The following is a 55,676-nucleotide window of genomic DNA, read 5'->3' as shown; positions in this document are numbered from 1 at the left end:
CAGCGCGCTGGACAGCCTGCGCCTGCCGCAGGTGCATGTGTCACGGCTGGGAGGATCCGCGGTTTCGGTGGGCGCAGCGCTGCTGCCAATCCACCAGCTGGGCGCCGATGCCATCGTTTAATTGTTTATTTCCGCCGAAGTAAACAATTCCGTCATCGCCCGGACCTACCGTGCAGCGGTCCCCCTTCCCTGCATGGCCGCCCTCCGATGAACATCAGCCCCCTGGTCCTGGGAATCTCCCTGGCCTTGATATCCCTGCATGGCAACGCTTCTGCGCAGGACGCCTCCGTCCAGAACCAGGGCAGCGCCGACGCCGCAACGCTGGACGCGGTGGTGGTCACCGGTGCGGCACGCACCCAGCGTCGTTTCGATGCGTCCTTCGCGGTCAATTCACTCAGCCGCGAAGACGTGCAGAAACTCGCACCGAAAAGCTACGCCGACCTGCTCGGGTCCGTGCCCGGCATCCATGTCGAAGCCACCGGAGGCGAGGTGCAGAACATCACCCGGCTGCGCGGCATTCCCACCGATCGTGGCTTCATCGCCTTCCAGCAGGACGGCCTGCCGCTCTACCAGGAGCTGGATGGCCACTTCTTCAATTCCGGCGACGGCATGAACCGGTTCGACGTGATGAACCAGCGGGTGGAGATCGTACGTGGTGGCCCGGCGCCGATCTATGCGAGCAGTGGCGGCGCCATCGTCAACAACATCCTGGCCGAGGGCTCCGAAGAGACCCACGGCAAGGCCCAGCTGACCGTGGGTGACACCGGGCTGTACCGCGGCGAGATGTACCAGTCCGGCGCCCTCGGCAAGGACACCTTCTATGCAGTCGGTGGATTCCTGCGCCAGCACGATGGCTACCGCGACAACGGCTTCCCGAACGACAAGGGCGGGCAGATCAGGGGCAACATCAAGCACTACTTCGACGACACCAGCTGGTTCAAGGTCAGCGGTACCTTCGTCGATGACCACAATACGTTCTACCTGCCGATCCCGGTCGCCGATCCGCGCAATCCCAGCGTCCCGCTGGACCCGTACATCGACTACTTCGACGGTACGCTGAACTCGCCGTCGCTGCGCAGTGTCAACCTGAAGTACCTCGATGGCGGCGGCGTCCTGCAGGGCATGAACCGCGACCTGGCCGATGGCCGGCACATGCGCTTCGGCAACATCGGCTTCCAGTACGAGAATACCGCCAGCGATTGGACGATCTCGCTGAAAACCGGCTACACCAAGGGCCGCAATACCTTCGACGCGCTGTACTCGACCACCAACCCGGTCGACGCACGCGCTTTCGCCAACGGCTATCTGGGCGCGGCCCGTACCGCCTTCGGTGCCGGCGTCGCGCGGATGGGCTACGCCCTGGCCGGCAGCAACGGGGCGAGCGCCTACGATCCCTATGCCGACTCCGGCCTGGTGATCTCGGCCCAGTACCGGGCCGCAGATTCGGACTTCTACTCCGGCCAGGCCGACTTCAGTGCGACGCGGCTGTTTGAAACGGCCTGGGGCAGCCACGATCTGAACATCGGTGCATACACGGCCTTCTTCGGCACCACGGCCTTCAGCCTGTACCAGGACATGCTGATGGAGATGCGCGGCAAGCCACGCCTGCTGGACCTGGTGGCCTACGGCAACGATGGCACCCCGCTGGGCTATGTCACCGACAAGGGCACGCTGCGTTACACCACCACCCTGAATCGTGGCGAGGTCGATGCCCGCATGTTCGCGGTGTATGCCAATGACACCTGGGCACTGACGGACCGCTTCAAGCTCGACGCCGGTATCCGCCATGAACGCTACCGCTATGAAGGCTATGCAGAGCAGACCGCCCAGGTCGACCTCGGCGACCGCACCACACTGGCCGACAACACCACGCGCCGGTTCACCGGCGTCGTCCAGAACCATCGCCTGGACCCGTCCGCGAACAACTGGACCGTCGGTGCGAACTTCGATTTCACCCCTTCGGTGGGTGCTTACGCCCGCGTCTCGCACATGGAGATCGTTCCCAACTCGTCAGTGGCACGCTCGATCGATCCCACCATCGTGCAGACCCAGCTGGACCAGTACGAGCTGGGCCTGAAGGCCGGATTCGGCCGGTCCTACCTGTACCTGACTGCGTTCTACACGAAGTTCGACCCACTCAACGCCTCGTTCGTGGCGTTCAACCCGACGACCGGCCGCAATGACCAGTCGGTGCCGTTCATCGGTACCGCCGTCTCCAAGGGCATCGAACTGGATGGGCTGTTCCGGCCGCTGGACTGGTTCAGTATTGCCGGCTCGATCACGGTCAGCGATCCGCAGTACGACAGCCTGCAGAACGATTCCGGCGCCGATCCGGCCGCCGTCAACGGCAAGCAGATCGTTCGCGAGCCCAAGCTCTACGGCAACCTCCGCCCGACCTTCAGCTTCCAGCACGGCCAGGACCAGTTCGAGACCTGGCTGCGCTATGACGTGGTCGGAAAATCCTATGTTGATCTGTTCAACCAGACGGCGCTGCCTGCCTACCAGACCCTGGGGCTGGGCGTTTCATGGAAGCGCGGCAACTGGGGCGCACAGCTGGTGGGCGACAACCTGACCAATGAAAAGGGACTCACCGAGGGCAATACCCGCACCGACGCCCTGGCCGGACAGGGTTCGGCCGAGGCAATCTATGGACGGCCTCTGTTCGGCCGCAACGTCCGCCTGATGGTCAGCAGGAGCTGGTGATGCATCGACGATTTGCCTTGTCCCTTGCCCTGCTTGCCACGGCAGCGCTGCCGCTTGCGGCGGCGGCCGACGACCGCGACAGCGCCGCGCTGGCCGCACGACTGTTCCCGACCCTCGTACAGTTGAAGCCCGATACGCTGCCCGGTGATGCGCGTGCCCTCCTGGCCGAACGCATGCAGCAGCTGGCCGGCTGCCGGACCGCCACCTGCACGCTCGCGTCCGCACGCTGGACGCCCGCGCAGGCAGGCCTGTTGACCGCTGCGGCTCCCGCGCACGCCGAGGCCATCGAGCGGGAGCTGGCGGGCCTCAACAACATCCTCTCCGTCTATGGCCAGGGCCAGCCGCCCCGCTACGACGCCATCGACGGCCCGATCGGCGCAGCGGGCAGCACGCGACTGGCCGGCGACGTCGCCATTGCCATGCAGATGAGCGAGGTGGACGCCAGCGCGGCCTACACCGCCTTCGATCGCAGCATCGCGGTGGCGGTGGGCCTGCTCGATGCCAATGACCGCCTCGATGCGATGCGTTTCGAGCCCATCAGCGCGGGGGTGAACGCCGCGCCGTTTGCGCGTGCGCGGCAGCTCGACTGGAATGCGCATCCGTACACCGCGATCATCGTGCTGGGCCAGGGACCGGACGAATTGACCACCCCGCTCAGCGCCGGCAGCAAGCTGCGCCTGAAGGCGGCCGCGCAGCGCTACGCGGCAGGTGATGCCCCCTTCCTCATCGTCTCGGGTGGTGCGGTACACCCACGCGGCACCCGCAGCGTCGAAGCGGTGCAGATGCGCGAAGCGCTGATGGCACGCTTCGGCATTCCCGCAGATGCAATCATCATCGAGCCGTATGCCCGCCACACCACCACCAACCTGCGCAATGCAGCCCGGTTGCTGGCGGCCCTGCAGGCACCGCCGCGGCAACCGGCATTGGTGGTCAGCAGTCCATCACATATCGATTCGGTCGCCAGCAGCGCCTTCAGCGAGCGCAACCGCCATGAACTGGGTTACGTTCCGGGCGAGGTCGGTTCACGTGTTTCGCCCTACGCGATCCCGTTCGTGCCGGCTCCCGAATCGCTGCGCATCGACCCGATGGATCCGCTGGATCCCTGAACCGCGCGACGGCATCCTCAGTAGCCAACCTTCACCGTGAACATCACGTTTCGCGGTGCCCCGTACCAGCCCTGGTTGTAGAAGCCGATCTGCGAGTAGTAGTGGCGATCGAACAGGTTGTTGATGTTGACCGCCGCCGACACGTTGGAGCTGAACTGGTATCGCGCCATCAGGTTGACCAGCGCATAGCTGGGCTGCTGCACCGGCACCCGGCGATTTCCGGGTGCGGTGGCGGTCTGGTACATGCGGTTCTGCCAGTCCACGCCACCGCCGATCGTCAGCCGGTCCCAGGTACCCGGCAGTCGCCAGGTGGTGAACAGCTTGAACAAGCTGCGCGGCTTGGCGGTGTTGATCGCCCTGCCCTGCGCGTCCTGCGCGATGAAGGTGGTGAAGCTGGTGCCCAGGCTCCACCCCGGCAGCGGCTCACCGGCCAGTTCCAGTTCCAGGCCGTCCACCGTTGCGCCCTTCACCGCACGATACGCCGCCTGCGTACTGCCCTCGACCAGCCCCCCCGTGGCCTCGGCCAGATTGTCCTGCTGGGTGCGGAACAGCGCCGCCGACGCATTCAAGCGCTCCTGCAACCAGCTGCCCTTCAGGCCCAACTCATAGCTGCGGCCGCTGACCGGGTCGAGGATCTGCCCGGATTCGTTGCGGTTGTTCTGCGGCTTGAAGATGCCGGTGTAGCTGGCGTAGGCGCTGCTGTAGCCGTTGAGGTCCCAGACCACACCGGCATACGGCACGAACTCGTTGCGGTACCGGTACTTACGCTTGCTGCCGAAGTAGACCTGGTCGGTCTCCCAGTTGCTCAGGCGGCCACCGACGATCACATGCAGCGGATCGGCCAGCGACAGCCGCGCCACGGCATAGGCACCGCTCTGATGATTGTCCAGATCATCGGCCTGGGTCTTGCTGCTGGCCCACACCGGTTCCGGCGTACCGGGCCCGTGCCAGTCCAGATAGCTTGCCAACGGCGGCAACGGCGCCAGTGCGCGGTACTGCCCCAGTGCGATCTCGTCGCGTGAGCGCGACCAGCCGACGGACGCCGTGTGCTGGCGGCCGAACACCTGGAAGGGACCGGTCAGGCTGACACTGACCGCCTCACGGCGCACCGGACCGTCGTAGCGGGTGAAGCTGTTGCCATTGGGCATCGCCCCGGTCACCGGATCGGGATAGCCGCCCCGGTAGAGATGCTTCATTTCCATGTCGGTATGCGAGCGGCTGTAGGACACGCGTGCCTGCCAGTCGTTGCCGAAGCGATGGTTGAAATCGAAGAAGCCGTTGCGGGTATCGGTGCTCATCCGTGCCCACGGCGCGGTGGCCGATGCCGAGCGGTCGAAGCGGGTACGCGTGCCGTCGGCGTTGAACAGCGCGAAGCCGCTGCCGAAGCCACGATTGTCGTTGCCCTGGTAGGAGATACCGGCGATCAATCCGGTGTCCTCGCCCAGGTCCACGCTGACCACGCCGTAGAGCGTCTTCGCGGTGCTGTCCAGGCCAGCAGTGTAGCTGTCGCCCTCTGCCTGCGCGGCGACCACACGACCACGCACACGCCCTTCCCGGCTCAACGGGCTGGACACATCCACCCAGGCGCGGCGCGCGTCCCAGCTGCCGAGGCCGATGCCGCCACTGGCAGCAAAATCACGCAGCGGGCGCTTGCGCACGTAGTTCACCGCCGCCGACGGATTGCCGGCACCGGTCATCAGGCCATTGGCACCGCGCACGATCTCGATGCGGTCGTACACCACCATGTCCAGATTGTTCTCGCCGAAATTCCATGGCGACAGCACCGGCATCACCACGCCATCGAACTGGTAGTTGTCGATGTCGAAGCCGCGTGCCGAGAACGAATAGCGGTTGGCATCACTGCGCGTGACCGAGATGCCCGGAGCCGTGGCCAGTGCATCGGCGGTGCTGAGCAACCCGCGGTCCTCGATCTGCTGGCGGGTGATGACGCTGACCGACTGCGGCGTCTGCCGCGAAGTCAGCGACAGCCCCGTCGCCGTGCCCATGGAGTCGGTGGTGTAGGAACGCGAGGATTCGGTACTGCCATCGAGGTCGGCCGTGACCTGCACGGTGGGCAGCTGCGAGGTGTTCGCGGCGGGGGCGCGCTCGGCGCCGTGGGCAGTATTGAACAGCGCCAGGGTCGTGCCGATGGCGGTTGCCAGGGCGCGCGGGCGGATACAGGCGGGCATGGGAGATCCAGCAGGAGGGAAAGGCTGGATGAGAATTATTGTCATTTGAGCGTGAGCGCACGTATGCGCGGACGCAGCGGATGTATGCGCGCTGCCGACGCTGATCCTGCGTCAGCGCAGCTGGCTGGGCGCGATGCCGTAGCGCGCACGAAACGCGGTCGCGAAATTCGTGGCATGCCGGTAACCAACAAAATGCGCGGCCTGCTGCACGCTGCAGCCCTGCCGCAGCTGCGCGCAGGCCAGTTGCAGGCGATGCTCGCGCAGCCAGCCGAACACCGAGCACTGATACACCTGCTGGAACTTCAGGCGCAGGCTGCTTGGGCTCATGCAGGCCAGGCGCGCCAGCTCCTCCAGGCTGTGTTCGGCGGCCGGTGCCGCCTGCAGGCAATCCATCACCCGCTGCAGCATGCGGCGATCACGTGCTGAAACACGCAGATCCGGCGATGCCTCCCGCGCAGGCCCGCCCAGCGCCAGAGCCAGCATCTGCAGGCCGATACTCTCGCACAGCAGTGCATGCATCGCGCCCTGCCAGCTGCCCGACAGCAGCTGGTCGGCGGCGTGCTCGAGGTGCCCGGGGACCTGCCAACCACGTAACCGCGGGTGACCGGTGCGATGCGCGGTGGACAGCAGCTCGCTGATCATCGGGTCGTCAATCCCGGCAGGTGCGTCCAACGAGACATTCAGGCTGCGCATCCGCTGCCCTGCGGGATGAATCGCGGTCATCGGCGCCGCCTCGGCCAGCACCATCGCGCCGGCACCCGGGCTCATGCCGATCACCGCCTGCCCGGCCAACCGCGCCCCTGCGCGTCCCTCCAGCATCACGATCACCGAGAAGGCCGGCGGCGACTCCGAGGTTGCCTCGAACGGCTGATGGGCGATTACATCCGACAGCGCCAGGGTCATGCCCGGGCGCAGGCGACGCTGCTCCACCCTGCCCTGCACCACGCACTGTTCACCGGACAGATCGGCGGCCAGTGCAGGCAGGCGATAGCGGAAGCCGCTGCTGCGGCCCAGGCGATCGAGGTCGGCAAGGGTGAGGCTGAGCATGAGGGGCCTGCAGTGGTTCGTCGGTCATTTTCATATGAGAACCGTTCTCATATCCAGCCCCTGCCGCAAGGCCCAATCCACCCTTGTCGATACAAATAGTTACGTTATAACATTTCACATCATTTTCACGGATCGTGCCATGCGTCGCCACCTGCTTGCTGCTGCCATTCTGTTCGTCGTCCACACCGCCCAGGCCGCGGACGAACCCACCCTCCCCACCCTCCAGGTCCAGGCCTCCCAGCCCTCGCGCATCGACAGCCGGGTCACTGTCGACAACCCACAGGCGCAGAACCGCACCCTCGGCGGCCTGCTCGAACACGTCTCCGGCGTGCAGAGCAGCGCCTTCGGGCCAAACGCGGGCGCTCCGGTCATCCGCAGCCTCAGCGGCAACCGCGTGCAGATCCTGCAGGACGGCCAGTCCATCCTCGGCATGAACGCGATCAGCGGCGACATCAACATTCCGTTCGATCCACTGTTCGTGCACAGCGTCACCGTCAACAAGTCGTCCGATACCGTGCGCTACGGTGGCAACGCGATCGGCGGCAGCGTGGAGATCGACTCCGGCCTGATCTCGCGCAGCATGGAAGACAAGGACCAGTCGATGGAACTGGTCCTGCGCAAGGGCTTCAATGCCGCCGACGCGCAGGGCTTCCGCATGAACTTCAACAACCAGCGCAACCTCTCGACCAACCTGCTGGCCTCTCGGCAGCGCATCTCGCACTACGACATCCCCGGCAACAGCAAGGCCAGTGTCTGCAACACCGGGCTGTTCCCGCCGACCGGCGGCGTCAACTCGGCGCTGGCCGACAGCTGCCAGAAGGAGGCGCGCGTCCAGCAGATCTACAACAAGGCCTCGCAGCCCTACATCGACCAGTTCATGACCGAAAACCCGGACTGGGCCGATGGTGATTTCTCGTTCTACACCAACAACCCGACCTCGGTCTGGCAGCGCCGTACCTATATCAATCCGGTCAATCCGGCCTATGTCGCCGGCACGCCGTCATACGTACAGAAGCAGATCAACAACGATGTGACGCCCGATTACCATCACCGGTTGGGCAACAGCTACGCGCGCAATTCGCAGGTGGCGTTCGGGTCGACCCTGTTCTTCGAGCGTGGTTACGTGGGTGTCAGCATCGATGCCAAGGACAGCGAATACGGCGTGCCCGGGTTCTCGATGCAGAACCTGTCGTTCGGTTCCAACTACGCCAACGCATTGCCGGTGGGCGTGGTGATCAAGCAGGAACGCTACGCACTGGAAGCCCTGTTGCGCGACCCGCTGCCGTGGTTCGAGCGCGCCGAACTGCGTGTTTCCAAGCTGGACAACACCTCGGGCGAACGGCTGGGTGCCACCCGGGCCAACGACTACGATTTCGAGAGCACCCAGGCCGAACTGCTGCTGAGCCATCAGCGTGTCGGTCCGCTCAGCGGCCTGCTCGGCTACAGCCACCAGTCGCGTGACGTCACCGGCAGCGGCTCGCTGCGCTACCTGCCTGACGTCGACACCCGCAGCAACGCGGTGTTCCTGAAGGAGACGCTGGACTTCGGCTGGGCCAGTTTCGACGCTGGCGTGCGCCACGAGCGCGTTGACCATGACCTGCAACCAAGCCGCTTCAAGACCGCGCGCAATGCCGCCAACACGAAACTGCAGGACCGCGACTACCGGCTCAACAGCTACAGCCTGGGATCGTTTGTCGAGCTCGGTCCGTTGTTCGCCGCCAAGGTGCGCTACTCGTCCTCGCAGCGCGCACCGGAGATCAACGAGCTGTATGCGAGCAATGCTCACTATTCGGTGATGACCCAGGAAGAAGGCAACCAGAACCTCGAGCCGGAACGCGCGAAAAACCTGGAGCTGACCGGCCTGTTCCATATCGGAGGGTTCGAACTGTCGGCCACCGCGTACCGGATGAAGTACGAGAACTATCTGTACCTGGGCTACTCGGGCGTGCAGACCGCCAACCGCCTGCCGCTGAAGTACTGGAAGCAGACCGACACCACGGTGAAGGGCTTCGAGATCGATGCCTCGCAGGCACTGGAGCTTGGCCGATACGGCACATTGAACATCTCCGCTTTCGCCGACCTGGTGAAGAACAAGGCCGACCACCCCGATTCGCTGCGTGCCCACAATGACGGCGAGTACCTGCCGAACATGCCCACCAACCGCTACGGTGCCAACCTGCAATGGCAGCGCGAAGGCTGGAAGGCGCAGCTGTCCAGCACCTACTACGACACGCAGAAATACCTCGGCCGCAATGTCAGCGAGGAAGTGCCACTGGATGCCTTCAACTTGGTCGACCTGCAGGTCAGCCGTGAGCTGCCGGTACGCAACAGCTACATCGCCGGCATGGAGGTGTTCGTCAACGGCAGCAATCTGCTCAATGAAGAAGCACGGCCACACAACTCGCCGCTGAAATACATCGCGCCGTTGCCGGGGCGTGGTTTCCAGGTAGGTGTGACGGTAAGGCTCTGAGTCGGGGGCACCCGAAGCGCCATCCATTGATCGATGATCAGTGGATGGCGCACCGGCAATGAGTTTTGCCATAAAGAAAAACGCCTGCAGATCGAGGATCTGCAGGCGCTTCTTTGTATCTGGCGGAGTGAGAGGGATTCGAACCCTCGATAGAGCTTTTGACCCTATACTCCCTTAGCAGGGGAGCCCCTTCGGCCACTCGGGCATCACTCCGGGGTTTTCTCCGCGTCTGGTGCGTTGCACCTCAGCGGGGCGTGAATCATAACGTTAATCGAGTGCGAAGGTAAAGCGTTATTCGGCAGAATTTTCGCTACCGGTGCCACCGGCTTCGTCACCGCGCTGGATGCGCTGATAGATCTCTTCGCGATGCACAGCGACGTCCTTCGGCGCGGTGATGCCGATACGCACCTGGTTACCCTTGACGCCAAGCACGGTGACGCTCACCGAGTCACCGATCATCAGGGTTTCGCCGACGCGGCGAGTCAGGATCAACATTTTTGTAAGTCTCCATGGAACCGTGTGGAAGGGTATCCCCCACCGGCTTGACGCTCCGTCAAGAAGCGCTACCACGACAAAGGGAAAAGATTCGCAATGGTACCGTCAGCCGTCCCGCTCCTACAAGGAGGGGGACGGCCAGGTTCATCACAGGCGGGGGCTGACCCATTCGACGACTGCAGCCAGCGCAGTGGCAAGGGCGGGCCCGTCCTCGCCACCACCCTGGGCGAGGTCCGGGCGTCCGCCGCCCTTGCCCCCGATCTGACCGGCGATATGGGACAACAGTTCCCCAGCCTTGACCTTGCCCATTGCGCTGCCGTTCACACCCGCGACCAGGGCGGCCTTGCCGTCCTGGGCGCCGGCCAGCACGATCACCGCGTCGCCCAGCTGCTGCTTGAGGCGGTCCATGGCGTCACGCAGGGCCTTGGCGTCGAAACCCTCCAGACGGGCGGCCAGCACCTTCACGCCAGCAACCTCGACGGCCTGGCCTGACAGGTCGGCCGTGGCACCGGCGGCGACCTTGGCCTTCACGGCTTCCAGTTCGCGCTCCAGCTGCTTCTGGCGCTGGCCGAGGGCACGGATCTTCTCGACCACGTCCGTGGCGCTGCCGCCGAGCAGCTCGGCGGCTTCGGCCAGGCGGGCCTCTTCGGCATCCACATAATCCAGGGCGCCCTGACCGGTAACGGCCTCAATGCGGCGTACGCCGGCGGAAACACCGCCCTCGGAGGTGATCTTGAACAGGCCGATGTCGCCGGTGCGGTTGACGTGGGTGCCGCCGCACAGCTCGGTGGAGTAGTCACCCATCTTCAGCACGCGCACGTGCTCGCCGTACTTCTCGCCGAACAGCGCCATCGCACCGAAGTCCAGCGCTTCCTGCATGCCCATGTTGTGCACTTCGGCGGCGTTGTTCGCGCGCACCTGCTGGTTGACCTTGCGCTCGATCACGGCCAGCTCTTCCGCGCTGATCGGCTGGAAGTGCGAGAAGTCGAAACGCAGGCGGTCCGGAGCGACCAGCGAGCCCTTCTGCTGCACGTGGGTGCCCAGCACTTCGCGCAGGGCGGCGTGCAACAGGTGGGTGGCCGAGTGGTTGAGGATGGTGGCGCCACGGCGCTCGCCATCCACCTGGCCGGACAGCACATCGCCGACCTTCAGGCCGCCTTCGGACAGGGTGCCGACGTGGCCATGGAACTGGCCGGCGAACTTCTGGGTGTCTTCCACCACCAGGCGCACGCCGTTGCCGGTGAGCACGCCGGTGTCGCCGACCTGGCCGCCGGACTCGGCGTAGAACGGGGTCTGGTTGGTGATGACGATGACTGCGTCACCAGCATCGGCCGACTGCACCGGACGGCCGTCCTTGAGCAGGGCCAGCACGGTCAGGCCGTCGGCCTGCAGGCGGTCGTAGCCGAGGAACCGGGTCGGGCTCAGGGTCGCCACCAGCTCGGCCGGCAGCGTCACGCCGCCACCGAACTTGCCGGCCGCACGTGCGGTTTCGCGCTGCTGTTCCATCGCAGCATCGAAGCCGGCGATGTCGACGGTCAGGTCGCGCTCGCGGGCGATGTCCTGGGTCAGGTCGAGCGGGAAGCCATAGGTGTCGTACAGGCGGAAGGCGTCAACGCCCGGGATCACGCCATTGCTGGCCTTGCCCGCGACGTCTTCGAAGATCTTCATGCCGGCGTCGAGGGTTTCAGCGAAACGCTCCTCCTCGGCCTGCAACGCACGGGTGACGGTGTCCACCGCTGCCGGCAGTTCCGGATAGGCCTCGCCCATCTGCTCGACCAGGGTCGGCACCAGCTTGCTGAAGAACGGCTGGCGCACGCCCAGCATCCAGCCGTGGCGCAGGGCGCGGCGGATGATACGGCGCAGCACGTAGCCACGGCCTTCATTGGACGGCAGCACGCCATCGACGATCAGGAACGAACAGGCACGGATGTGATCGGCGATCACACGCAGCGACTTGTTTTCCAGGTCGGCGGTGCCGGTCAGCTCGGAGGCCTTGCGGATCAGAGCCTGGAACAGGTCGATCTCGTAGTTGGTGTGCACGTGCTGCAGGATCGCCGCCAGGCGCTCCAGGCCCATGCCGGTGTCCACGCACGGCGCCGGCAGCGGCACCAGGGTGCCATCCGGCTGGCGATCGAACTGCATGAACACCAGGTTCCAGATTTCGATGAAGCGGTCGCCGTCCTCATCCGGGGAGCCCGGGGGGCCACCGGCGATATGGTCGCCGTGGTCGTAGAAGATCTCGGTGCACGGGCCACAGGGGCCGGTGTCGGCCATCTGCCAGAAGTTGTCCGAAGCGAACGGCGCACCCTTGTTGTCGCCGATGCGCACGATGCGTTCTTCCGGAACGCCGACCATGTCGCGCCACAGTTCGTAGGCTTCGTCGTCGGTCTGGTAGACGGTGACCAGCAGACGCTCGGCCGGCAGCTTCCAGACCTGGGTCAGCAGTTCCCAGGCCCAGGCGATCGCGTCCTTCTTGAAGTAGTCGCCGAACGACCAGTTACCCAGCATTTCGAAGAAGGTGTGGTGGCGTGCGGTGTAGCCGACCTGGTCGAGGTCGTTGTGCTTGCCGCCCGCGCGCAGGCAGCGCTGGACGTCGGCCGCACGCACGTAGCTGCGCTTTTCCGCGCCAAGGAACACGTCCTTGAACTGCACCATGCCGGAGTTGGTGAACAGCAGGGTCGGATCATTGCCCGGCACCAGCGGCGCCGACGGCACGATGGTGTGGCCTTTGCCCTTGAAGAATTCAAGGAAGTCGCTGCGGATCTGGGAAGTCGTGAATTTGGCGGATGCGTTCATTGGGGGGCTGGCAGTCTGCGGGCCGGCGGGCCCGGACCACCGGCCGCATTGGCCAGGGTCGCGAGGGACCGCCGAAAACCTAAAGGGTATCAGGCCCGGCGCCGCCAGTCTCAGTCATCCGGGTCGTAGCGGGTCGCGCGGCGGATGCTGTCGCCGTCGAAGCCGCGTCGGGCCAGCAGATCGGCGGCCTTGCGCCGCTGCGTCAGGTCCTGCGGGCCGGCCTCGCCAAAGCGTCGACGGACCAGATCACGGGCGTTTTCCTGCCAGTCGCCTTCGTAGCTGTCCATCGCCGCGGCAATCGCGGCACTGTCCAGGCCGTGGGTCCCCAGCTCGGCGCGGACATGGATCGGCCCATAGCCGGTGTTGGCACGCATCCGCACCAGATTCTCGGCAAAACGGGTGTCGTCCTGCCAGCCGGCCTCGGTGAGCTTGGCGACAGCCGCCTGCGCCGCATCGTCTTCGATGCCGCGTGCGGTCAGCTTGCGGGTGAGTTCCTTGCGCGAGTGTTCGCGGCGGACCAGCAGGCCCAGCGCCCGTTGCACGGGGGTCTGCTCACGCGGCCGGCGTTTGCGACCGGTGGGAATGTCGTCGGCGTCGGACATGCGTACTCCAAGGGTGGCGCCATCCGTGGCGCCCAGCCCATCCCTGGGCGATTCGAACCTGCGGGACAGGGCGACGTCACTGACGGCGCCGCCCTGCCCCACAGCAAGCTTTACTCGTCGTCGCCTTCGTCGTCGCCTTCCTCACGGCTGGCTTCGGTCGGCTGGAACTTCCCGCGCAGCTCGGCTTCGAGCTTCGCAGCAACTGTCGGGTTGTCGCGCAGGTAACCGCGGGCGTTGTCCTTGCCCTGGCCGATGCGCTCCTCACCGTAGCTGTACCAGGCGCCGGCCTTCTCGACCAGCTTGGCATCCACACCCATGTCGATCAGCTCGCCCTCGCGGCTGATGCCTTCGCCGTACAGGATCTCGGTGATGACCTGCTTGAACGGAGGCGCCAGCTTGTTCTTGACGACCTTGATCTTGGTCTGGTTGCCGATGATCTCGTCGCCCTTCTTGATCGCGCCGATACGGCGGATGTCCAGGCGCACCGAGGCATAGAACTTCAGCGCGTTGCCACCGGTGGTGGTTTCCGGGCTCTGGCCCGGCATCATCACACCGATCTTCATGCGCAGCTGGTTGATGAAGACCACCAGGGTGTTGGAGCGCTTGATGTTGCCGGTCAGCTTGCGCAGCGCCTGGCTCATCAGGCGGGCCTGCAGGCCCGGCAGCTGATCGCCCATCTCGCCTTCGATTTCAGCCTTCGGGGTCAGTGCGGCGACCGAGTCGATCACCAGGATGTCGACCGAACCCGAACGGACCAGCATGTCGGCGATTTCCAGCGCCTGCTCACCCGTATCCGGCTGCGACAGCAGCAGGTCGTCCACGTTCACACCCAGCTTGGCAGCGTAGATCGGGTCCAGCGCGTGCTCGGCGTCGATGAAGGCCGCGGTGCCGCCCATCTTCTGGCATTCGGCGATGGCCTGCAGGGTCAGCGTGGTCTTGCCCGAGGATTCCGGCCCGTAGATTTCAACGACGCGGCCCTTCGGCAGACCGCCGATGCCCAGTGCGATGTCGAGCATCAGCGAACCGGTCGGGATGGCTTCGACGGGCTCGACCACGCGGTCGCCCATGCGCATCACCGAGCCCTTGCCGAACTGCTTCTCAATCTGGCCCAGAGCTGCAGCGAGGGCGCGCTTCTTGTTCTCGTCCATCGGTTGGGTCCTTGCAGAGGTCGTGTCGTTGGAGGTGCTGTCTTTGGGGGTCTTCTTTGCCATGGGCTCACTTTAAGTCGGACGTATCGCACAGGCTGAGATTCTGCCCGGCGCTCTGAAAAGAATTATCGGACATCCGTACCAACCTCAGTGGAACCAGAGAATCGCCACAAAAGACCGCGGGGTAATGCGCTATGGAACGGGTCAACGGTTGGGTCGCAACAGGCCGCAATAGAGGCCTTCGATCGAGAAGTCCTGGTCCGGCAGCACCTCGATCGGCTTGTAGTCGGGGTTGCGCGGCAGCAGGCGGATACGATCCTTGGCGATCTTCAGCAGCTTGACGGTGATCTCGTCATCGATGCGCGCCACCACGATCTGCCCGGAATGGGCGTCGCGAGTGCGGTGCACGCCGATCAGGTCACCGTCGAAGATGCCCTCGTCGATCATCGAATCGCCCTGCACCTTCAGCAGGTAGTCCGGCGCTGGCGAGAAGAACACCCGGTCCAGCACCACGAAATCGTCCGAGCCGATATCGGCGCCGATCGGCAGGCCGGCCGCAACCCGGCCGAGCACCGGCAGGCGCAGCACGCTGTCGGGCAGGCCTGGCTCGGCCAGCTTCTCGACCGGCGGCGCCTGCACCAGGCGGATGCCGCGGGCCTGGCCGGGGATGCGACGGATCGCACCGGCCTGCTCCAGGGCCTCCAGGTGGTACTGGGCCGCGCGCACGCCCTTGAAGCCGAACGCACGTGCGATTTCAGTCTGCGACGGCGGTGCGCCTTCGCTCTCGATACGCTCGGCGATCAACTGCAGGATCGCCTGCTGGGTGTCGGTCAGGTCCATGGTTAGTAGTATTACTACTAACGTGCAGGACTGCAAGTGCCGGAGACGACACGGCGACATCTGTAGTGCCGAGCCGTGCTCGGCAATGTGGCGAATGGCTGGGCTGACCTGGGCAAGAGCAGCCGAGCATGGCTCGGCTCTACAGGAATCGGTGCGGCAAGCACACTAGGTGTGCTTGCTGCTTCTCCATATCGAGAACAGGATCCACACGCCGCAGAAGCCGGCGCCGATGAAACCGCACACACCCAGCGCCAGCAGCCAGCGGCTGGAGACACCCCCTACGCTGTGCATCACGATCGACGAGCCGATGATCAGCGCAGCAGTGACGATGCCCATCACCAGCCGGTTCGCCGCACGGTTCACCTGCTCGCCGAAGCCCTGCAGCGCGCTGGTTTCCACCTTCAGCTGCAGCCGCCCACGGCGCGCCGCCTGCACCAGCTTGCGCAGGTCGCGGGGCAGCTCACCGGCGAAGTCGACCAGGCCCAGCAGGCTGCGCCGGCCGCGCTTGAGCAGCGCCCTGGGCGCATAGCGCTGCAGCATCACGCGCTCCAGGAACGGGCGCGCGGCGCTGGCCATGTCGAAATCGGGGTCCAGCTGGCGGCCCATGCCTTCCAGAGTCAGGAAGGCCTTGATCATCAGTGCCAGATCGGCCGGCAGGGTCAGGCTGTAGCTGCGCAGCAGCTGAGTGATGTCGCCCAGCATCAGGCCGATGCGCAGATCCTTCAGCGGCACGCCACGGTACTGATCGACGAACTGGCTGATGTCGTGCTGCAGCCGGTTCTCGTCAACCTCGACACCGCCGGCCCAGTCCAGCAGCACGTCAGCCACGCCCTGCGGATCCTGCTCGACCAGCCCGTGCAGCAGCTGCGCAACCTGGAAACGCCGTACTTCCGACAAGGCGCCGACCATGCCGAAATCGATCACGCCAATGCGGCCGTCACGCAGATAGATGATGTTGCCGGGGTGCGGATCGGCATGGAAGCTGCCGTCCTCCAGCACCATCTTCAGCACGATGTCGGCGCCACGCCGTGCCAGCTCGCGGCGGTCCAGCCCGGCCGCATCGACACCGGCCAGGTCTCGGCCGGGAATGCCGTCGACGAAATCCTGCACGTTCAGGCTCTCGCAGGTCCACTGCCAGTGCACGCGGGGAATCAGGATGTCATCACGACCATTGAAGTTGCGCGCGATGCGCTCGGCATTGCGGCATTCGGCGGCGAAATCCAGCTCGCGGCGCAGCGACACGGTGAACTGCTGCACGACTTCGGCCGGGCGGTAACGTCGCAGATCCGGCAGTCGGGCCTCGACGATCTCGGCCAGGCGGGCCAGCAACCGCAGGTCGGCCTCGACCACATCGCGGATGCCGGGGCGCCGTACTTTCAGCACCACCTCGCGACCGTCATGCAGGCGCGCACGATGGGCCTGCGCCAGCGAGGCGGCCGCCATCGGGGTTTCATCGAGGAACGCGAACACGTCCTGCGGAGACGCACCAAGATCGGCTTCGAGCTGCTCGCGGATATCCGCATATGGCAGCGCCGGTACTGCGTTCTGCAGTTCGGAGAGCTCGGCGATCCATTCCGGCGGCAGCAGGTCGACGCGTGTCGCCAGCACCTGCCCAAGCTTGACGAAGGTCGGGCCGAGGTCCTGCATTGCGCTGCGAACACGCACCGGCGCGGTCATCCGCAGCAGCTCCTGCCGCTCCTCGTTCCAGTGCAGCAGGCGCCCTGCCCGCTCCAGCGTGCTGGCCAGGCCGATGCGCCGCACCACATCGCCGAAGCCATAACGGATCAGGACAACCGCAATTTCCTGCAGTCGGCCCAGGTCACGGACCGTGCCCAGCGTTTCCCACATCATGCGTGCTCCGGACGATTACCGGAGCAGCATGTCACAGCTGGGCGTCGATACCGCGCAATGCCGCCGCCACGGTTTGCCGGCGGATGGCTTCGCGGTCACCATCGAACTGGAACAGCTCGGCGCGGGCATAGCCGCCACGGCGCTTCCAGCCGATCCAGACACTGCCGACCGGCTTGTCCGGGCTGCCACCGCCGGGGCCGGCGATCCCGGTCACCGCGACGGCGATACCGGCGCCGGAGTTGACCAGCGCACCGGACACCATTTCCAGCACGGTTTCGCGGCTGACCGCGCCGAACTGCTCCAGGGTCTGCGCGCGTACGCCCAGCAGGCGCTGCTTGGCCTCGTAGCTGTAGACCACCATGCCGCAGTCGAAGAACGCAGAGGAACCGGCAATGTCGGTCATGCACTTGGCGATCCAGCCACCACTGCAGCTTTCAGCGGTCACCAGCTGCAGCGAGGCCTGCTGCAGGCGCTGCCCGAGCGCGGCGGACTGGGCATTGAGATCGGCGTCGGTGGGAATGGACATCGGCATGACGGTGGGGTGAAGAACCTGCACGTTGTACCGCAGATGACAGGCGGATGTCGCGCACCGCCGCAATGGCAGCCGCCGGGCATGGCCCGGCGCTACCTCACCACTCCGGCAGCTTCTCCGGCAGCAGCGCCCGGATCGGCGCACCGTCGGCACTGGCGGCCAGCTTTTCGGCTTCGGCGATCGGCAGGTCAACCTGCAGCAGCCAGCCCTCTTCATCGGCCTGTTCGCTGCGGATCACTTCCAGCTGGTGCAGGCGCGCGCGCAGGCGGCCGGCATCCGGTGGCAGGCGCAGTTCGCCGGTGACGTGCTGCAGGCCCAGGCGCTTGCCCAGCACCGCCTGCAGCAGCTCCAGGCCCTGCCCGTCACGCGCGGAAATCCACACCCGCTCGCGACGCGACTCGTCCGGGATACCATCCTGGCCATCGTGGCGGACGTCGGCACCGTCGATGCGGTCGATCTTGTTGAATACCAGCAGCTGCGGCAGGTCACCGGCACCGACCGCGGTCAGCACCTCGTCGACCTGGGCGATGCGCTCCTCGCGGTGCGGATCAGCGGCATCGACCACGTGCAGCAGGAAATCAGCCTCGCGCGCCTCGGACAGGGTCGAGCGGAACGCGGCGACCAGATCATGCGGCAGATCGCGGACGAAGCCGACGGTATCGGCCAGCACCACGTTGCCCCCCGGCACCGCAATGCGGCGCACGGTCGGATCCAGCGTTGCGAACAGCTGGTCGGCGGCATAGGCCTCGGCGCCGGTCATGGCGTTGAACAGGGTCGACTTGCCGGCGTTGGTGTAACCCACCAGGGCCACGCGCGGCAGCTCGCTGCGCACGCGCGCACGGCGCATCTGGGTGCGCTGCACTTCAACCTTTTCCAGGCGCTTCTGCAGCTGCTCGACCCGCTTCTGCAGCAGGCGGCGGTCGGTTTCCAGCTGGGTTTCACCCGGGCCGCGCAGGCCGATCGAACCGCCGCGCTGGCGCTCCAGGTGGGTCCAGCCGCGCACCAGCCGCGTGGCCAGGTGACGCAGCTGCGCCAGCTCGACCTGCAGCTTGCCCTCGTGGCTGTGCGCACGCTGGGCGAAGATGTCCAGGATCAGGCCGGTACGGTCGATCACCCGTCGCTCGAGGAAGCGTTCCAGGTTGCGCTCCTGGCCCGGGCTCAACGCATGGTTGACCAGGATCAGGTCGGCACCACTGGCGTCGGCCGCAGCCTTGATCTCGTCCAGCTTGCCGCTGCCGATCAGGGTCGACGGATTCGGACGGTCCAGGCGCGCGGTGATCGTCGCGGCAATGCTGGCCCCAGCCGAGCGGGCCAGATCACCGAATTCTTCCAGCACATCGTCTTCCAGCTTGCCGAAATGGGGCTGGATCAACAGGGCGTGTTCGCCCTTCTTCGAGCGGTCAAACATTCACCGCTCCGGTATTACTCGTCTGCTTCATCACCTGCCTGACCACCTTCACCCGACTGCACGTAACCACCGCCCGGACCGACCTTCACGTTGCGTGCCGGAACGACCGTGGAAATGGCGTGCTTGTAGACCATCTGACTGACCGTGTTGCGCAGCAGGACCACGAACTGGTCGAACGACTCGATCGTGCCCTGCAGCTTGATGCCGTTGACCAGGTACACCGAAACCGGCACGCGTTCGCGCCGCAGTGCGTTCAAGAAAGGATCCTGCAGCGATTGCCCCTTGGACATTGCACACTCCTGATTATTGTTCTTATTGGGTTGCCGACGGTTGCCACGGCCCCCGAGCCGCCCGCCGACCGATGATGTTACACGGCTGGCGGGGGTTCAGCGTGCGACGAAGGTCGACACCGCGCCGGCCAGGCGCTCATGGTCGATATGGGGGTCGAACCAGCGCGCATCAAGCTCGCCGCGCAACCAGGTCAGCTGGCGCTTGGCCAGCTGCCGGGTGGCGAAGATCGCCTTGTCACGGAAACGGGTGGCATCGCCCTCGCCGTCGAGGTATTCCCAGGCCTGGCGGTAGCCGACCGCGCGCACCGCCGGCAGGTCCAGCGGCGCCGTCACGGCGGCCATTTCCGGCATCGCGCGCAGTGCCCGCACCTCGTCGAGAAAGCCCTGCGCCAGCATGGCGTCGAAGCGCGCCTCGATACGCTGGTGCAGCACCGCGCGGTCACGCGGCGCCAGGATCAGCTTGAGGGTGCGTACCGGCAGCGGCGCCACGCCCGGCCGACGCTGCCATTCGGTGATGGGGGTGCCGGTCAGGCGGTAGACCTCCAGCGCCCGCTGGATGCGTTGCGGGTCGGTGGCATGGATGCGTGCCGCCGCAGCCGGGTCGACCTTGGCAAGCTCAGCGTGCAGTGCCGCCCAGCCACGCTCGGCCGCCTCGGCGCTGAGCGCCTCGCGCATCACCGGGTCGGCCTCCGGCATCGGCGACAGGCCCTGCAGCAGGGCCCGGAAATACAGCCCCGTTCCACCGGCCAGGATCGGCACTTTGCCACGCGCCACGATGTCGGCCACGACCCGGCCGGCATCGGCGGCGAACTCGGCTGCCGAATAGGTCTGCCACGGATCGCGCAGGTCCAGCAGATGGTGCGGCGCCTGCGCGCGCTCAGCCGCATCGGGCTTGGCCGAACCGATATCCAGGTGGCGGTAGACCAGCGCCGAATCGACGCTGACGATTTCGCCATCCAGCTGCTGTGCCAGGGCGATCGCGGTGGCGGTCTTGCCACTGGCGGTCGGCCCCATCACGGCGATCGCCAGTGGCCGCCGGTCGATGCCCATCAATCTTCGTCCGGCCAGCGGATCGTCGGCGTGGCGTCGGCACGTGGCGTCGGCACGGCGTCGACGGCCTGCCAGATCTTCAGCGCATCCACCGTAGCCGCCACGTCATGCACGCGCACGATGCGCGCACCGCGCTGCACCGCGATCAGATGCGCGGCCACGGACGCCGCCACGCGTTCAGACGGGGTGTCGCGCCCGGTCAGTTCGCCCAGGCTGCGTTTGCGCGACAGGCCAGCCAGCATCGGCACGCCCAGCTCCAGGAAGCGCTCCGAGCGGGCCAGCAGGGTCATGTTGTGGGCGGTGGTCTTGCCGAAGCCGAAACCGAGATCGATCAGCAGGTTCTTCTTCGCGATACCTGCCATCTCGGCAGCGAACAGGCGCTGCACCAGGAAGCCGTGCACCTCGGCGACCACGTCGTCGTAGTGTGGATTCCCCTGCATGTGGCCCGGCTCGCCCTGCATGTGCATGAGCACCACCGGCACGCCGACGTCGGCAGCGGCTTCCAGTGCGCCGTCCTGACGCAGGCCGAAGATGTCGTTGATCATGCCGGCGCCAGCGGCCACCGCCGCGCGCATCACCTCCGGCTTGAAGGTGTCGATGCTGATCGGCACCTGGGTGCGGGCGGCCAGCTGCTCGATCACCGGAATCACCCGGCGCAGCTCATCCTCGATCGATACCGGCGCAGCGCCCGGGCGGGTCGATTCGCCGCCGATGTCGAGCAGGTCTGCGCCCTCCTCGACCAGCTTCAGGCCGTGGGCGACGGCCGCCTCGGTGGTGTCGTGCGCGCCGCCATCGGAGAACGAGTCCGGCGTGACATTGACGATGCCCATGACCCGGGCACGGTCCAGGCGCAGGATGCGGCCGGCGCAATCGAGCTGGGGCGAGGTATCGAACATGGGCAATCCTGCAGGGACAACGGCGGGTAGTTTAGTTCGGCAGGGCGGCGCCCTGCACCCGCCGAGGCCAGAGCGACAGCAACAGCCGGAGCAACAGCGGGTTTACTGAAGAATGGCGGGGTGGGTCCGGTTGCGGGGGCCGCTGCAAGTACGTCCATGTAAGCTCGGTCGCCGCATCCATGCGGCTCACGCCCCCGCAACCGGACCCACCCCGCCTTCGACAATTTCTCGCGATCTGCAGTAGATCCACGCCGTGCGTGGATGAATCTCCATCGGAATCGAATATTTCGAATTGGCATCGAAATGCATCCACGCATGGCGTGGATCTGCCGTGTCGACCAAGGTCGACACCTACCAACAGCTCCCGGAATCTGTCAAAGGTGGGGCGGTGTGGGTTGGCAGGACCGTTGGCGCCATGGATGGCGCCATCGAGCCCCCATGGGTGAGGGGGCTTTGCTTGCGAAGCATTGCTTCGCAAGCGCCCGAACGCACAGCCGCCAGCGGCTGGGCCGGACCGCGGAGCGGGGTTTACGGCGTGTCCTGCCTGCCCACACCGCCCCGCCATCCCACGGATAGCCAGCTTTTGCTGTTGCTTCGGCCGTTGCTTGAAGCTTCGGCAGGTGCAGGGCGCAGCCCTGCCGCGCCCTCAGCGGCGGCGGCGCTTGCGATCCACGTACAGGGTCTTGGCAATGCTCAGCACGATGCCGACCGCGATACCCACCACGCAGCCCAGCAGCAGGTTGTCGGCGCCCAGGCCCACACCCACGCCGACCACGGTGGCGATGACCATTTCGACGGTGTGGGAAATCGGTTCGGGCTTCGGGGCGGACATGCGGGCTCCAGCGTCAGTGCGGTTCTTCGGGATGGGCCAGTGGCCCGGAAACGACGAAGCCGGGTTGCCCCGGCCTCGTCTGGTGTCACATGCAGCGGGCCGTCAGTGCGATTCGGCCGGGCCTGCGATCGGCGGCAGCGGACGGGCGTCGCCGCCCTTGTCGTTGCCACCGTCCTTGTTCGACTTGTTCCAGCCGGCCGGCGGCGGCGGATCGCGACCCTCCATGATGGCGTCGATCTGCGGCGCGTCGATGGTCTCGTACTGCAGCAGCAGCTGGGACATCGCGTGCAGCTTGTCCAGGTTGGCCGTCATCAGCTCGGTGGTGCGTGCGTATGCCTCGTCGAGGATGTTGCGCACTTCCTCGTCGATGCGGCGCGCGGTGTCGTTGGACACGCTCTTGTGCTGGGTGACCGAACGGCCCAGGAACACCTCGTCGTCCTCTTCGCCGTAGGCGATCGGGCCGAGCTGGTCGGACAGGCCCCACTTGGTGACCATGTTGCGGGCCATCTTGGTGGCGCGTTCGATGTCATTGGAGGCACCGGTGGTGACCTTGTCGGCACCGAAGATCAGCTCCTCGGCAACGCGGCCACCGTACAGCGAGCACAGCTGCGACTTGATCGCCACGCGGTTCATCGAGTACTTGTCGCCTTCCGGCAGGTACATGGTCACACCCAGCGCACGGCCGCGCGGAATGATGGTGACCTTGTAGACCGGGTCGTGCTCGGGCACCAGGCGGCCAACGATGGCGTGACCGGCTTCGTGGTAGGCGGTGAGGGTCTTCTCCTCCTCGCTCATGGCCATCGAGCGGCGCTCGGCACCCATCAGGATCTTGTCGCGGGCACGGTCGAAGTGGTCCATGCGGACTTCCTTCTCGTTGCCACGCGCGGCGAACAGGGCCGCCTCGTTGCAGAGGTTGGCCAGATCCGCACCGGAGAAGCCCGGGGTACCGCGCGCGATCACCATCGGCTCGACGTCGTCGGCCAGCGGCAGCTTGCGCATGTGGACCTTCAGGATGTGCTCGCGGCCCTTCACGTCCGGCAGGCCGACCACGACCTGGCGGTCGAAACGGCCCGGACGCAGCAGCGCCGGGTCCAGCACGTCCGGACGGTTGGTCGCGGCGATCACGATCACGCCTTCGCCACCTTCAAAACCGTCCATCTCGACCAGCAGCTGGTTCAGGGTCTGCTCGCGCTCGTCATGACCGCCGCCCAGGCCAGCGCCACGGTGGCGGCCGACGGCGTCGATTTCGTCGATGAAAATGATGCACGGCGCATGCTTCTTGGCCTGCTCGAACATGTCACGCACGCGGCTGGCGCCGACGCCGACGAACATTTCCACGAAGTCCGAACCGGAGATCGAGAAGAACGGCACCTTGGCTTCGCCGGCGATGGCCTTGGCCAGCAGCGTCTTGCCGGTACCGGGCGGGCCCACCATCAGCACGCCGCGCGGAATCTTGCCGCCCAGCTTGGTGAACTTGGACGGGTCGCGCAGGAAGTCGACCAGCTCACCCACTTCTTCCTTGGCCTCGTCGCAGCCGGCGACGTCGGCGAAGGTGACCTTGATCTGGTCTTCGCCCTGCAGCTTGGCGCGCGACTTGCCGAAGGACATCGCGCCCTTGGCACCGCCGCCGCCGCCCTGCATCTGGCGCATGATGAACAACCAGAAGCCGATGATCAGGATGACCGGCAGGAAATTCATCAGGATCGCGCCGAGGGAAATGCCGCTGGACGGCTCCTCCTGCACGATCTCCACGTTCTTGGTGCGCAGCACGTTGATCAGGTCACGATCGAACGGCGCGGTGATGGTGGACGACTGCCCACCGCGGGTGGTGTAGGTCAGCTGGCTGGTACCGCCGCGCATGTCGCCGCCAAAGGCGACCTTCTGCACGTTGCCGCTGTCCACCTGGTCCAGGAACTGCGAATACGACGCGCCCTGCGCCCCGGCCCCGGAGGACTTCGGCGAGAAGCTCTGGAAGACCACCATCAGCACGACGGCGACGACCACCCATAGCAGGAGGTTCTTGGTCAAGTCGTTCATCCTCATTGGCTCCGGTGTTCCTCTCAGTGCTGGCGTTGCGTTGGGGTCGAACTTGCGTACGTTGCGAGCTTACTTCATGTGGGCGCGTTTTCCCTGACCCAAGGCATACACCTCGGGAGAGCGCTTGCGCGAGGCTTCCGGCTTGCGGATGGAGACCTTGTCGTACCGGCGGCGCATGTCGCGCACGTAGTCGTCAAAGCCCTCGCCCTGGAACAGCTTGATCAGGAATGCCCCACCGGTCTTCAGGTGGTTGTCGGCAAAATCCAGGGCCAGCTCCGCCAGGTGCATCATCCGCGGCTGGTCGACCGCGCCTACACCACTCTTATTGGGGGCCATGTCCGACAGCACAAGGTCTACCGGCTGATCCCCGAGCATGGCTTCAAACTGCGATAGAACGGCTTCTTCCCTGAAGTCACCATGAAGGAACTCCACACCGGCCAGCGGCGGCATGTCCAGGATGTCCAGGGCCAGCACGCGGCCGGTGTCGCCGATCTGTCTCCGCACCTGCTGAGACCAGCCGCCCGGGGCCGCGCCAAGGTCGACCACCACCATGTGCGGCTTCAGCAGGCGGTCACGTTCGAGCAGCTCTTCGAGCTTGTAGGCGGCGCGCGAGCGCATGCCTTCGGCCTGGGCCTTCTTCACGAAGGGGTCGGAGAAGTGTTCCTTGAGCCAGCGCTGGCTGCTTTTGCTGCGGGTAGCCATTGAAAATAGGGGCTGATGGGGTCCTCATGATACCCTGATCGCCCCATTCAACCGTGTTTTCCTGCATGTCCATCGCCCTGACCGCTTCCCAGACCCGTTTCCTGCGCGGCCAAGCCCACGACCTGAAGGCCCTGCTGCAGACCGGCGGCAAGGGTGTGACCCCGGCCTTCATCGCTGAGCTGAACGAAGTGCTGGAGCGCCACGAGCTGGTCAAGGTGAAGGTCGCTGCCGAAGACCGCGACGCCCGTGACGTGATGATCGGCGAGATCGTCGAAGCCACCGAAAGTGCGCTGGTGCAGCGCATCGGCCACGTCGCCGTGTTGTACCGCCCGAGCAAGGAACAGCGCCAGATCGTGCTGCCGCGCGGCTGATCGCCCTACTGCCATGCAGCTGAACCACGAACCGCCGGATTACGCCTACAGCCTGCGCGCCGCAGATGGCCGCTCGGCCAAGGTGAATGATCAGGTGCTGGGCAGCAGTTTCTTCCTGACCCCGGACCAGCTGGTCGAGCACTGGCCGGTGAAGCAGGCCGCCGAACTGCAGCTGGCCGACCTGGAGCCGATCCTGGCGCTGAACCCGGCACTGATCGTACTCGGCACCGGCGACCGCCAGGTGTTCCCGCCAGCGGTGGTGATGGCCGCCTGCCTGTCACGCGGCATCGGCCTGGAAGTGATGAACAATCCGGCCGCCGCGCGCACCTTCAACATCCTGGCCGGCGAAGGCCGCAAGGTCGCCGCCGCCTTCATTCTCGAAGGCTGACGTGGCGTCGCCGGGCATGGCCCGGCGGTACCCTGGATCACACGTACTCTGTAGCGCCCCAGCCCATGCTCGGGCGGCGCCGCGTCGCGGCGCGGAAAGCCGCCGGGCGTGGCCCGGCGCTACCCGATCACACGGTGATCAGCGTGCCGGCAGATACTGCTGCGGGTCGACCGGCTTGCCGTTGTAACGAATCTCGAAGTGGACCATGTCGCGGTTCGCACCGGTACGGCCCATCTCGGCGATCTGCTCGCCGGCCTTCACGCTCTGCCCTTCATTCACCAGGCGCTTGCGGTTGTGGCCATAGGCCGACAGCCACTGGTCGCTGTGCTTGATGATGATCAGCTCGCCGTAGCCGACCAGGCCGGCACCGGAATACACCACCACGCCATTGGCGGTGGCCTTGACCGCCTGGCCGCTGGTGCCGGCGATGTCCACGCCCTGCTTGGTCGCATCACCGGCCACGTAGCGGCCGACGATCGCGCCGTCAGCCGGCCAGCGCCAGGCGATATTGCTCTTCACCGGACCGACTGGCGCCGGAGCCGGCGCGGTGCTGCCGCCGCTGCTGCTACCCGAACGCGGCGGGGTGACCACCGTGGTGGGCGCGCGGCCGCCGCTGGCACCGGCCGGATACAGCCGGATCACCTGGCCCGGATGGATGGTCGAGGGGTTGTCCAGGCTGTTCCAGGCAATCAGGTCGGCCGGGGTGATGTCGTGGATGCGGGCCAGCGCATAGATGGTGTCGCCCTTGCGCACCACCACGGTCTGCCCGGGCTTGGGCACCGAGGTCTTCGGCGTGGTCACGCCACCGGTGCTGCCGCCACCCGGGCGGACCACAGTGGCGGTGCCGCAGGCGGCCAGGGTGGAAACCAGCAACGCCAGCGCGCCGATGCGCACTCCCTTGCTCAGACGATCAGGACTCATGCGAACTTCGACCTCCATACAAGCCAGGCGATCAGCACCACCACCAACGCGGTGGCGATCCAGCCCAGCGGTTCAATCCAGCGACGCAGTGCCGCTTCAGCACGCGCACCACCGATACGGATGACCGCAGCCAGCACGAACACGCGCTTGCCACGACCGATCAGCATGCTCAACAGATACTGCGGCATCGGTACGCCGACGATACCCGATGCCCACGTGAAGACCTTCATCGGGATGGGCATGAAACCGCCCAGTACCAGGAAGGTGAACACCGCCCACGGCGACTCGGCCATCTTCGCCTGCACAGTGGTGATGCCCTGCTCGATCGCCGGCAGCATGCCCAGCGCTTCGAACAGCGGCTTGATCGCCTCGAAGGCGAAGTGGCCCAGCGCGTAGCCGACAACCGCCCCGACCATCGAGCCGGCCAGGCTGAGGGTGGCGAACCACCACCCGCGCTTGGGCTGGGCCACGCACATCGGCGCCAGCATCACCTCCGGCATCACCGGGAAGATGATCGCCTCGAAGAAGCTCAACACCGTCAGGTAGGTCGGCGCGCGTTCGTGCGCCGCCCACTTCATCGCCCGCTCGTACAGCGGCCCGAAAATCTTCATGCAACCCTGCTCCGTGGATTAGTCGAGCATGCCAGACAGCAGCGGCACGAACGTGACCGGCGCCAGCACGTGTTGTTCGATGCTGCCGTCGGCCTTGCGATCCAGCTGTACCAGCGACTGCGCCCCGGGGCCACCGACCGGCGCCACCAGGCGGCCGCCCCCGGCCAGCTGCTCGATCAGGGCGTCGACCAGTGCCGGCGCCGCCGCAGTGACCACGATGGCATCGAACGGACCGTGCTCGGCCCAACCGACGCGGCCGTCGTCATGCTTGGTGCGGATGTTCATGCCCAGCGCACGGAAGCGCTTGCGGGCCTGGCGCAGCAGATCGCCGATGCGCTCCACGGTGTAGACCTCCAGGCCCAGCGCACCGAGGATGGCGGCCTGGTAACCGGAACCGGTGCCGACTTCCAGCACCCGCTTCGGCGCGACCTGGAGCACCGCCTCGGTCATCCGCGCGACCACCCAGGGCTGCGAGATGGTCTGGCCGTGGCCGATCGGCAGCGCGGTGTCTTCATACGCACGCGAGGCCAGTGCCTCGTCGATGAACAGATGGCGCGGCACCACCCGGATCGCGTTCAAGGTCGGCTCGTCGACGATGCCGGCTTCGCGCAGGCGATCGACAAGTCGGTCGCGCACGCGCTGCGAGGTCATGCCGATACCGACGGCTTCCGGTTGCAGGCGCAGGCGTGGGCTCATGCCGGCTGGTCCAGCGCCGCACTGAGGCCGCCAACCCAGCTGGCCACCTTCTCCAGTGCCTGGTAACGGGTCAGGTCGACCTGGATCGGAGTGATCGAGATGTGGCCGGTGCGCACCGCATGGAAGTCGGTGCCGGGACCGGAGTCCTGCTCACGACCAGCCGGGCCGATCCAGTACACCTCGCTGCCGCGCGGGTCCTTCTGCGCGATGCAGCCTTCGGCGCGATGACGGTTGCCGAGGCGGGTGACCTCGAAGCCCTTGACCTCGTTCCACGGCAGATCCGGCACGTTGACGTTGAGGATGGTGTCAGCCGGCAACGGATCGGCCTTGAGCCGGGCGACGATCTCCACTGCGGCGCGCGCGGCGGTCTCGAAGTGCTTCGGATCATGGTTGCGGGTAACCAGCGAGACCGCCACCGCCGGCAGGCCGAGGAAGCGACCTTCCATCGCCGCCGAGACGGTGCCGGAATAGATCACGTCATCGCCGAGGTTGGCGGCGTTGTTGATGCCGGACACGACAATGTCGGGTTCGAACTCGAGCAGCCCGGTCAGCGCAAGGTGCACGCAGTCGGTCGGGGTGCCGGCCACCGAGACGGTGTAATGGTCGATGCGCTTGAGGCGGATCGGCAGGTCCAGGGTCAGCGAATTGCTGGCGCCGGAGCGATCGCGGTCGGGCGCGACCACCGTGACCTCGTGTCCGGCCTCGCGCAGCACCGAAGCAAGCATCCGGATGCCTGCGGCGTCGACGCCATCGTCGTTACTGACCAGGATTCGCATCTTCGATTTAACCGCTTGATTTTCCAAGAATTCGATTCCATCACCGTGCAGTGTGGGCGGGACCGTCGTACTCCCCTGCGGAAGCCGTCGACCCTGCAAGGGCATCGTCTATTGTGCCGCATGCGAGCCGCCGGTCCTACCCTGCCGGCGGTCACGGCCGACATCGAACCGTCATAGGCAGACCTGCGCCGGCGGTTTACCCTGTACGCATGTCGCACCCTGAAGACGAAGATCCGGCCGCATTGTTCCGTGCGGCCATCGGCGAAGTGACGCCGCTGCGCAAGGATGCCGAGCCGGCACCGGCTGCGCCCCGGCCGAAGCCGCGCGCGCGCATGGCCGAACGTGACGAGGCCGAAGCCGCCGGCGAGTTCGCCCGGCTGCTGCGCGACAGCACGCCGCTGGAAGCCGGCGACGTGGCCAGCTATCGCCGCGACAACCTGCCACCACGCCTGTTCCAGCGCCTCAAGCGTGGCCAGTACTCGGTACAGGACGAACTGGACCTGCACGGCGCCACCGCCGCGCAGGCGGAGACGCTGTTGCGCCAGTTCCTGCTGGAGGCGCATGCACACGACTATGGCTGCGTGCGCATCATCCACGGCAAGGGCCTGCAGTCCGATGGTGGTGCGCCGGTGCTGAAGAACCTGGTTGATCGCCTGCTGCGGCTGCGCAACGACGTGCTGGCGTTTCATTCGGCGCCGACCGGGCAAGGTGGCACCGGTGCGGTGCTGGTACTGCTGGCGCGCAGATGAAAAAGGGGACGGAGGGAATTAAGTCGTTTGTGGCACAAACGACTTAATTCCCTCCGTCCCCTTTTTCTGTCAGGCCTGCGAGGCGTCTTCCACCGCGCCGAGCTCGTGCAGCACGGCGGTGGCGTAGCAGCCAGGCGGCAGCGCGAACGACAGCTCCAGTACGTCATCGGCCAGCCACTGGTGCTGCAGCAGCGCCGGACGCAGGCGCAGCGCGCGGCGCTCCTGCTTCAGGCGTGCGTCTTCCAGGCCGGCCCGCAGGGCCTTCGATTCCTCGTCGTCCAGCGCAGCCAGCTCCAGCTCGCGTGCCGCATCGGTGCTGCGCAGCTCGCCTTCGCCCCACAGCGGCGCGCTGGGATGGATGTCGAAACGCGCCAGGCGCTCGGCCAGCACGTCGGTGTACGGCTCGGGTCCGAACACGCTGCGGCTGCCATCGAGCATCCACACTTCGCCCTCCAGCGGCTGATCCCAGTTGCCCTGCTCCACGCGCGCGGCCAGCACGCGGTTGAACAGCGCCGAACGCGCGGCTGACAGCAGCAGCGAACGCTGATCCTTGCGCATGCGGCGGCCACCGAACATCGCCAGTGCCGCCGGCACGTTGCCGCCGTCGCGGCCAAAGCGCTGCTCGCCGAACCAGTTCGGCAGGCCGCGCTCGGCAACCTGCTGCAGGCGTTCGCTGATCGCTGCGGCATCGCCCTGCACTTCACGCAACACCAGCTTGAAACGGTTGCCGGCCAGTGCGCCACGCTGCAGCTTGCGGTTGTGCCAGGTGGCTTCAAGCACTTCGATCTCATCACTGGCCAACTCGGCCAGGTCCGGCGCAATGCGCTTGGGCAGGTGCACGCTGAAACGCTGGGTGGTGACCGCGTGGCGATCCTTCATGCCGGCGTAGCTCACCGCCATTTCCGGCAGGCCGGCCCACTTGGCCAGCACCTTGGCCACATGCACGGTGTTCGCGCCGCGCTTGCGGATGTGCAGCAGCAGGTGCTCACCTTCGCCGGTGGCCTCGAAGGCCGGCAGTTCGTCCACCTGGAAATCTTCCGGGGTGGTGCGGATGCGCGCTGTGAGCAATGGCGCACCGAATGCAAGCGGCAGCGGAATCATGCGGCCACCAGCAGCACCACGGCCTGCGCGGCGATGCCTTCACCACGGCCGGTGAAGCCCAGCTTTTCCGAGGTGGTGGCCTTGACGCTGACCGCATCAAGCGGCAACTGCAGCAGTCCGCCGATGCGCTCGCGCATGGCCAGCGCATGCGGGCCGACTTTGGGTCGCTCGCAGATCACGGTGATGTCAGTGTTGCCGACACGCCAGCCACGCTCACTCAGCAGGCTGTCGCAGTGGCGCACGAAATCACTGCTGTCGGCACCCTTCCAGCGGTCGTCACTCGGCGGGAAATGCTGGCCGATGTCACCCAGCGCCAATGCGCCGAGCATCGCATCACACAGCGCATGCAAGATCACGTCGCCGTCGCTGTGGGCGAGCACGCCGCAGCTGTGCGGTACGTTCACGCCGCCGAGCATGATGTGATCGCCTTCACCGAAGGCATGGACGTCATAGCCCTGGCCGATGCGGACGGGCGGGAAAGGTGCGGTGCTCATGGATGCAACCCTTGCAGCAGGGCCGCGCGGGCAATCAGCTGGCGCGGCGGGAAAGTACGAATTCGAACCGGTCCAGATCGGCCGGGGTGGTGACCTTGAAGTTGTCCTCACTGCCTTCCACCAGCAGCGGGCGCTGGCCCTGGCGCTCCATGGCCATGGCCTCGTCGGTGACTTCAACACCGGCGGCAGCAGCGTCGGACAGCGCGCGGCTGAGCTGGTGGCGACGGAACAGCTGCGGGGTCAGTGCGCGCCACAGGCGCTCGCGCGGCTCGGTGCCGTCGATGCCACCGTCGTCGCCTGCACGCTTGAGCGTGTCGCGCACCGGGGCGGCCAGGATCGCGCCAACCGGGTCGGCACGGCCGACTTCAAGCAGGCGGCCGAGATCGGCCAGGGACAGGTTCGGTCGCGCCGCATCGTGGACCAGCACGAACTCATCGGCGCGCACCGACTCCGGCAACGCCTGCAACCCGGCCAGCACCGAGGCGGCACGGGTCGCACCCCCGACACAGGTCAGCACCGGCTTGCCCGCCCACTCGTTCCAGCCCGGCCAGTCGGCGTCGTCCTGGCCGATCACCACCATCGCACCGGCCACGGCCGGGTGCGCCAGCAGGGCGTCCAGGGTATGGGCGAGCAGGATCTGCCCACCTGCCTGCAGGTACTGCTTGGGCAACGGCGCGCCGAAGCGGGTGCCACGGCCAGCAGCCGGAACCACGACCCAGATGGCCGCGCTCATGGCACGTCCGCCGGATGTTCGCCAGCCTGGGCAGTGACGCCTGCAGCAGGCTGCGCCGGGTGGACCGGCGCATCCTCGACCACGCGGTAGAACTTTTCGCCAGGCTTGATCATGCCCAGCTCGCTGCGCGCGCGTTCCTCGATGGCGGACTGGCCTTCCTTGAGGTCCTTCACTTCGGCAGCCAGCGCATCGTTGCGCTGCTGCAGGCCCTCATTGTCCCGCTCCTGGTTGGTGACCTGGGCTTCGAGCATCATCACTTCGCCCGAGTTGCCCGGACCGAACCAGAAGCGGTACTGCAGCCAGCCCAGCAGCAGGGCCAGCACCAGCAGCATCCAGCGCCAGTCGCGCATCGGCTCAGCGCTTCAGCGAAACGAACGCGTCACGACCGGCGTAACGCGCGCCGGCGCCGAGGGCTTCCTCGATGCGCAGCAGCTGGTTGTACTTGGCCACGCGATCGCTGCGGCACAGCGAGCCGGTCTTGATCTGGGTGGCGGTGGTGGCCACTGCGATGTCGGCGATGGTGGTGTCTTCGGTTTCGCCCGAACGGTGCGAGACCACCGCGGCATAACCGGCGCGGTCAGCCATGGCAATCGCTTCCAGGGTTTCGCTCAGGGTGCCGATCTGGTTGACCTTGATCAGGATCGCGTTGGCGGTGCCCGAGTCGATGCCTTCCTGGAAGATCTTCGGGTTGGTCACGAACAGGTCATCACCGACCAGCTGCACCTTCTTGCCGATGCGGTCGGTCAGCAGCTTCCAGCCGGCCCAGTCGTTCTCGGCCAGGCCGTCCTCAATCGTGATGATCGGGTACTGCGCGGCCCAGTCGGCGAGGAAGTCGACGAACTGCTCGGAGGTCAGGCGCTTGTTCTCGCCGACCAGGTTGTACTTGCCATTCTCGAAGAATTCGCTGGAGGCCACGTCCAGGCCCAGCAGCACGTCTTCACCGGCGGTGTAGCCGGCCTTGCCGATTGCTTCAAGGATGGTGTCCAGCGCTTCGACGTTGCTGCGGAAGTCCGGTGCGAAGCCGCCTTCGTCGCCAACCGCCGTGCTCAGGCCGTGGCCCTTCAGCACCGACTTCAGCGAATGGAAGATCTCGGTACCGGCGCGCAGCGCTTCGGAGAACGAGGTGAAGCCGACCGGCAGCACCATGAACTCCTGGAAGTCGACGTTGTTGTCGGCATGCGCGCCGCCGTTGATGATGTTCATCATCGGCACCGGCAGCGACGGGGTCACGCCGGTCTTGGCGGCCAGGTACTGCCACAGCGCCTGCTTGCTTGATGCGGCAGCGGCGTGCGCGGCGGCCATCGAAACACCCAGCAGTGCGTTGGCGCCGAGGCGGCCCTTGTTCTCGGTGCCGTCGAGGTCGATCAGGCGACGGTCGAGGCCGGCCTGGTCGGTGGCCTCCAAGCCCTTCAGTGCGGCGGCAATCGTGGTGTTGACGTTGTCGACGGCCTTGCGCACGCCCTTGCCCAGGTAACGGGTCTTGTCGCCGTCACGCAGCTCGACCGCTTCCTTGGTGCCGGTCGAGGCGCCGGAGGGAACCGCGGCACGACCGAACGAACCGTCCTCCAGGATGACTTCGGCTTCCAGCGTGGGGTTGCCACGACTGTCGAGGATTTCACGGGCGTGGATGCTGCGGATCGTACTCATGGTCGGACCGGTTACCTGTCTGGAGAGGGGCGACAAAACGAATGCCGCGTGATTATCCCCGGCTGCCCGCCACTTGCCAAATGGAATGGGCGGCTTCAGCCCCAGCTGGACCCGATCACGATCAGCACCAGCGACACCAACATCACCAGCAACGCACCGGCAATCGCCGCCAGGATGGGGCCACGCCGCCGTCGCCAGGCCAGCACCATCGCCACCGGGCTGCCCAGGAAGGACAGCACCATCGTGACCAGCGCGCCCAGCAACCACCATTGCGTGGCCTGCACGCCGCTGTTCCCGTCCCCCGGCGGCCGGAAACTGGCGGTGAAGGCCAGCACGCCCACCACCAGCGCGATCCAGGTCAACACGGACAGCCCCAGGGCGATCAGGCCCCAAGGCCAGCCGCGCGCCGATGTGGTCGTATTCATCAAAGCACTCCGTAGAACAGGGCGCCCAGCCACAGCGAGAGCAGGATGATCGCCAGGCCAGCGGCCACCTTGCCGCGATTCAACCGCCAGGCCAGCACAGCGGCAGCGACGCATCCCGCGGCACCGAGCAGTTCCGCCACCAGCAGCGCAATGAAGTACGCGCGCAGATTGAGCGCGCTGCCACCATCACCCGGTGGCCGCACGGATGCGGCGCCGATCAGCACCAGCCCGAACATGCCCACGGTGAACAGCACGGCCAGGGCCAGTGCGATCAAGCCCCACGGCCACTGCTTCCAGTGCCGGCGGCGGCGCTGGTCCTCCAGCGCCCGCCACGGGTCACGACTCACGCGAAGCGCGAGAAGCCGTGCTTCTTGGTCACCGCATCGAGCTCCATCAGGGTCTCGAGCAGCGCTTCCATCTGGTCCAGCGGCCACGCATTGGGGCCATCGGACAGCGCCTTGGACGGGTCCGGGTGGGTCTCGGCGAACAGACCGGAGATGCCCACGGCCACCGCAGCACGGGCCAGCACCGGCACGTGCTCACGCTGGCCACCGGAACTGGTGCCCTGCCCGCCCGGCAACTGCACCGAATGGGTGGCGTCGAACACCACCGGGCAACCAGTCTCGCGCATCACCGCCAGCGAACGCATGTCGCTGACCAGGTTGTTGTAGCCGAAGCTGGCACCGCGCTCGCAGACCATGATCTGCTCGTTGCCGGTGGCCTTGGCCTTCTCCACGACCGGCTTCATGTCCCACGGCGCCAGGAACTGGCCCTTCTTGATGTTGACCGGCTTGCCGGCCGAGCACACCTTGCGGATGAAGTCGGTCTGGCGGACCAGGAACGCGGGGGTCTGCAGCACATCCACCACCGAGGCCACTTCGTCCATCGGGGTGTATTCGTGGACGTCGGTCAGCACCGGCACGCCGATCTGCTTCTTGACCTCGGCCAGGACCTTCAGGCCCTCCTCCATGCCCGGGCCACGGAAGGCGGTACCCGAAGTGCGGTTGGCCTTGTCGAAGCTGGACTTGAAGATGAAGTTGACGCCGAGCTTGCCGGTGACTTCCTTCAACTTGCCGGCGGTATCCAGCTGCAGCTGCATCGACTCGATCACGCAGGGGCCGGCGATCAGGAACAGGGGCTGGTCCAGCCCGACCTCGAATCCACACAGTTTCATGGCGTTTCCTTGTTGTCCGCAGCACCGGCCGGGCCGGTGCGCTGGGGGTTGAAGCATGCAGGATGGGGGCCGAAGCCCCCATTCACAAGTCAGGCGCGCGCTTCGGAAAGCAGCTTGCCGCCAGCCTTTCGCTCACGCGCGGCACGGATGAAACCGATGAACAGCGGGTGGCCGTCACGCGGCGTGGACAGGAATTCCGGGTGCGCCTGGCAGGCCAGGAACCACGGGTGCGCATCGCGCGGCAGTTCGACCACTTCCACCAGGGTGTCGTCCATCGACTTGCCGGCGATCACCAGGCCAGCATCTTCCAGCTGGGTGCGGTAACGGTTGTTGAACTCGTAACGGTGGCGATGGCGCTCGGCGACGACGTCCTTGCCGTACAGTTCGCGGGCCAGCGTGCCCGGCTTCAGGCGTTGTTCCTGCAGGCCCAGGCGCATGGTGCCGCCCAGGTCGCTCTTGTCGTCGCGCTTTTCGACATCGCCGGTGGCGGTGCGCCATTCGGTGATCAGGCCGATCACCGGGTTCGGCGACTGGCGGTCGTTCTCGGTGCTGTTGGCGCCTTCCAGGCCGACCACGTTGCGGGCGTAGTCCACCACCGCCGCCTGCATGCCGTAGCAGATGCCGAAGTACGGCACCTGCTGCTCGCGGGCGAACTTCGAGGTCAGCACCTTGCCTTCGAAACCACGGTCACCGAAGCCACCCGGCACCAGGATGCCGTCGACATCGGCCAGTGCGGCCATGTCGGTACCTTCCAGGTCCTGTGCTTCCAGCCACTTCAGGTTGACCTTGGTGCGCTGGCGCAGGCCGCCGTGCTTGAGTGCTTCGCCGACCGACTTGTAGGCGTCCTGGTGGTCGACGTACTTGCCGACCACGGCGATGGTCACTTCGTCCAGCGGGTGCAGGGTCGCATCGACCGCGTCTTCCCACATCGACAGATCAACCGGGCCCGCCTTGTCGGCCAGCTTCAGCTGATTGACCACGATCTCGTCCAGGCCCTGGGCATGCAGGCCCGACGGGATGCGGTACAGCACGTCCACGTCCGGCACGCTGATCACCGCGCGTTCGGACACGTTGGTGAACTGGGCGATCTTGCGGCGCTCCGAATCCGGCACCGCCTGTTCCGAACGGCAAAGCAGCACGTCCGGCTGGATGCCGATCGAGCGCAGTTCCTTCACCGAGTGCTGGGTCGGCTTGGTCTTCAGCTCGCCGGCGGCGCCGATGTACGGCACCAGGGTGAGGTGCATGAACAGCGCCTTCTCCGGGCCACGCTCGGTGCGCACCTGGCGGATCGCCTCCAGGAACGGCAGCGACTCGATGTCGCCGACGGTACCGCCGATCTCGACCAGCGCCACGTCGTAGCCTTCGGTGGCTTCGTCGATGCAACGGCGGATTTCATCGGTGATGTGCGGAATGACCTGCACGGTCGCGCCCAGGTAGTCGCCGCGGCGCTCCTTGCGGATCACGTTCTCGTAGATGCGGCCGGTGGTGACCGAGTTCTTGCGGCTCAGGCGGGTGCGCACGAAGCGCTCGTAGTGGCCCAGGTCGAGGTCGGTCTCGGCGCCGTCGTCGGTGACGTAGACCTCACCGTGCTGGAACGGGCTCATGGTGCCCGGGTCGACGTTGATGTACGGGTCGAGCTTCATCATCGTGACCTTCAGGCCACGCGCTTCAAGAATGGCGGCCAGCGACGCGGCGGCAATGCCTTTGCCGAGCGAGGACACCACGCCGCCGGTTACGAAAATCAAGGGAGTCATGGCTGCAAGCATCCTGTCTGGAAATGGAAAACGGCAGCGCCACGCGCGCCCGGAGGGCAGGCATGGTGCTCAGAGGGGGTTTTCCGGTTCGCTGGGACAGCGAGGGAGGTGCGGATCCGTGCGGCGGCAGGCGCCGGACGGGGACCACCGTGCGAGGTCGGGGCGGCCGTGCCGGTCAAATCGACCGTCACCTGCGACCCGCCATGCTGGAAGCCACGCTTGGCCGCTCCAGCCCATTCGCAAATGGTGGACACGCACTTACTCCCGGAAAGCCATAGTTTACAGATTGATGGCCGCCAACCCAAGAGGCAGATGGCACGCTACTAAAAAGAAACGCCCCGCAAAGCGGGGCGTTCCGGAGCGCAACCCTTGTCGCAAGGGCGCCTGGCAGGTTGCGGGATCAGCGCTTCTTGCGCGCTTCCTCTTCCTCTTCCTGCTGCGGGGCCGGCTGGCCCTGCGCCTTCATTTCAGCATTGGCCTGGGCCCGACGCTTGGCCTTGGCATCGGCCTCGGCCTGCGCCTTGTCGGCCTGGTCACCCTGCTGCGGGGCCGGCTGGCCGGCGTTCTGCGCCACCACCAGCGGCACTGCAACGGCGGCAGCGGCCAGGATCGCAATGGTCAGCAACTTCTTCATGAGGTCCTCCTCGCGGTATGGCTTGGACGTTTCGGCCCAACAGGGGTCGCCGGCGTTCAGATACCAGCGGCTGCCATTTTACCCCCTCTGCGTCGCCGAGACTGAACCGCAGGCGTGCAAAATCCCGTGCCAGACCCCACACTTGCCCGTCGCTCCAAGCTTTCGAAGACAGATGAACGCCCGTTATAACGCCGCCGATATTGAAGTCCTGTCCGGCCTTGACCCGGTCAAGCGCCGTCCCGGCATGTATACCGACACCGCGCGCCCGAACCACCTGGCGCAGGAAGTGATCGACAACTCGGTGGACGAGGCCCTCGCCGGCCACGCCCGCTCGATCGAGATCACCCTGTACAAGGACGGCAGCGTGGAGGTCAGCGATGACGGCCGCGGCATGCCGGTGGACATCCATCCGGAAGAGAAAATCCCGGGCGTCGAGCTGATCCTCACCCGCCTGCACGCCGGCGGCAAGTTCAGAAACAACAACTACACTTTCTCCGGCGGCCTGCACGGCGTCGGCGTCAGCGTGGTCAACGCGCTGTCGACCCTGGTGGAAGTGCACATCAAGCGCGAAGGTGCCGAACACCGCATCACCTTCCGCAACGGCGACCGTGCCACCCCGCTGGAAGTGGTCGGCAGCGTCGGCAAGAAGAACACCGGTACCCGCGTGCGCTTCTGGCCCGACCCGAAGTACTTCGACACGCCCAAGTTCGCGGTGCGCGCGCTCAAGCACCTGCTGCGCGCCAAGGCCGTGCTGTGCCCGGGCCTGACCGTGAAGCTGACCGACGAAGCCACCGGTGAAGTCGATACCTGGTACTACGAAGACGGCCTGCGCGATTACCTGAAGCTGGAACTGGGCGATCGCGAGATGCTGCCGGCCGAGCTGTTCGTCGGCAACCTGAAGAAGGACACCGAAATTGTTGACTGGGCCGTGGCCTGGCTGCCGGAAGGCGAGCTGGTGCAGGAAAGCTACGTCAACCTGATTCCCACTGCCCAGCACGGCACCCACGTCAACGGCCTGCGTACCGGCCTGACCGAGGCGCTGCGCGAGTTCTGCGACTTCCGCAACCTGCTGCCGCGTGGCGTCAAGCTGGCCCCGGAAGACGTGTGGGACCGCGTGTCGTTCGTGCTGTCGCTTAAGATGACCGACCCGCAGTTCAGCGGCCAGACCAAGGAACGCCTGTCCTCGCGCCAGGCTGCAGGCTTCATCGAAGGCGCCGCCCACGATGCCTTCAGCCTGCTGCTGAACCAGAACGTGGAATTGGGCGAGAAGATCGCCCAGATCGCCATCGAACGCGCCAGTGCGCGCCTGAAGACCGAAAAGCTGGTCGTCCGCAAGAAGGTCACCCAGGGCCCGGCCCTGCCCGGCAAGCTGGCCGACTGCATCAGCCAGGACCTGTCGCGCACCGAGCTGTTCCTGGTGGAGGGTGACTCGGCAGGCGGCAGCGCCAAGCAGGCGCGCGACAAGGACTTCCAGGCGATTCTGCCGCTGCGCGGCAAGATCCTCAACACCTGGGAAGTGTCCTCCAACAGCGTGCTGGCGTCGGAAGAAGTGCACAACCTGGCCGTGGCCATCGGCTGCGACCCGGGCAAGGACGACATTGCCGGCCTGCGCTATGGCAAGGTCATCATCCTGGCCGACGCGGACTCGGACGGCCTGCACATCGCTACCCTGCTCACCGCGCTGTTCCTCAAGCACTTCCCGGCGCTGGTCGATGCCGGCCACGTGTTCGTGGCCATGCCGCCGCTGTTCCGCATCGACGTGGGCAAGCAGGTGTTCTACGCCCTGGACGAGGAAGAAAAGCGCTCGATGCTGGACAAGATCGAACGCGAGAAGATCAAGGGCGCGATCAACGTCACCCGCTTCAAGGGCCTGGGCGAGATGAATCCGCCACAGCTGCGCGAGTCGACCATCCACCCCGACACCCGCCGTCTGGTGCAGTTGACCGTGGACGATCGCGAGCAGACGAGCTCGCTGATGGACATGCTGCTGGCCAAGAAGCGTGCGTCCGACCGCAAGGGCTGGCTGGAGTCGAAGGGCGATCTCGCCTCCCTGGAAGTCTGACTCCCGCAGCCCTCCTGTAGAGCCGAGCCCACGCTCGGCTGCATTCCGCGCCGTGCCGGGCAGCCGAGCATCGGCTCGGCTCTACAGAGATCCCGCCCCCATCGGCAAACCCGGCGGCGCCATAATGCGCGTCCATCCGCGTGGACCATCGTATTGGCCAGCCACTCGCTGCTGTTCCCGGGCCTGCCGCTGCACAGCGCACGCCTGGTCCTGAGCCCGATCCGCCGCGACGATGCGGCCGCCCTGTTCGCGATCCAGTCCGATCCGGACGTGATGCGGTTCTGGAACCACCCGGCGTGGACACGACCGGCCGAGGCGCGTGCGCAGATCGACGATGACCTGGCCGCACAGGCCACCGGCACCCAGCTCAAGCTGGCCGTGCGCGAAACGCTGGACGGACCGTTGCTGGGCATCTGCGTGGTGTTCGCCCTGGACCGCGATGCCGCACGTGCCGAGATCGGCTACCTGCTGGCCCCCGACAGGCAGGGCCAGGGCTACATGCACGAAGCGCTGCAGCACCTGCTGGACTACCTGTTCCAGACCCTGCGCCTGCATCGCGTGGAAGCCGAAGTCGACCCGCGCAACCGGCCCTCGGCACACGTGCTTGAACGGCTGGGCTTTCACCTGGAGGGCGTGCTGCGGCAGCGTTGGCGCATCCAGGGCGAACTGTCCGATTCGGCGGTATACGGCCTGCTGGCCGACGACGACGTGCGCACTCCTCTGCCCGCTTGACCCAATCTGGCCAGTGGCGGCCTCGACGCGCGGGCATGCCTTTGGACACATACGGCATGCCCGCCACCGGCCTAGCATCGGAACCCCCTTCCGCTGCCAATCCGGTGCCATGAAGTCCCTGCTGCATACTGCCGCGCTCTGCGTCGGCCTGCTCATCGCCCCTGCCAGCGTGCTGGCCGCGCCTGACGCCGAGGCCAAGCCCGATCCGAAAGACGACAAGACCGAAGCACCTGCGCTGCCCGCCGATGCCTCGGCCCGCCAGAGCATGCGCCTGGCCGGCCGCACCCTGGACTACACCGCCACCGTCGGCACCCTGCCGGTGCGTGATGCGAAAGGCAAGGTGATCGCCGATGTGGTGTTCACCGCCTATACGATGCCGGGCAAGGACCGGCCGGTGACCTTCGCGCTCAACGGCGGCCCGGGGGCATCGTCGGTCTACCTCAACATGGGCGCGATCGGACCCAAGGTGGTGACCTTCGGCTCCGAGGGTGACAGCGCCTCGGCACCCGCCACGCTGCACGACAACCCCGGCACCTGGCTGGACTTCACCGACCTGGTGTTCATCGATCCGGTCGGCACCGGCTTCAGCCGCGCGCGCATCGGCGATGACGAAGCGAAGAAGCAGCTGTACAACCCCAGCGCTGACATCGAGTACCTGTCGCGCTCGATCTACGACTGGCTGCTGCGCAACCAGCGCATGGGCGCACGCAAGTACCTGACCGGCGAGAGCTACGGTGGCTACCGTGGCCCCCGCATCACCCACTTCCTGCAGACGCGGCTGGGCGTGGCGATGAACGGCCTGGTGCTGGTCTCGCCCTACCTGAGCCCGACCCTGGAAGACAACGCCGATGTCTCGCCGATGGCATGGATGCAGACACTGCCGTCGATCGCCGCCGCGCACCTGGAGCGCCAGGGCAAGCTGACCGATGCAGCGATGCGTGACGTGGTGGAGTACACCCGTGGCGACTACGCCACCGCGCTGATGAAGGGCCGCAGCGACCCGCAGGCGACCGAGGCGATGCTGCGCCGGGTAACCGAGCTGACCGGGCTGGACCCGCAGTTCGTGCGCCGCGCCGGTGGCCGCCTGGAGACGCAGGCCTATCTGCGTGAGGTGTTCCGCGACAAGGGCACGCTGGGCAGCCGCTACGACTCGAACGTGACCGCGTTCGATCCGTTCCCGAATGATCCGGAGCAGCGCGCCAATGATCCGTTGCTGGACAGCATCATTGCGCCGACCACCACGGCGATGGTCGACTTCGTGACGCGCGTGGTCGGCTGGAAGGTGGATGCGCGCTACCAGGCGCTGAATTACGACGTGAACCGGCTGTGGGACCGCAACGGCGAGCTGCGCCAGGGCGCGGTGACCCAGCTGCGCCAGGCGGTGGCGATCGATCCGCATCTGCAGGTGCTGATCGTGCATGGCTGGAACGACCTGTCGTGCCCGTTCATGGGGTCGATCCTGACGGTGGACCAGATGCCGGCGATGGGCAGCAATCCGGACCGGGTGCAGGTGCGCAGTTATCCGGGCGGGCACATGTTCTACAGCCGGGCCGACAGCCAGGCGGCCTTCCGCAGGGATGTGCAGGCGTTGTTCCAACGTAATTGAGGGGTTCGGCCGGGCCTGCGGCCCGGCACCCGCTGACGGCAACGGCAACGGCAAAAGCTGGCTTCCTGAGGGCTGGCGAGGTGGGGTGGATATGCAGGACACGCCGTAAACCCGTCCATGGGGGCTCGATGGCGCCATCCATGGCGCCAACGGTCCTGCATATCCACCCCACCCCGCCGCTGACAGGTTCCTGCTGCTGTTGGTGGGTGCCGACTGTTGGTGGGTGCCGACCGTTGGTCGGCACGGGATCGGATCCCTGCTTCTGCTCTGGTAGGTGTCGACCTTGGTCGACACGATGTGTGCGGAAAAATTCTTTGCCCATGAAAAAGCCCGCCGGATATCGGCGGGCTTTTTCGTTTGCAACCTTGGCGTGGCGATCAGGTCCAGCCGAACAGCTCGAACAGCTTCAGGATCAGGTACGCACAGCCACCTGCAGCCGGGATGGTCAGGATCCAGGCCCAGACGATGCGTTCGATCACGCCGAATTTCAGGGAGCGCGGGTTCTTGGCGAAGCCGACGCCCATGATCGCGGTGGAGATGCTGTGCGTGGTCGAGACCGGCATGCCGAAGTGGGCGGCCAGGGTCAGGATGGTGGCCGAGCTGGTCTCCGCGGCGAAGCCGTGGATCGGGTGCAGCTTGACCATCTTGTGGCCCAGGGTCTTGATGATCTTCCAGCCACCCGAAGCGGTACCAGCAGCCATCACCACCGCACAGGTCAGCACGATCCACATCGCGATGCCGTCACCGGCGTGCGCGTCCGGGTGCATGAAGGCCAGCCAGGACGGCAGGTCGTTCAGTGCGCCGGTGGCTTCGGCACCGATCAGGGTCATGGCGATGATGCCCATGGTCTTCTGCGCGTCGTTGTGGCCGTGGGCGAAGCCCATGTAGGCCGCGGAAGCGATCTGCGCCTTGCCGAAGAACGCGTTGACAATGCGCGGGCGGGCCAGGCGGCCGATGGCACCACCGATCTTGGCCAGGCCGGCAATCAGGCCCCACAGCAGCACCATCACCACGATGCCGAGCAGGAAGCCGGCGATCGGCGAGGTGATCATCGGCACGAACACCTTCCACAACAGGCCCTTGTTCTGCGCCCAGCTGCCCAGGCGCTCGGACCAGATCAGGGCGTCCCAGTTGTTGTGGGCCGCAGCCAGGCCGGCGCCGCAGAGGCCACCGATCAGGGCGTGCGAGGACGAGGACGGCAGGCCCTTCCACCAGGTGATCAGGTTCCAGATGATGCCGCCCAGCAGGGCGCACAGGATCACCTGCGGGGTGACGTCGACCACGTTGGTGTTGAGCAGGCCAGACGCGATGGTCAGCGCCACCGCGGTACCGGTCAACGCGCCGATGAGGTTCATGAAGGCGGCCAGCATCACCGCCCAACCGGGCGAGAGCACCTTGGTCGCCACCACGGTGGCAATGGAGTTGGCGGTGTCGTGGAAGCCGTTGATGAACTCGAAAACGAGTGCGGCCAGGATCACCACCAGGACAAGGGTCAACATGCGGCGGCGTCCGTCAGCTGTTCTTCAACACGATCTGGTACGCCACCACGCCAGCCTCGCGGCAACGGTCGATGGCCTTTTCCAGGATCTCGAAGAATTCCTTCAGCAGGAACATCTGCAGGTTGTCCAGGCGACAGGAGTAGATGTCGCGGTACAACTCGAGCATCAGGCGGTCGGCCTCGTTCTCCAGCGAGCGCAGCTTCTCGTTGAGCGCGGTCATCCGGTCCAGGTTCATGTGGCGCAGGTCGGCCACCATCTCCACCACCACGCCGGCAGCCTGTTCCAGCATCGCCGCGCGCGGCGCGAAGTCGATGTGTTCCAGGTGGGTCGTGGCCAGCGAATAGCGATCGGCGAACTTCTCGATCTGCTTCGGAATCTTGTACAGGGCCGAGCCCAGCGCTTCGATGTCTTCGCGCTCGATCGGGGTCATGAAGCTGTCCACCAGCGCCTGGCTGATCTTGTCCGAGGCCGCGCGTTCGCGCAGGCGGGCCAGCTTGAAAGCGTCCAGCGCGGGCTGGCGGTCGGCCTCGCGCAGCATGGAATGCAGCGCCTTGGCGGCGTCGGAAGCCGCGACGGCAGCCTCATCGAGCAGGGTGTAGAACTGTTTGCCGGAACCGAAAATGGTCTGCAGAGAGAACATTGAGAAACCTGTCAGCCGTCGCGGGAAGGACGGCACCAGACGGAATTATGACGGCTAGATGACCATCACGGGTATCCCTGCCCCCTTTCGGGGCTCTGGAACCCCCAACCTGAACAGGCGGTTGCCACCCTGCCACGCCCCTTTGCTAAGATGCCAGCGCGCCTTCGGGCGCACCTTATGGACGACGACCCTTATCCCCCTGCGCCGCGCCGGACCCTGTTCCTGAGCGCCAGCCGCCATCGCAAGCACCCGCCCTCCCTGCCACCAACCGGGGACGATGCCCGTGTTTGAAATGATCCTGATTGTCTTCGCGCTGGTTCTGCTGAACGGCTTCTTCGCCATGTCCGAGATGTCGGTCATGACCTCGCGCAAGAGCCGCCTGAAGCAGATGGCCGCCACCTCCAAACGTGCCGCCAAGGCGCTGGAGCTGTCGGAGAAGCCGGAGAGCTTCCTGTCCACCGTGCAGATCGGCATCACCGTGATCGGCGTGCTGACCGGCTACCTCGGCGGTGAAGCGCTGGGCGAGGCCTTTGCAGGCTGGATCCAGGGCCTGATGCCGGGCTTTGCCTACGCCGGCAATGTCGGTACCACGCTGGCGGTCAGCCTGATCACCTTCATCACGCTGATCTTCGGCGAACTTGTGCCCAAGCGCCTGGCACTGACCCGCTCGGAAGCCATCGCTGGCCTGGTTGCCATGCCGATGAGCTGGCTGGCCAAGCTGGCCCTGCCCTTCGTCTGGCTGTTGTCCAAGACCACCCAGCTGGTGCTGCGCCTGTTCGGCCTGGGCAAGGATGAAGTCGCCTCGGTGACCGAAGAAGAGATCCGCATGCTGGTGGCCGAGAGCCACGAGGCCGGGGTGATCGACGCCCACGAGCGCGACATGATGAACCGCGTGATGCGCCTTGGCGACCGCACCGCCGACAGCCTGATGACCCCGCGCAACCGCATCGCCTGGCTCGACACCCAGGCCGGGCTGGAGCGCAACCTGGAAATCATGGCCGAGCACGAGTTCTCGCGGTACCCGGTGTACCGCGACAACGACATGGACGTGGTCGGCGTGCTCGAACTGAAATCGCTGGCCACGCGCATGGCGCGCGGCGACAACGCGCTGTTCCAGACCCTGCGCGAACCGCTGTACGTTTCCGAATCAACCCACGCGATGAAGCTGCTGGAGATCTTCCGCGAGGAACAGCAGTCGATGGCGCTGGTGGTGGACGAGTACGGCGAGATCCAGGGCCTGGTGACCATCAGCGACCTGATGGGTGCCGTGGTCGGCCGCCTGCAGGCGGTGGAGAACGCCGACGAAGATGCGCTGGTGGTGACCCGCGAGGACGGCTCGCTGCTGGTGGACGGCTCACTGCCGATCGAAGACGTGCGCGAACTGATCGGCAGCAACGACCTGCCCGACGCCGAGGACGGCGACTACTACACGCTGGCCGGCATGTGCATCCACTACTTCGGCCGCATTCCGCACGCCGGCGAGTACTTCGACTGGGCTGGCTGGCGCTTCGAAGTGGTCGACCTGGACGGTGCGCGCGTGGACAAGCTGCTGCTGCGCACGCTGTCCGACGAGCAGGCCGATGAGCTCACCGCCTGAGGCCGGCCAGGGTCCGGGCGCCGAGCGCCCGGCTTACCGCAACGAAGGCATCCGCACCCTGCTGGAGATGTTCGCCTCCGGCGATCCGGCCGAGCACATGCCGCTGGGCCAGATCCTGTGCAACCTGCAGCAGGGCGCGTTCGGCGTGTTCCTGTTCGTGGCCATCCTGCCCTCGTTCATTCCGATTCCGGGCATGGGCGGTGCGGTCAGCGGTCCACTGGTGATCCTGATCGGCCTGCAGATGCTGTTCTGCCTGCGCCGGCCGTGGCTGCCGGGCTTCATTGCCCGCCGCGGGCCGAAGCGCGGCACCATGCATCGCTTCCTGGACCGCATCGACCGCCCGCTGCGGCGCCTGGACAAGATGCTGAAACCGCGCCTGCCGCAGCTGCTGACACCGCTGCCCGCCCACGCCTTCAGCGGCCTGCTGCTGGTGTTGCTGGGCCTGCTGCTGTCGCTGCCGATTCCCTTCACCAACTTCCTGTTCGGCTTCCAGCTGCTTCTGTTCTCGTTGGCGCTGCTGGAACGCGATGGCGCGCTGATGCTGTTCAACTGGATCGCGGCGCTGGCAGCGATCGCGTTCTTCGGTTTCAGTTCGGGGCAGCTGGTGGGCTATACGGTGGAACTGTTCCAGCGCTGGTTCTGATTGCTGTTCCAGCGCCCGCCGGGCATGGCCCGGCGGGCCGAAGCCCTCAGCGCAGATCGATGAATCCGTTGTCGGCCAACGCCGCCGGTTCGTCCTGCACCGCCGACAGAACGAAACTCAGCGCCGTGCCCAGCAGAGTGCCCGGGCCATCCCAGTATTCGGCACTGTCGGCGCGCACATGGATCAGGCGAAGGTTGGGGTCATCCTTGCCACCGGGGAAGAACAGCTTCATCGCCGGTGACCACAGCTCCTCGATCTTCGCGCGATCATCGACCACGCGTGCCCGCCCCGCCACCGACACGTAGGTGTTCTTCGAGGGCGAGGCGTAGGCCACGTTGACGCGCGGATCGAGCGCGATCTCGGCCACCTTCGGGCTGTCGCCGGTGATCACGAACCACAGGTCACCGTCGAAGGCGACCTGCTGGGTGGCCAGCGGCCGGCTGTAGAGTCGCCCGTCGACGCCGGTGGTGGTGAACATGGCCACCTCCACGTCCTTGATCAGCTCGGCCAGTTGGGCAATGTGTTCGGCACGGGTCTCGGCCATGGTGGGGACTCCAGAAGTGGGAGCCCCCATCAGACGCGGATCGGCCGCAACAGGCCGTGACGCAATTGTTCAGCCCGCGTGGCGGGCGTGCCAGGCCTGCATCGCCAGTTCGAACGAACGCAGGCGCGCGCGGTGGTCGTACAGGTTGGCGGTGAGCATCAGCTCGTCCGGCTTGTGCCGGTCGACGAAGGCTGCGATGCCTTCGGCCACCTGCTTCGGATCGCCCAGCACGGTGCAGGCCAATGCCCGCTCCACGCCCAGTTTTTCGTGCGGCTCCCAGAAGGACTCGATGTCGTCGATGGGTGCCGGAATCTTGCCCGGCCGGCCGCGACGCAGGTTCACGAAACTCTGCTGCTGGCTGGTGAACAGGCGGCGCGATTCGGCCTCGCTGTCGCTGGCAACGACGTTCAGGGCCAGCATCGCGTGCGGCTGCTTCAGCGTGGCCGAGGGGCGGAATTCACGGCGATACACCGCCAACGCTTCGTCCATCACGTCGGGCGCGAAGTGCGAGGCGAACGCATACGGCAGGCCCATCGAGGCGGCCATGCGCGCACCGAACAGGCTGGAACCGAGGATCCAGGTCGGCACCCGCAGGCCACCACCCGGAACCGCCTGCACCGCCTGCCCGGGCTGCACCGGCTCAAAGTAGTGCAGCAGCTCGCGCACATCCTGGGGGAACTGGTCGGCGCTGTCGAAGTAGCGGCGTAGTGCACGCGCGGTCGGCTGATCGGTGCCGGGCGCACGGCCCAGGCCGAGGTCGATGCGGTCCGGATACAGCGAGGCCAGCGTGCCGAACTGTTCGGCCACCTGCAGCGGCGCATGGTTGGGCAGCATGATGCCGCCGGCACCGACGCGGATGCGCTTTGTGCCCCCGGCCACATGGCCGATCAGCACAGCGGTGGCCGCGCTGGCGATGCCGGGCATGTTGTGGTGTTCGGCCAGCCAGTAGCGGCGGTAGCCCAGCGCATCGGCGTGCTGGGCCAGTTCCAGCATGTTGGCGAAAGCGGCTGTGGTGTCACTGCCCTCGCAGACCGGGGCCAGGTCAAGGATCGACAACGGGATCATCAGGCGTTTTTCCGTCACAGGATCCCCCATGCATGGGGACGGCCAGGCGCCGCGGCCAGTGACGGTGGCGGGATGCTGATTCCCGTGGGGCAGGTCCAGCGCCCACCGGATCGTGTAGAGCCGAGCCCATGCTCGGCTGCCTTTCGTCGACCAACAGCGGCCGAGCATGGGCTCGGCGCTACAGAAGCGCGGTCAGAACGCGCTGGGGCGCGGCTCCGGCAGCGGCTGGTCCACCATCGGCTTCAGCTCGGCGTCCAGCGCCACGCGCTCATCGAACACGAAGCAGCGGCCTTCGTAGCCTTCGCCACCCACCTCCTCGAAGTAGCCGAGGATGCCGCCATCGAGCTGCAGCACATTGTCCATGCCGTCATTGAACATCCACAGCGCGGCCTTCTCGCAGCGGATGCCGCCGGTGCAGAAACTGACCACGGTGCTGTCCTTCAGCGCTTCGCGGTGCGGCGCCAGCGCCTCGGGCAGGTCGGTGAACTTGTGGATGGGCAGCACCAGCGCATCCTTGAAGGTGCCGTACTCCACTTCCTGCAGGTTGCGCGTATCGAGCATCACCACCGGCTTGCCGGCGTCATCATGCCCCTGCCGCAACCAGCGCTGCACCGTGGCCGGATCGATCGCCGGCGCGCGCGGATAGTCCAATGGCTGGCCGTCGTCACGGCGGAAGCTGATGATCTCGTCCTTCACCTTGGCCTTCAGCCGCGCGAACGGCTGATGCTCACTGAGGCTGGTCTTGACCCGCATATCGGCAAAGCGCGCGTCAGAACGCAGTGCCACGTAGAAACCCTCGACCGCCTCTGGCGCACCGGCCAGGAACAGGTTCAGCCCCTCGCCCGCCACCAGGATCGTGCCGCGCAGCTCCGCCGCCTCGGCACGCGCCAGCAGCTGGTCGCAGAGGGCCTGGGGAGCGTCGATGACGGCGAAATGGTAGGCAGCGGTATTGGCGATCATCCCGCCATTTTAGCGCCAGAGTGCCCCAGGGTCAGATTTACCCGTTCATCCACGCATGGCGTGGGTCTGCTGTGTCGACCAAGGTCGACACCTACCAACAGCCGCGCCATCCCACGGGAACCAGCTTTTGCCGTTGCCGTTGCCTCTGCGGGTGCCGGGTGCAACCCGGCCGAACCCCCTTATCCCCGCAACAACACGAACGGCAGCAGCACCAGCGCCGCCGCACCGGCCATCGCCAGCAGCACCAGCACCACATACCCCGGTCGGCGCCGGAACAGGCTGCCGAACGTCTCCGCCGTCCCCTCGCGCAACGCCTGCTCGCGCTCGGCACGGATCCGCGGCCCGCGTTCGGCCTGATACTCCGCCATCAGCGCCTTCGCACGCGGATGATCGGCGTCCTCGCGCAGCCACAGGCCGCCGTTGGAAATGCCCCAGGGGCTGGGTTCGGTGCGATACCAGGCGATGCCGTGCTGGTCGAGCAGCGTGCAGACATCGGCATATTCGTCGTCACCGACATTGCGCAGATTGAGCAGGAGTTTTGCCATGCCCCCATGATACCCGGCGCCGATGCGCTACCCTTGCCGCCCTCGCCCTGCGCCCTTCCGGAGACGCCCGATGCGCCGCCTGCTGCTTCCCCTGCTGCTGTCCCTCGCCGCCGTTGGCTGCTCGACCGAACCGTCCGGCCCGCCGCCGGGTGGCACCCTGACCACCTTCGAGCGCATCGATACCGTCCCAGGCACCGGCACCGAGGCCGTTGCCGGCAACAAGGTCACCGTGCACTACACCGGCTGGATCTACGACAACCGCACCGAGACCAAGCACGGCAAGACCTTCGACAGCTCGGTCAGCCGTGGCGAACCGTTCACCTTCGCACTCGGCGCCGGCCAGGTCATCCGCGGCTGGGATGAGGGCGTGGCCGGCATGAAGGTCGGCGGCAAGCGCACGCTGATGATCCCGCCGGACTACGGCTACGGCGACCGCCGGGTTGGCCCGATTCCGGCTGGCTCGTCGCTGGTGTTCGACGTCGAGCTGCTCGATGTCAAACCGTAATACCGCACTGCCCCATCGGGTCGCCGTCATCGGCGGTGGCCCGGCCGGCCTGTTCGCCGCCGAGCGCCTGCGCGCCGCTGGGCTGGAAGTCGACCTGTACGAGGCAAAGGGATCGCCCGGACGCAAGTTCCTGATCGCCGGCAAGGGCGGACTCAACCTCACCCATTCCGATCCGCGGCCGTTGTTCGACAGCCGCTACCGCGAGCAGGCTGCCGTGGTCGGCAGCTGGCTGGATGACTTCGACGCGCAGGCACTGCGTGACTGGGCCGCCGGCTTCGGCGTGGAGACCTACGTGGGCAGCTCTGGCCGCGTGTTCCCGGTCGACCGCAAGGCAGCGCCGCTGCTGCGCGGCTGGGTGCGCCGGTTGAAGGAACAGGGTGTGCGCCTGCACGCCAACCACCGCTGGATCGGCTGGCGTGACGACGGCGCCTTGCGCTTTGAAACCGAAGACGGCGCCGTTGAAGTACATGCCGATGCCACCCTGCTGGCCATGGGCGGCGGCAGCTGGCCGCAGCTGGGCAGCGACGGCACCTGGGTCTCGCCACTGCAGGCCCGTGGCGTGGACATCGCACCACTGCAGTCGGCCAACTGCGGGTTCGACGTGGATTGGACCCCATTCTTCGCCCAGCGCAATGCCGGCGCGCCGTTGAAGCCGGTGGTCGCGCACTGGATCGACCTGGCCGGACAGCCACAGTCGCTGCAGGGCGAATGCGTGGCCAGCGAGTACGGCATCGAAGGCAGCCTGATCTATGCGTTGGCGGCGGACCTGCGCGAGACCATCAACCGCGATGGCCACGCGATGCTGTGGCTGGACCTGGTGCCGGGCCGTGACGAGGCGCGCCTGCTGGCCGATCTGTCACGCCCGCGCAAGGGCCGCAGCTTCGGCGAGCACCTGCGCCGCCAGGCCGGCCTGGATGCAGTGAAAGCCGCGCTGGTGTTCGAGATTCTGGGTAAAGAAGCGGGCAATGATCTGCCTGCCGTGGCGGCTACGCTCAAGCGCCTGCCGCTGCGCCTGCTGCGTCCCCGGCCGATGGCCGAAGTGATCAGCACCGCCGGCGGCGTGCGCTTGGGTGCGCTGGATGATGGCCTGATGCTGCGGGCAGTGCCCGGCGTGTTCTGTGCCGGCGAGATGCTGGACTGGGAGGCACCGACGGGTGGCTACCTGCTGACCGCGTGCTACGCCAGTGGCCTGCGCGCTGCGGAAGGCGTGATCGGGTGGCTGGCGGAGCGGTGACGCCTGCCTTGTAGCGTCGAGCCATGCTCGACTGCGCTGCCTGTAGAGCCGAGCCCACGCTCGGCTTGAATCAAAAGCAGCCGAGCGTGGGCTCGGCTCTACAGAACGCAGAAAACGGGCACTCACCACGGCCGGCGCATGCTCACCGAAGCCAGCGCCACGCCGCTGGGATGCGGGTAGGCCTCTTCGCGCACACTGATGAACCCCTGCCGCTGATAGAACGGCACGGCGTTGAGCGAGGCTGACAGCACCACCTCGCGCCCAGGATCGGCCATCGCCAGCAGGCGCTGCATCAGCGCCTGGCCGATGCCCTTGCCGCCACGATCCGGATCGACGAACAACGCATCGACTTCATTGGCATCGGCATCGAACACGCCAAAGCCGAGCAGACCGCCCTGCTCGTCCTCGGCCACCACGCAGCCACCCTGCGACAACAGCCGCGCGTACTGCGACGGTGGCGGCGAGGCAGACCAGGGCGCAATGACCTCAGGCGGGTAATGACTGCTGCAGGTCTCCCGCACGCAACGCGTTCGCAGCGCCCACAGCGTGGTCACATCATCCATGGTGCCGGTCCTGAACTGCATGACTCTCCTTGTAGAGCCGAGCCCATGCTCGGCTGTTCTTCGTTCCAACGTCGCGATGCCTGATCGAAAGGCAGTCGAGCATGGCTCGACTCTACAGAGCCGTTATCGCGACTTGCTGGCACGCAGTGCCTGGATCTTCGGCGGCGGCTGGAAGGAATCGCTGCGTGCATCGGCCCAGAACGCATGGAACACCGCATGGTCGGGCACCTTGTGCAGCAGCTCGCCCGGTTCCAGGTAACGGTACAGCGAGGCCAGCGAACGGATCTCCACCGGCGAGACACGACGCAGGATGTGCTCCGGCCCCAGTTCGGCCGGATCGTTCAGGCCCGCGGCACACAGCAGTTCCTTCAACGCATGCAGCGTGTGCTCGTGGTAGCTGTACACACGGGTGGCCTTGTCCGGTGCATCCAGATGCTTCCAGCGCGCGGGATCCTGGGTCGCGATACCGGTCGGGCACTTGTCGGTATGGCAGCTCAGTGATTGGATGCAGCCCAGCGCGAACATGAAGCCTCGGCCGGCATTGCACCAGTCGGCCCCCAGCGCGATGGTCCGCGCGATGTCGAACGCACTGGTGATCTTGCCGGCCGCACCGATGCGGATGCGATCGCGCAGATCGAGGCCGACCAGGGTGTTGTGCACCAGCAGCAGCGCCTCGTGCATCGGCACGCCGACATGGTCGACAAACTCGGCCGGTGCCGCACCCGTGCCGCCCTCCGCGCCGTCGACCACGATGAAATCCGGCAGCAACCCGGTTTCCTGCATCGCCTTGGCAATGCCGAACCATTCCCACGGGTGGCCGATGGCCAGCTTGAAGCCGACCGGCTTGCCACCGGACAGCTCGCGCAGGCGCGCGACGAACTGCAGCAGCTCAACCGGCGTCGAGAACGCCGAGTGACGCGACGGCGACACGCAGTCCACTCCCATCGGCACGCCACGCGTCACCGAGATCTCGGCGGTCACCTTCGGCGCCGGCAGCACGCCACCGTGGCCGGGCTTGGCGCCCTGCGACAGCTTGATCTCGATCATCTTGACCTGATCATGGGTGGCATTGGCAACGAAGCGCTCCTCGCTGAAACCGCCCTTCTCGTCACGGCAACCGAAGTAGCCCGAGCCGATCTCCCATACCAGGTCACCGCCCATCTCGCGGTGGTAGGGCGAGATCGAACCCTCGCCGGTGTCGTGATAGAAGCCGCCCTGGCGCGCGCCTTCGTTCAGCGCGCGGATGGCATTGGCCGACAGTGAACCGAAGCTCATCGCCGAGATGTTGAACACGCTGGCCGAATAGGGCTTGGCACAGTTCGGGCCGATCAACACGCGGAAGTCATGCTTGGCGATGGCGGTCGGTGCCAGTGAATGATTGATCCACTCGTAGTCCACCGCATAGGTGCTGCGCAGGGTGCCGAACGGCACCGTGTCCATCTCGTTCTTGGCGCGCTGGTAGATCAGTGCCCGCTGCTGGCGCGAGAACGGCACGTCTTCCAGGTCGCTCTGCACGAAGTACTGGCGGATCTCCGGGCCGATCGATTCCAGCCCGTAGCGGAAGTGCGCCATCACCGGATAATTGCGACGCAGCGTGCTGCGCTTCTGCAGCAGGTCCCAGGTCCCCAGCGCCACCATCGCGGCAGTCAGGCCGACGCCCCAATACCAGGCCGGCCAGATCGTGGCCAGCCACAGGCATATCGGGAACATCAGGATGGCGAGCAGGTAGACGATATACCGGTGCATAGCTTTCCTCGGTTGCAACTGCCCCGAGTCTACCGCGCCGTTCGCTGCCCGGGCTTACAAGCGATCGTCAACCACGTTGCGCGGCCAGGCCGATTTCACGTCGTAGACCAGGCCACCCGGCGCCAATAGCCCCCGGATTGCGGATTCATCCATCGCCTTGAAACGGGCGTGGGCCACCGCCAGCACCACCGCGTCATAGCGCCCTGCCCCGGGCTCGGCCAGCCAATCCAGGCCCTCGCCGGTCAATGCCGCCGGGCCGACCCACGGGTCGCTGACCTCTACCTGCGCGCCGGCATCGCGCAGCCGTTGCGCCAGTTCCAGCGCGCGGCTGTTGCGCAGGTCCGGGCAATCCTCCTTGAAGGTCACGCCCAGCACCAGGATGCGTGCGTCCGCCGGCGCACGGCCACGCTCGGCCAGCATCGCCAGCACCCGCGCGGCCACGTGCTCGCCGACGCGGTTGTTGACCTGCCGTGCGGTGTGGATCAGGTCCGGGTGGTAGCCCACGCTCTCTGACTTGTGCAGCAGGTAATACGGATCGACGCCGATGCAGTGACCGCCGACCAGCCCCGGCCGGAACGGCAGGAAATTCCACTTGCTGCCGGCGGCGTCGAGCACGTCCTGGGTATCGATGCCGAGCCGATCGAATATCAGGGCAAGCTCGTTGACCAGCGCGATGTTGACGTCGCGCTGGATGTTCTCGACCACCTTGGCCGCTTCAGCCACGCGCATCGAAGGGGCCGGGAACGTACCGGCGGCGATGATGCGCTGGTAGAGACCATCAATCACCACAGCGACTTCCGGTGTCGAGCCGGAAGTGATCTTGCGGATGTCGGCCAGGCGCCGCTGGCGGTCGCCGGGACTGACCCGTTCCGGGCTGTAGCCGCAATAGAAGTCTTCGTTGAAGCGCAGGCCCGACCCCTGTTCCAGCAGCGGCACGCACACTTCCTCGGTGGTGCCGGGGTACACCGTGGACTCGTAGATCACCAGATCGCCGGCGCGAAGATGACTGGCAATCAGTCGTGTCGCCGAACGCAGGGGCTCCAGGTCAGGCTGCTCGTAAGCATCGATCGGGGTCGGCACGGTGACGATGTAGACATTGCAGGCATCGAGCAATGCCGGATCGCTGCCGTACTGCAGAAGCTGCGCACTGGCCAGCTCGTCGGCTTCCATTTCCAGCGTGTGGTCCTGGCCGCTGCGCAGCTCGGCGATGCGACCGGCATCGATATCGAAGCCCAACGTCGGCCACTGCCGGCCAAACGCCGCCGCCAAAGGCAGGCCGACATAACCCAGGCCGATCACCGCAAACCGGGGGGCGCTGGCCGCCGCAACCGGCGCACTCATCGGCACATCCCGTGCAACGGATGCGATCGCACATACGCTGCCATGGCTTCGGCCAACACACTCATCTGCTGCACCACTCCGGGAAACCTGCGCCAGAAAGGCTACAGCCTACCGGCCCCGGCGCCCTGCCGCCAAGGCGGGCTCAGGACCCCAACGCCACCGCGGCCGGTTCCAGTTCACCGTCGGCGCCGGTCCAGGCCTGCAGCAGGCGCTCGAATCCACCGCTGCCAAGCAGGAAGCCGGGCCACGCGGCATCGACAATCTGCGCCAGCAGCTCCGGCTCGATCCGCCGCGTGCCCATCGACCAGCGCGGAAATGCGCGCTGCACCACGGGTGCACGGCACAGCACTTTCAGCTGCACGTGGCTGCGCGCGTTGAGGATGCGCTGGAACACCGAATCGATGCCGTCCTCCGGGCCCTCGAGATACTGCAGGAAGCGTGCTCCGTCGAACATCAGGACACCGGTGACACCGGCTACACGATTGAATGCCGTGGCGTCGGCCAGCAGGCGGTCAAGATCGGTTGTCTGCAGATCGGCGCGGGCCTCACTGGCATAGGCAATCGCGTGCAGCGACATCAGGTGGCTCCCCCCCTGGGAACGATGGCAGGGACTATGACATGAATGCGATCGACAGTTAAGCACGCCGCCGCCGTGATGCAATCCGGTCGCGGCACCGCAGGTGGGCTACAATCGGCGCCGCGCTGCAGGCCCGGATGGCGAAACTGGTAGACGCATCGGACTTAAAATCCGCCGGGGGCAACCCCATGCCGGTTCGATTCCGGCTCCGGGCACCATTGCATGTTTTGGGGAGCCAACGTGTTCACCCCGATTCGGCACGAAATCAGGCACTTTGGGTGATCGGAATTTCCGCGATCACCACGATTTGCCCGGACTTGCCCGGCTACTCTCCCCAAGAATTCCCCAT

Annotated in this window: 54 protein-coding genes and 2 tRNA genes (1 of these 56 running past the window's edge); 15 read left to right on the top strand and 41 right to left on the bottom strand. The window is 66.3% G+C overall.

All coding sequences use genetic code 11. The annotated features are described in order from the left end of the window. The 3 genes from ACW5IY_RS08605 to ACW5IY_RS08595 all read left to right on the top strand — a co-directional run. Positions 1-121: the 3' portion of an ROK family protein gene (locus ACW5IY_RS08605; RefSeq protein WP_049434756.1), read on the top strand. The gene continues 1,037 nt to the left of window position 1, outside the view; 121 of the gene's 1,158 nt are visible here — the last part of the coding sequence; the start codon falls outside the window, past its left edge; its stop codon occupies positions 119-121. A gap of 86 nt (positions 122-207) precedes the next feature. Next, complete coding sequence (locus tag ACW5IY_RS08600) at positions 208-2,703, top strand: TonB-dependent receptor (protein ID WP_457327163.1); 2,496 nt, start codon at positions 208-210, stop codon at positions 2,701-2,703. Next, on the top strand, positions 2,703-3,809 hold the full coding sequence (locus ACW5IY_RS08595) for a YdcF family protein (RefSeq protein ID WP_049434761.1): 1,107 nt from the start codon (positions 2,703-2,705) through the stop codon (positions 3,807-3,809). The genes ACW5IY_RS08600 and ACW5IY_RS08595 overlap by 1 nt, the downstream gene beginning before the upstream one ends. Positions 3,810-3,826: 17 nt before the next feature. Here the strand turns inward: ACW5IY_RS08595 and fauA are convergent, their stop codons facing one another. Together fauA and ACW5IY_RS08585 are read right to left on the bottom strand one after the other, a co-directional pair. Continuing rightward, the gene (fauA, locus tag ACW5IY_RS08590; RefSeq protein ID WP_053091867.1) at positions 3,827-5,998 is read right to left on the bottom strand and encodes a TonB-dependent alcaligin siderophore receptor FauA; all 2,172 of its coding nucleotides are present in this window, start codon (positions 5,996-5,998) and stop codon (positions 3,827-3,829) included. A 111-nt stretch (positions 5,999-6,109) separates the two neighbouring features. Continuing rightward, on the bottom strand, positions 6,110-7,045 hold the full coding sequence (locus ACW5IY_RS08585) for a helix-turn-helix transcriptional regulator (RefSeq protein WP_049434763.1): 936 nt from the start codon (positions 7,043-7,045) through the stop codon (positions 6,110-6,112). 139 nt (positions 7,046-7,184) lie between these two features. On the opposite strand from ACW5IY_RS08585, the gene ACW5IY_RS08580 reads away from it, so the two are divergent. Continuing rightward, on the top strand, positions 7,185-9,515 hold the full coding sequence (locus ACW5IY_RS08580; RefSeq protein ID WP_049434765.1) for a TonB-dependent receptor: 2,331 nt from the start codon (positions 7,185-7,187) through the stop codon (positions 9,513-9,515). Between the two features lie 120 nt (positions 9,516-9,635). Here the strand turns inward: ACW5IY_RS08580 and ACW5IY_RS08575 are convergent. From ACW5IY_RS08575 to rlmE, 15 genes are all read right to left on the bottom strand, one after another. Continuing rightward, positions 9,636-9,728: transfer RNA gene (locus ACW5IY_RS08575), tRNA-Ser, on the bottom strand. Positions 9,729-9,806: 78 nt separating this feature from the next. Continuing rightward, the gene (gene csrA, locus ACW5IY_RS08570; protein WP_004152909.1) at positions 9,807-10,010 is read right to left on the bottom strand and encodes a carbon storage regulator CsrA; all 204 of its coding nucleotides are present in this window, start codon (positions 10,008-10,010) and stop codon (positions 9,807-9,809) included. 147 nt (positions 10,011-10,157) lie between these two features. Continuing rightward, positions 10,158-12,806, bottom strand: coding sequence for an alanine--tRNA ligase (gene alaS, locus ACW5IY_RS08565; RefSeq protein ID WP_049434767.1), 2,649 nt, complete (start codon positions 12,804-12,806; stop codon positions 10,158-10,160). Between the two features lie 110 nt (positions 12,807-12,916). Next, positions 12,917-13,408, bottom strand: coding sequence for a recombination regulator RecX (gene recX, locus ACW5IY_RS08560; RefSeq protein ID WP_010484253.1), 492 nt, complete (start codon positions 13,406-13,408; stop codon positions 12,917-12,919). Between the two features lie 110 nt (positions 13,409-13,518). After that, positions 13,519-14,556 carry a recombinase RecA gene (recA, locus tag ACW5IY_RS08555; RefSeq protein ID WP_049486953.1) on the bottom strand — a complete coding sequence of 346 codons (1,038 nt, stop codon included), beginning with the start codon at positions 14,554-14,556 and terminating at the stop codon, positions 13,519-13,521. 204 nt (positions 14,557-14,760) lie between these two features. Beyond that, positions 14,761-15,396: a transcriptional repressor LexA gene (lexA, locus tag ACW5IY_RS08550; protein WP_032128412.1), complete on the bottom strand. Its 636-nt coding sequence runs from the start codon at positions 15,394-15,396 to the stop codon at positions 14,761-14,763. Between the two features lie 165 nt (positions 15,397-15,561). Continuing rightward, positions 15,562-17,244, bottom strand: a complete 1,683-nt coding sequence (gene ubiB, locus ACW5IY_RS08545) for a 2-polyprenylphenol 6-hydroxylase (RefSeq protein WP_049434783.1) — start codon at positions 17,242-17,244, stop codon at positions 15,562-15,564. 34 nt (positions 17,245-17,278) lie between these two features. Continuing rightward, positions 17,279-17,773, bottom strand: coding sequence for a CinA family protein (locus ACW5IY_RS08540; protein ID WP_005409020.1), 495 nt, complete (start codon positions 17,771-17,773; stop codon positions 17,279-17,281). Between the two features lie 103 nt (positions 17,774-17,876). Beyond that, positions 17,877-19,187: a ribosome rescue GTPase HflX gene (gene hflX / locus ACW5IY_RS08535; RefSeq protein WP_049434772.1), complete on the bottom strand. Its 1,311-nt coding sequence runs from the start codon at positions 19,185-19,187 to the stop codon at positions 17,877-17,879. A gap of 14 nt (positions 19,188-19,201) precedes the next feature. Next, on the bottom strand, positions 19,202-19,477 hold the full coding sequence (hfq, locus tag ACW5IY_RS08530) for an RNA chaperone Hfq (protein WP_004152891.1): 276 nt from the start codon (positions 19,475-19,477) through the stop codon (positions 19,202-19,204). 96 nt (positions 19,478-19,573) lie between these two features. After that, positions 19,574-20,527 carry a tRNA (adenosine(37)-N6)-dimethylallyltransferase MiaA gene (miaA, locus tag ACW5IY_RS08525; RefSeq protein WP_049434773.1) on the bottom strand — a complete coding sequence of 318 codons (954 nt, stop codon included), beginning with the start codon at positions 20,525-20,527 and terminating at the stop codon, positions 19,574-19,576. Further along, the gene (folP, locus tag ACW5IY_RS08520; RefSeq protein WP_049434776.1) at positions 20,527-21,423 is read right to left on the bottom strand and encodes a dihydropteroate synthase; all 897 of its coding nucleotides are present in this window, start codon (positions 21,421-21,423) and stop codon (positions 20,527-20,529) included. Before folP ends, miaA begins: the two co-directional genes overlap by 1 nt. 646 nt (positions 21,424-22,069) lie before the next feature. Beyond that, positions 22,070-22,255: a hypothetical protein gene (locus tag ACW5IY_RS08515; RefSeq protein ID WP_008265807.1), complete on the bottom strand. Its 186-nt coding sequence runs from the start codon at positions 22,253-22,255 to the stop codon at positions 22,070-22,072. A gap of 102 nt (positions 22,256-22,357) precedes the next feature. After that, positions 22,358-24,292, bottom strand: a complete 1,935-nt coding sequence (gene ftsH, locus ACW5IY_RS08510; protein ID WP_010485966.1) for an ATP-dependent zinc metalloprotease FtsH — start codon at positions 24,290-24,292, stop codon at positions 22,358-22,360. A gap of 69 nt (positions 24,293-24,361) precedes the next feature. Next, positions 24,362-24,994, bottom strand: a complete 633-nt coding sequence (gene rlmE, locus ACW5IY_RS08505; RefSeq protein ID WP_005409014.1) for a 23S rRNA (uridine(2552)-2'-O)-methyltransferase RlmE — start codon at positions 24,992-24,994, stop codon at positions 24,362-24,364. Between the two features lie 65 nt (positions 24,995-25,059). Here rlmE and yhbY point away from each other — a divergent pair, with 65 nt between their 5' ends. Together yhbY and ACW5IY_RS08495 are read left to right on the top strand one after the other, a co-directional pair. Next, the gene (gene yhbY, locus ACW5IY_RS08500; RefSeq protein WP_004152868.1) at positions 25,060-25,365 is read left to right on the top strand and encodes a ribosome assembly RNA-binding protein YhbY; all 306 of its coding nucleotides are present in this window, start codon (positions 25,060-25,062) and stop codon (positions 25,363-25,365) included. 13 nt (positions 25,366-25,378) lie between these two features. Next, positions 25,379-25,753, top strand: a complete 375-nt coding sequence (locus tag ACW5IY_RS08495; protein ID WP_049435938.1) for an Mth938-like domain-containing protein — start codon at positions 25,379-25,381, stop codon at positions 25,751-25,753. A gap of 138 nt (positions 25,754-25,891) precedes the next feature. Here the strand turns inward: ACW5IY_RS08495 and ACW5IY_RS08490 are convergent, their stop codons facing one another. Genes ACW5IY_RS08490 through surE form a run of 4 tightly spaced genes read right to left on the bottom strand, consistent with a single transcriptional unit; the run spans position 25,892 to position 28,757 of the window. Beyond that, on the bottom strand, positions 25,892-26,674 hold the full coding sequence (locus ACW5IY_RS08490; protein WP_049435939.1) for a peptidoglycan DD-metalloendopeptidase family protein: 783 nt from the start codon (positions 26,672-26,674) through the stop codon (positions 25,892-25,894). Continuing rightward, positions 26,671-27,285, bottom strand: coding sequence for a YqaA family protein (locus ACW5IY_RS08485; RefSeq protein ID WP_004152860.1), 615 nt, complete (start codon positions 27,283-27,285; stop codon positions 26,671-26,673). The genes ACW5IY_RS08490 and ACW5IY_RS08485 overlap by 4 nt, the downstream gene beginning before the upstream one ends. 18 nt (positions 27,286-27,303) lie before the next feature. After that, entirely contained in the window at positions 27,304-27,981 is a 678-nt protein-coding gene (locus ACW5IY_RS08480) for a protein-L-isoaspartate(D-aspartate) O-methyltransferase (RefSeq protein WP_049435940.1), read from the bottom strand. After that, positions 27,978-28,757 carry a 5'/3'-nucleotidase SurE gene (gene surE, locus ACW5IY_RS08475; protein WP_049435942.1) on the bottom strand — a complete coding sequence of 260 codons (780 nt, stop codon included), beginning with the start codon at positions 28,755-28,757 and terminating at the stop codon, positions 27,978-27,980. The genes ACW5IY_RS08480 and surE overlap by 4 nt, the downstream gene beginning before the upstream one ends. 209 nt (positions 28,758-28,966) lie before the next feature. Here surE and ACW5IY_RS08470 point away from each other — a divergent pair, with 209 nt between their 5' ends. Continuing rightward, entirely contained in the window at positions 28,967-29,506 is a 540-nt protein-coding gene (locus ACW5IY_RS08470; protein ID WP_049435943.1) for a Smr/MutS family protein, read from the top strand. Between the two features lie 69 nt (positions 29,507-29,575). Here the strand turns inward: ACW5IY_RS08470 and truD are convergent, their stop codons facing one another. The 10 genes from truD to ACW5IY_RS08420 form a co-directional block, all read right to left on the bottom strand. Continuing rightward, positions 29,576-30,607: a tRNA pseudouridine(13) synthase TruD gene (gene truD, locus ACW5IY_RS08465; protein ID WP_049435944.1), complete on the bottom strand. Its 1,032-nt coding sequence runs from the start codon at positions 30,605-30,607 to the stop codon at positions 29,576-29,578. Further along, a complete protein-coding gene (gene ispF, locus ACW5IY_RS08460) occupies positions 30,604-31,101 on the bottom strand; it encodes a 2-C-methyl-D-erythritol 2,4-cyclodiphosphate synthase (RefSeq protein ID WP_049435945.1) in 498 nt (165 codons plus the stop codon). Before ispF ends, truD begins: the two co-directional genes overlap by 4 nt. Positions 31,102-31,135: 34 nt before the next feature. Next, positions 31,136-31,834, bottom strand: a complete 699-nt coding sequence (ispD, locus tag ACW5IY_RS08455) for a 2-C-methyl-D-erythritol 4-phosphate cytidylyltransferase (RefSeq protein ID WP_049435946.1) — start codon at positions 31,832-31,834, stop codon at positions 31,136-31,138. Next, a complete protein-coding gene (gene ftsB, locus ACW5IY_RS08450) occupies positions 31,831-32,184 on the bottom strand; it encodes a cell division protein FtsB (protein ID WP_043402126.1) in 354 nt (117 codons plus the stop codon). The genes ispD and ftsB overlap by 4 nt, the downstream gene beginning before the upstream one ends. A gap of 4 nt (positions 32,185-32,188) precedes the next feature. Next, positions 32,189-33,481: a phosphopyruvate hydratase gene (gene eno, locus ACW5IY_RS08445; RefSeq protein ID WP_049435947.1), complete on the bottom strand. Its 1,293-nt coding sequence runs from the start codon at positions 33,479-33,481 to the stop codon at positions 32,189-32,191. Positions 33,482-33,576: 95 nt separating this feature from the next. Beyond that, on the bottom strand, positions 33,577-33,906 hold the full coding sequence (locus tag ACW5IY_RS08440) for a hypothetical protein (protein ID WP_049435948.1): 330 nt from the start codon (positions 33,904-33,906) through the stop codon (positions 33,577-33,579). Then, a complete protein-coding gene (locus ACW5IY_RS08435) occupies positions 33,906-34,253 on the bottom strand; it encodes a hypothetical protein (RefSeq protein WP_049435949.1) in 348 nt (115 codons plus the stop codon). Before ACW5IY_RS08435 ends, ACW5IY_RS08440 begins: the two co-directional genes overlap by 1 nt. Further along, the gene (gene kdsA / locus ACW5IY_RS08430; RefSeq protein ID WP_049435950.1) at positions 34,250-35,080 is read right to left on the bottom strand and encodes a 3-deoxy-8-phosphooctulonate synthase; all 831 of its coding nucleotides are present in this window, start codon (positions 35,078-35,080) and stop codon (positions 34,250-34,252) included. Before kdsA ends, ACW5IY_RS08435 begins: the two co-directional genes overlap by 4 nt. Before the next feature lie 89 nt (positions 35,081-35,169). After that, positions 35,170-36,834 carry a CTP synthase gene (locus ACW5IY_RS08425; RefSeq protein ID WP_005408998.1) on the bottom strand — a complete coding sequence of 555 codons (1,665 nt, stop codon included), beginning with the start codon at positions 36,832-36,834 and terminating at the stop codon, positions 35,170-35,172. Between the two features lie 400 nt (positions 36,835-37,234). Then, positions 37,235-37,468: a hypothetical protein gene (locus ACW5IY_RS08420; protein WP_005416022.1), complete on the bottom strand. Its 234-nt coding sequence runs from the start codon at positions 37,466-37,468 to the stop codon at positions 37,235-37,237. 172 nt (positions 37,469-37,640) lie between these two features. Here ACW5IY_RS08420 and parE point away from each other — a divergent pair, with 172 nt between their 5' ends. The 3 genes from parE to ACW5IY_RS08405 all read left to right on the top strand — a co-directional run bounded on the left by parE (position 37,641) and on the right by ACW5IY_RS08405 (position 41,868). Next, entirely contained in the window at positions 37,641-39,530 is a 1,890-nt protein-coding gene (gene parE / locus ACW5IY_RS08415) for a DNA topoisomerase IV subunit B (RefSeq protein WP_457327160.1), read from the top strand. Between the two features lie 153 nt (positions 39,531-39,683). Continuing rightward, positions 39,684-40,262 (top strand): GNAT family N-acetyltransferase, encoded by a 579-nt coding sequence (locus ACW5IY_RS08410; protein WP_049421510.1) that lies wholly within the window; start codon positions 39,684-39,686, stop codon positions 40,260-40,262. A 109-nt stretch (positions 40,263-40,371) separates the two neighbouring features. After that, positions 40,372-41,868 (top strand): S10 family peptidase, encoded by a 1,497-nt coding sequence (locus tag ACW5IY_RS08405; protein WP_049435952.1) that lies wholly within the window; start codon positions 40,372-40,374, stop codon positions 41,866-41,868. Between the two features lie 377 nt (positions 41,869-42,245). Here ACW5IY_RS08405 and ACW5IY_RS08400 read toward each other — a convergent pair whose 3' ends face one another. Further along, positions 42,246-43,367 (bottom strand): inorganic phosphate transporter, encoded by a 1,122-nt coding sequence (locus ACW5IY_RS08400; protein WP_006431323.1) that lies wholly within the window; start codon positions 43,365-43,367, stop codon positions 42,246-42,248. A gap of 13 nt (positions 43,368-43,380) precedes the next feature. Continuing rightward, the gene (locus ACW5IY_RS08395; protein ID WP_457327159.1) at positions 43,381-44,007 is read right to left on the bottom strand and encodes a DUF47 domain-containing protein; all 627 of its coding nucleotides are present in this window, start codon (positions 44,005-44,007) and stop codon (positions 43,381-43,383) included. Between the two features lie 277 nt (positions 44,008-44,284). Here ACW5IY_RS08395 and ACW5IY_RS08390 point away from each other — a divergent pair, with 277 nt between their 5' ends. Next, a complete protein-coding gene (locus ACW5IY_RS08390; protein WP_049486951.1) occupies positions 44,285-45,604 on the top strand; it encodes a hemolysin family protein in 1,320 nt (439 codons plus the stop codon). After that, positions 45,588-46,247 carry an exopolysaccharide biosynthesis protein gene (locus ACW5IY_RS08385; protein WP_049436596.1) on the top strand — a complete coding sequence of 220 codons (660 nt, stop codon included), beginning with the start codon at positions 45,588-45,590 and terminating at the stop codon, positions 46,245-46,247. Before ACW5IY_RS08390 ends, ACW5IY_RS08385 begins: the two co-directional genes overlap by 17 nt. Before the next feature lie 46 nt (positions 46,248-46,293). On the opposite strand, the gene ACW5IY_RS08380 is transcribed toward ACW5IY_RS08385, so the two are convergent. The 4 genes from ACW5IY_RS08380 to ACW5IY_RS08365 form a co-directional block, all read right to left on the bottom strand. After that, complete coding sequence (locus ACW5IY_RS08380) at positions 46,294-46,791, bottom strand: pyridoxamine 5'-phosphate oxidase family protein (protein ID WP_019338431.1); 498 nt, start codon at positions 46,789-46,791, stop codon at positions 46,294-46,296. A gap of 69 nt (positions 46,792-46,860) precedes the next feature. Next, positions 46,861-47,856 carry an LLM class flavin-dependent oxidoreductase gene (locus ACW5IY_RS08375; RefSeq protein WP_049436595.1) on the bottom strand — a complete coding sequence of 332 codons (996 nt, stop codon included), beginning with the start codon at positions 47,854-47,856 and terminating at the stop codon, positions 46,861-46,863. A 192-nt stretch (positions 47,857-48,048) separates the two neighbouring features. Further along, positions 48,049-48,816: a sulfurtransferase gene (locus ACW5IY_RS08370; RefSeq protein WP_049436594.1), complete on the bottom strand. Its 768-nt coding sequence runs from the start codon at positions 48,814-48,816 to the stop codon at positions 48,049-48,051. 179 nt (positions 48,817-48,995) lie between these two features. Further along, positions 48,996-49,361, bottom strand: a complete 366-nt coding sequence (locus ACW5IY_RS08365; RefSeq protein ID WP_010486017.1) for a DUF6164 family protein — start codon at positions 49,359-49,361, stop codon at positions 48,996-48,998. Between the two features lie 70 nt (positions 49,362-49,431). Here ACW5IY_RS08365 and ACW5IY_RS08360 point away from each other — a divergent pair, with 70 nt between their 5' ends. Continuing rightward, positions 49,432-49,866: an FKBP-type peptidyl-prolyl cis-trans isomerase gene (locus ACW5IY_RS08360; RefSeq protein WP_004152813.1), complete on the top strand. Its 435-nt coding sequence runs from the start codon at positions 49,432-49,434 to the stop codon at positions 49,864-49,866. Next, entirely contained in the window at positions 49,853-51,100 is a 1,248-nt protein-coding gene (locus ACW5IY_RS08355; protein WP_049436593.1) for a TIGR03862 family flavoprotein, read from the top strand. The genes ACW5IY_RS08360 and ACW5IY_RS08355 overlap by 14 nt, the downstream gene beginning before the upstream one ends. A gap of 122 nt (positions 51,101-51,222) precedes the next feature. Here the strand turns inward: ACW5IY_RS08355 and ACW5IY_RS08350 are convergent, their stop codons facing one another. The 4 genes from ACW5IY_RS08350 to ACW5IY_RS08335 form a co-directional block, all read right to left on the bottom strand. Next, the gene (locus ACW5IY_RS08350; RefSeq protein ID WP_049436592.1) at positions 51,223-51,684 is read right to left on the bottom strand and encodes a GNAT family N-acetyltransferase; all 462 of its coding nucleotides are present in this window, start codon (positions 51,682-51,684) and stop codon (positions 51,223-51,225) included. A gap of 102 nt (positions 51,685-51,786) precedes the next feature. Continuing rightward, positions 51,787-53,409, bottom strand: a complete 1,623-nt coding sequence (locus tag ACW5IY_RS08345; protein WP_043402155.1) for an FMN-binding glutamate synthase family protein — start codon at positions 53,407-53,409, stop codon at positions 51,787-51,789. Between the two features lie 54 nt (positions 53,410-53,463). After that, positions 53,464-54,750, bottom strand: coding sequence for a nucleotide sugar dehydrogenase (locus ACW5IY_RS08340; RefSeq protein ID WP_049436591.1), 1,287 nt, complete (start codon positions 54,748-54,750; stop codon positions 53,464-53,466). 142 nt (positions 54,751-54,892) lie between these two features. Continuing rightward, entirely contained in the window at positions 54,893-55,327 is a 435-nt protein-coding gene (locus tag ACW5IY_RS08335; protein ID WP_010486035.1) for a BLUF domain-containing protein, read from the bottom strand. 131 nt (positions 55,328-55,458) lie between these two features. On the opposite strand from ACW5IY_RS08335, the gene ACW5IY_RS08330 reads away from it, so the two are divergent. Then, a tRNA-Leu gene (locus ACW5IY_RS08330) sits at positions 55,459-55,545 on the top strand. Positions 55,546-55,676: the final 131 nt, after the last annotated feature.

It is taken from the genome of Stenotrophomonas sp. C-A (assembly GCF_054030835.1).
The sequence above is the reverse complement of the archived record's forward strand: the minus strand, read 5'-3'. Positions and strand labels throughout refer to the sequence as shown.

Excerpts from the sequence above, each read along its gene's own strand:
- csrA (WP_004152909.1), bottom strand. The coding sequence starts at position 10,010 with ATGTTGATCCTGACTCGCCGCGTCGGCGAAACCCTGATGATCGGTGAC.
- ftsH (WP_010485966.1), bottom strand. The coding sequence starts at position 24,292 with ATGAACGACTTGACCAAGAACCTCCTGCTATGGGTGGTCGTCGCCGTC.
- ACW5IY_RS08395 (WP_457327159.1), bottom strand. The coding sequence starts at position 44,007 with ATGTTCTCTCTGCAGACCATTTTCGGTTCCGGCAAACAGTTCTACACC.
- truD (WP_049435944.1), bottom strand. The coding sequence starts at position 30,607 with ATGATTCCGCTGCCGCTTGCATTCGGTGCGCCATTGCTCACAGCGCGC.
- ACW5IY_RS08405 (WP_049435952.1), top strand. The coding sequence starts at position 40,372 with ATGAAGTCCCTGCTGCATACTGCCGCGCTCTGCGTCGGCCTGCTCATC.
- ACW5IY_RS08580 (WP_049434765.1), top strand. The coding sequence starts at position 7,185 with ATGCGTCGCCACCTGCTTGCTGCTGCCATTCTGTTCGTCGTCCACACC.
- alaS (WP_049434767.1), bottom strand. The coding sequence starts at position 12,806 with ATGAACGCATCCGCCAAATTCACGACTTCCCAGATCCGCAGCGACTTC.
- fauA (WP_053091867.1), bottom strand. The coding sequence starts at position 5,998 with ATGCCCGCCTGTATCCGCCCGCGCGCCCTGGCAACCGCCATCGGCACG.
- ACW5IY_RS08335 (WP_010486035.1), bottom strand. The coding sequence starts at position 55,327 with ATGTCGCTGCACGCGATTGCCTATGCCAGTGAGGCCCGCGCCGATCTG.
- ACW5IY_RS08490 (WP_049435939.1), bottom strand. The coding sequence starts at position 26,674 with ATGAGTCCTGATCGTCTGAGCAAGGGAGTGCGCATCGGCGCGCTGGCG.
- miaA (WP_049434773.1), bottom strand. The coding sequence starts at position 20,527 with ATGGGCATCGACCGGCGGCCACTGGCGATCGCCGTGATGGGGCCGACC.
- ACW5IY_RS08515 (WP_008265807.1), bottom strand. The coding sequence starts at position 22,255 with ATGTCCGCCCCGAAGCCCGAACCGATTTCCCACACCGTCGAAATGGTC.
- yhbY (WP_004152868.1), top strand. The coding sequence starts at position 25,060 with ATGTCCATCGCCCTGACCGCTTCCCAGACCCGTTTCCTGCGCGGCCAA.
- ACW5IY_RS08600 (WP_457327163.1), top strand. The coding sequence starts at position 208 with ATGAACATCAGCCCCCTGGTCCTGGGAATCTCCCTGGCCTTGATATCC.
- ftsB (WP_043402126.1), bottom strand. The coding sequence starts at position 32,184 with ATGCGCGACTGGCGCTGGATGCTGCTGGTGCTGGCCCTGCTGCTGGGC.
- ACW5IY_RS08340 (WP_049436591.1), bottom strand. The coding sequence starts at position 54,750 with ATGAGTGCGCCGGTTGCGGCGGCCAGCGCCCCCCGGTTTGCGGTGATC.
- folP (WP_049434776.1), bottom strand. The coding sequence starts at position 21,423 with ATGTTCGATACCTCGCCCCAGCTCGATTGCGCCGGCCGCATCCTGCGC.
- ACW5IY_RS08350 (WP_049436592.1), bottom strand. The coding sequence starts at position 51,684 with ATGCAGTTCAGGACCGGCACCATGGATGATGTGACCACGCTGTGGGCG.
- ACW5IY_RS08420 (WP_005416022.1), bottom strand. The coding sequence starts at position 37,468 with ATGAAGAAGTTGCTGACCATTGCGATCCTGGCCGCTGCCGCCGTTGCA.
- ACW5IY_RS08365 (WP_010486017.1), bottom strand. The coding sequence starts at position 49,361 with ATGGCAAAACTCCTGCTCAATCTGCGCAATGTCGGTGACGACGAATAT.
- hfq (WP_004152891.1), bottom strand. The coding sequence starts at position 19,477 with ATGTCCAAGGGGCAATCGCTGCAGGATCCTTTCTTGAACGCACTGCGG.
- ACW5IY_RS08400 (WP_006431323.1), bottom strand. The coding sequence starts at position 43,367 with ATGTTGACCCTTGTCCTGGTGGTGATCCTGGCCGCACTCGTTTTCGAG.
- rlmE (WP_005409014.1), bottom strand. The coding sequence starts at position 24,994 with ATGGCTACCCGCAGCAAAAGCAGCCAGCGCTGGCTCAAGGAACACTTC.
- ubiB (WP_049434783.1), bottom strand. The coding sequence starts at position 17,244 with ATGTGGGAAACGCTGGGCACGGTCCGTGACCTGGGCCGACTGCAGGAA.
- ACW5IY_RS08390 (WP_049486951.1), top strand. The coding sequence starts at position 44,285 with ATGCCCGTGTTTGAAATGATCCTGATTGTCTTCGCGCTGGTTCTGCTG.
- parE (WP_457327160.1), top strand. The coding sequence starts at position 37,641 with ATGAACGCCCGTTATAACGCCGCCGATATTGAAGTCCTGTCCGGCCTT.
- hflX (WP_049434772.1), bottom strand. The coding sequence starts at position 19,187 with ATGTTTGACCGCTCGAAGAAGGGCGAACACGCCCTGTTGATCCAGCCC.
- ACW5IY_RS08540 (WP_005409020.1), bottom strand. The coding sequence starts at position 17,773 with ATGTCCATTCCCACCGACGCCGATCTCAATGCCCAGTCCGCCGCGCTC.
- ACW5IY_RS08355 (WP_049436593.1), top strand. The coding sequence starts at position 49,853 with ATGTCAAACCGTAATACCGCACTGCCCCATCGGGTCGCCGTCATCGGC.
- ACW5IY_RS08585 (WP_049434763.1), bottom strand. The coding sequence starts at position 7,045 with ATGCTCAGCCTCACCCTTGCCGACCTCGATCGCCTGGGCCGCAGCAGC.
- lexA (WP_032128412.1), bottom strand. The coding sequence starts at position 15,396 with ATGGACCTGACCGACACCCAGCAGGCGATCCTGCAGTTGATCGCCGAG.
- ACW5IY_RS08375 (WP_049436595.1), bottom strand. The coding sequence starts at position 47,856 with ATGATCCCGTTGTCGATCCTTGACCTGGCCCCGGTCTGCGAGGGCAGT.
- recX (WP_010484253.1), bottom strand. The coding sequence starts at position 13,408 with ATGTCCGACGCCGACGACATTCCCACCGGTCGCAAACGCCGGCCGCGT.
- surE (WP_049435942.1), bottom strand. The coding sequence starts at position 28,757 with ATGCGAATCCTGGTCAGTAACGACGATGGCGTCGACGCCGCAGGCATC.
- ispF (WP_049435945.1), bottom strand. The coding sequence starts at position 31,101 with ATGAGCACCGCACCTTTCCCGCCCGTCCGCATCGGCCAGGGCTATGAC.
- ACW5IY_RS08480 (WP_049435940.1), bottom strand. The coding sequence starts at position 27,981 with ATGAGCCCACGCCTGCGCCTGCAACCGGAAGCCGTCGGTATCGGCATG.
- ACW5IY_RS08370 (WP_049436594.1), bottom strand. The coding sequence starts at position 48,816 with ATGATCGCCAATACCGCTGCCTACCATTTCGCCGTCATCGACGCTCCC.
- ACW5IY_RS08440 (WP_049435948.1), bottom strand. The coding sequence starts at position 33,906 with ATGAATACGACCACATCGGCGCGCGGCTGGCCTTGGGGCCTGATCGCC.
- kdsA (WP_049435950.1), bottom strand. The coding sequence starts at position 35,080 with ATGAAACTGTGTGGATTCGAGGTCGGGCTGGACCAGCCCCTGTTCCTG.
- ACW5IY_RS08425 (WP_005408998.1), bottom strand. The coding sequence starts at position 36,834 with ATGACTCCCTTGATTTTCGTAACCGGCGGCGTGGTGTCCTCGCTCGGC.
- ACW5IY_RS08485 (WP_004152860.1), bottom strand. The coding sequence starts at position 27,285 with ATGAAGATTTTCGGGCCGCTGTACGAGCGGGCGATGAAGTGGGCGGCG.
- recA (WP_049486953.1), bottom strand. The coding sequence starts at position 14,556 with ATGGACGAGAACAAGAAGCGCGCCCTCGCTGCAGCTCTGGGCCAGATT.
- ACW5IY_RS08385 (WP_049436596.1), top strand. The coding sequence starts at position 45,588 with ATGAGCTCACCGCCTGAGGCCGGCCAGGGTCCGGGCGCCGAGCGCCCG.
- ispD (WP_049435946.1), bottom strand. The coding sequence starts at position 31,834 with ATGAGCGCGGCCATCTGGGTCGTGGTTCCGGCTGCTGGCCGTGGCACC.
- ACW5IY_RS08360 (WP_004152813.1), top strand. The coding sequence starts at position 49,432 with ATGCGCCGCCTGCTGCTTCCCCTGCTGCTGTCCCTCGCCGCCGTTGGC.
- eno (WP_049435947.1), bottom strand. The coding sequence starts at position 33,481 with ATGAGTACGATCCGCAGCATCCACGCCCGTGAAATCCTCGACAGTCGT.
- ACW5IY_RS08345 (WP_043402155.1), bottom strand. The coding sequence starts at position 53,409 with ATGCACCGGTATATCGTCTACCTGCTCGCCATCCTGATGTTCCCGATA.
- ACW5IY_RS08595 (WP_049434761.1), top strand. The coding sequence starts at position 2,703 with ATGCATCGACGATTTGCCTTGTCCCTTGCCCTGCTTGCCACGGCAGCG.
- ACW5IY_RS08470 (WP_049435943.1), top strand. The coding sequence starts at position 28,967 with ATGTCGCACCCTGAAGACGAAGATCCGGCCGCATTGTTCCGTGCGGCC.
- ACW5IY_RS08380 (WP_019338431.1), bottom strand. The coding sequence starts at position 46,791 with ATGGCCGAGACCCGTGCCGAACACATTGCCCAACTGGCCGAGCTGATC.
- ACW5IY_RS08495 (WP_049435938.1), top strand. The coding sequence starts at position 25,379 with ATGCAGCTGAACCACGAACCGCCGGATTACGCCTACAGCCTGCGCGCC.